Raw genomic sequence first — 57,671 nt, 5'->3', positions numbered from 1 at the left:
TAAAGGGATCTTTAGTACAAATCAATTAATAATAAATAATAAAAGAATAAACCATTTATGTCATTAGCAGCGAGAATAACAGATATGCACGTTTGTCCATTGGTGACTGGGGTCGTACCACACGTTGGCGGTCCGATTTTACCGGCAGGAGAACCTACCGTACTGATTGGTGGTCTACCTGCTGCAAGAGTGGGTGATATGGCAACTTGTACAGGTCCACCAGATACTATTGTAATGGGGTCAGGAACAGTGTTTATAGGAGGTATGCCTGCTGCCCGAATGGGAGACAGCACTGCTCACGGAGGCACTATAGTTTTGGGATGTGCGACAGTTCTAATAGGAGGTTAATTATGGATACAAAAGATTCTTTTTTAGGGACAGGTTGGAGTTTTCCGCCAGAGTTTACCAAGACGGGTAACAAACTAGTGATGACTTCGGACGAAGAAGATATTGTAAAAAGTTTAGAAATACTGTTAACCACCAAGTTAGGTGAACGTATAATGGTTCCCGGTTATGGGTGTAATTTAGACGAGCTCCTGTTTAAACCTCTGGATTTAACCTTAAAAACCTTTGTTTCAGAATTAATACGTACTGCTATTTTATATCACGAAGCAAGGATAGAGGTTACAAAAATAGATATCTCAGAGAGTGATGAGTTGGAGGGTAAACTTTTAATCAAGATAGAATATATCATTAGAACCACAAATTCAAGAAGAAATGTAGTGTTTCCTTTTTATAAGGAAGAGGGTACAAATATTCAATGATCTAATAATGATTTATGTGTAACGACGCTAAACATACAGACAATATAATTTTTAAAAGAAACGGTACCGATCAAAAGGAACGTTACAATGATAAATTAAATCCAGACAAGCTAGAGCTTCAAGACTTGGATGTAGCAGACTGGGTTCTTTTTACCTATAACTTTGCTAAAAAAGTAAACTTTTTTGAAGTAACAGATCATAGTAATTCTGCAGGGAATTGGCAGCATTTTTTTAATCAATTTGAGATTAGCGAATCCGCAATCCCTAAGCGAAAAAAACGCGCTTATAAATTAATCAAACAAAACATTGAAAACACATTAGCGGTTCTAACGATAGATCAAAGCGTTACTCCACATATGACACTTTTGATTTGTTTTTTAAAGTTATTGGAGTTTAGTAAAGAACGATTTAATAAAATAACCAAACGACACCTCGACTTTTACTACAAAGAAATTTTACAAATACATAAACTACCTGCAGAGCCAGATAAAGCACACGTTATTTTTGAATTAGCAAAACGAACTTTTGAAGAAAAAATTGAAAAGGGCACACAATTAGAAGGAGGTAAGGATGCTAATGGTAATAAAAGAATCTACGAAACTTTAGAAGAGCTGATTGCTAATAAAACCCAGGTGTCTCAATTGAAAAGCCTTTATAACGATATTTATACAGGTGAAATTAAGTATAGTGATATTGCCAATTCATTAGACGGGCAGGGAGAAGCACTTCCGGATGACGCTAGTTATTGGTTACCATTTGGCTATAATTCTACTGAAGAAAAGTATACAGAATTACAGGATGCTAAACTCGGTTTTGCAATAGCTTCGCCTTTATTTAATCTTAACGAAGGAGAGCGAAACGTCCAAGTGATTATTCACTTTGCGGAGAATTTGGGCTTGCCCAACAAAAGCATTTCTAGTAATCAGTTAATAGATAATTTTAGGATCCAATATAGTACAGGTGATGGATGGTTTAGTGATCTAAAATTACGGCAAAATTTGCCATTTAAGAATAACGGATCTATTAGCAATATTTCTTCGAGGATTTCATCCAATCAATTACACTTGGTGTTTCAAATTCCCAAGGATGCACCTGCGGTGGTAAATTACGATCAAGAAATTCATCAGGAAAGATTTGATACCACCTTACCTGTGATTCGTTTTTTGATAAAGACGGAAAACCAAATTGGGCACGATTTATTTCGAAAGTTGGTGAAAAAACAAGTAAGCACGGTGCAGATCAACCTAGATGTCAAAGAGGTAACTTCATTACAACTAGATAGTGATACTGGGGTGCTTAATACAAAGAAACCATTTTATCCATTTACGACACAGCCTGTTAAAGGATCTTCTTTTATTATCAATTATCCTGAAGCTTTTCAAAAAAAATGGCAATCCATAGAGGTGTCTATTTCTTGGAAAAATACACCAGATTCTTTCAAAGAACATTATAAAGCTTATAAACAAGAGTATCTAGGTACCACGAGCAGAACAATTTTTAATGAAGGAATGTTTGAGATCATTGATATTCAAGAGCTCACGGCAAATCAACCGGAAGCACCAAAGAATCTTCAAACCAATGATGGAGCCTTAAATAATAAACAAATAGTTTTAAATAATAATGATGATGAATTGATCGTCACTTCAGACGCTTATTTTGAAGCTGATTTAGCCGTACTGTACAAGGAAGATTGGCAAAATCAAGTAGACCCAGTGACATTATTCGTTGATAACAATAATGTATACGAAACAAATTTTAGCGTATTTGATCAAACCTTTGAAATTGAAAAGAGTGGCCCCTTAAAACTTATGTTGCGACAATCTTTTTTGCACGCTTTATTTCCAAGAATTTATGCTTTAGCCTTGTCCAGTGAATTAGAGGAGACTTTAATTCCTAATGATCCTTATACACCATTTGCCGATGCCATAACTTTAGATTACACAGCTAGCGAAACGGTTAATCTAATAGCGAGCGATAAACAAAATTACGAGGACAGTAGAATAAAACTATTTCACGAAGGTCCCTTTGGACAATATGAGGAACACACCTACTTAAAAGTTGTAGCTAAAGAAAAACAAGTGTTTCATCCCCAGGCATCCACATCAGCCTATGCAGTACCCGATTATTGTCACGGAGGAGAACTTTTTATAGGGCTAAAGGATGCTGAAGTGTCTCAACAGGTAGCTTTACTTTTCCAAATTCTCGAGGGAAGTGAAAACCCAGCCGCAGATTCCTTTAAGGGGAATCAAAAAATTGAATGGTACATCTTATGTAATAACCATTGGAAAAATCTTGAAACTTACGTGTTAAAAAATAATATCGACAACTTTTTGACTTCTGGAATTGTAAAATTCAGTATTCCAAAACAAGCTACTAAAACTAATACCAGATTGCCAGAAGGCTTGATATGGTTAAAAGCAAAAATGCATAAATCGTATGATGCAGTTTGTAAGGTAATAGACATTAAAGCGCAAGCGGTATTATCACAATTTGTAAATAAGAACAATGAATTAGGACATCTTAATAATGGTTTGCCGGTAGGTACTATTGCTAAATTAGTGGAACGGTTACCTCAAATAAAAAAGGTAGAACAACCCTTTAATTCTTTTGATGGAAAACCCGAAGAGTCAGACGACAATTATTATCGAAGAATTAGTGAACGATTACGACATAAAAATAGGGCGGTAACTTTATGGGATTACGAACATTTGATCATGCAACAATTCAATCAGGTATTTCGAGTCAAGTGTTTAAATCACACATCAAACACTTCATTTATCTCACCGGGAGATGTAACTGTAGTGGTTATACCAGATATCATTGATAAAAATGTTTTTGACATCTATGAACCTAGACTTAGCACAGCCACATTAAATAAAATTCAAAATTATATTAACCAATTGAATTCCATGCAAGTGGAAGCTAGAGTGATTAATCCATTATACGAACAGGTAATTATTAAAGTCAGTGTCAAATTTTACCAAGAATTGGATGAAAATTTTTACAAGAAACAATTGGATGAGGACTTGATTAAATTTTTATCTCCCTGGGCTTTTGATACCACGCAAGAAATTGTTTTTGGAGTGGAGTTGAACAGAAGTATGCTAATTGATTATGTCGAAAAATTAGCATATGTAGACTATTTAGTAGAACTCGAAATGGCCAAACACCCTGAAGAGCTTGAGACACCTGAAGATCCTAATAATTCCAATTACATCAAAAAACTTGATTTTAAACAGATCATTGCCCCAGCTAGCCCTAAGCATATTTTGGTGTCAGCAAAAAAACATATTGTAAGCACCACTGTTAAAACTTGTGTTAATCAAACTATTGAAGAAGCAGAAACATGCCAGTACTAAAAAAACATATAAGCATACCTAAAAAAGTAGCCTCAGAGGATGATTTGGATTTCTTTTATCTCAAAGAAAAAGGAATTGAATACATCGAGGAGTTAGGTAGTAGATTATGGACTGATTATAATACACACGATCCAGGAATAACAATATTGGAAATGTTATCCTATGCGATAACAGATCTTGGAATGCGAATCAATCTCCCTATTGAAAACTTATTAGCCTCGGATAAGTCAGAAAAAGCAATTGATAAACAATTTTATAAAGCATCTGATGTTTTACCAACAAGTCCGATAACCGCGCTAGATTATCGTAAGCTTTTTATTGATATAGATGGAGTTAAGAATTGCTGGTTGGCTAAACATAAAAAGAAAGTTTATGCAAATTGCAAAGATGATTTACTGTCCTACAATCCAAATGATTTTAACGATTTATCGACAAGCATAAGGAAAGAGTTTGAGTTAAAAGGATTATATGATCTTTATGTAGACTATGATGATAATAGTGCTGTCCCAACAAACGAGGTAAACAAAAACATCAGAAAACGCTATAATGCCAATAGAAATCTTTGTGAAGATTTAGTAACGATTAAACCAATAGGCAAAGTTCCTATTAAGGTATGTGCAGACATTGAAGTCGATAATACTGCAGATGAAGAACTAGTGCACGCATTATTGCTCAGAGCTATTGAGGCCTATTTCTCCACAACTGTCAACTTCTATTCACTAAAACAAATGATGGATAAAGGGTATAATACCCTTCAGATTTTTGATGGTCCTGTCTTAGAACACGGCTTTATTGACCAAGAAGAACTGATAGAAGCAGACTTAAGAAGCGAAGTTCGTCTTTCGGATATTATGAGTAAGATTATGGATATTCCAGGAGTTAAGAATATCAAAGATATTTCATTGGGATATTGCGGAGATGAGATCGAAAATGGTAACGAATGGATTATATGTTTAGACGCCTTTGAAAAACCAGAACTATGCGATAAAAGTGTTTTCAACTATAATAAAGGGTTATTGCCGCTGAATGTAAATATGGCAAGAGTTCAAGAATATTTAGATGAACTTGAAGAAGAAGATCAAGAAGAAAAAGAGTTGGCAGCAATTGATAAGGAACTTGAAATTCCAAAAGGTAAATATCTAAAGACAAACTCCTATACCACTATTCAAAATGATTTTCCGGATACCTATGGGATAAGTCAAATAGGACTTCCTGCAAGAGCTACAACAGCCAGAAAAGCAAAGGCTAAACAACTTAAAGCTTATTTGTTATTCTTTGATCAAATCTTAGCGAGTTACTTTAAACATTTAGGAGAAGTAAAAGAATTATTATCGGTTAGTGGTACCCATACTAATACATTCTTTACTCAGGCAGTTAAAGATCTAAAAGGTATTGAAGACTTGATTAACGATTACCCAATGGATGATGATGAGTTCTTAACCCATCAACTATTTCAGGAATTAGACAATAATATTGAACGTAGAAATAAAATATTAGATCACCTGTTAGCACGGTTTGCAGAGCGTTTTTCTGAATACACATTTATTATGAAAGCTATATATGCAGATACTACTGATGAGGTGGTTCTTCGAAATAAAGAGGCGTTTTTAAAAGATTATAGAATTGTAAGTAAAAATAGGGGAAAGGCATTTAATTATTATAAACAACCCTTTGCTGGTTTATGGAATACTGACAACGTATCTGGAGTTCAAAAAAGAATAGCACGCTTACTGGGTATAAAAAATTATGACAGAAGAAGCCTTTCGGATTCCTTTGTTCAAATTTACAGCCTAATAAATAGTGATAATGAAAAAGTATATAGGTGGCGCATACGGGATGTAAATAATAACATCATTTTATCAGCAACTGAAGCTTATTATGATCTGGCTGCCGCCAATAGAGAATTGTATTTCTCTGTATTACAAATCATTCAAACAAGCGAGTTCAACGTCAACAAAACTTTTGAAGAACCGATAACGGATCATGCAGTGATTGATAATATTCAAGTACATATTTCTGATAGTGGCAAGTATTCTTTTGATATTATTAATCCAATGGTAACGAGTACCAGTGATCCTGATCGAATTATTGCCAAACAATTTCTCTATTATGATACACAACAGGAGGTAAAGCAAGCAATACTAGACATTATCAAGTTTTTCAAAGAAGACTTTACCGAAGAGGGCATTTTTATAGTAGAGCATATTTTACTAAGACCTGATATCAATCAAACGGATGTTAATGCAGATACATTTATGCCCATCTGTACGGATGGGTGTACCAATTGCGAACCCATTGATCCATACTCTTATCGCATTAGTATTGTAATCCCTGGATACACGCTTCGGTTTTCTAATACCGATTTTAGAAATTATATGGAACGAATTATTAAGGAGGAACTACCAGCACATGTACTTGCGAAGATTTGCTGGGTAGGCTACAGGGAAAACGACTTAGAAAACAAGGATGACAATGAACTATTTCAATTTGAAAAAGCCTACAAAAATTATCTATTAGAAAAAACAAATCTAGACCAGGAACAACCCGAACCAGAGTTACTAAACCTCATCAAAGCAATTTCAGATCTTAATAATGTATATCCAACAGGAAGATTATTTGATTGTGACGATGAGAATGAAGAACTCTATGGAAGAATCATTTTAGGAAAAACAAATTTAGGATCACTTTAAAATCAATCAATAATGTCAACTAAACTTTCAGCAATAACAACTCAATACAGAAGGTTTACCAAAAACCAGGTATTAACAGAAGGACATCTTAACGAAATAGTCGATTTTTTTGATGATCAGGATAGACTCAGTAGGATTTGCCTTTCTGGCGTAGGAATCGTTTGTGGATTTAAGCCATCCTGCGATGAAATTAATAATACAATAACCATAACGCAAGGGGCTGGGGTAACAACGGATGGTGATTTATTTCATCTCTTTGAAACCGATCCAGTTTTACAAAATAAAACCATAGGAATAACTCAAAAAGAGTATACCCATTATAAAATTTATGACAATGAAAAAGCGGATTACAAGCCTTTTTTCTATGATGGGGATACACAGCTGACCATTTATGAGTTGTTAACAGCAACGGATCAAGAAAATGATAATGATGATACTTTTCCATTAGCTGATTTACAATCGAATACAGGGCAGGTTTTAAAGGATGCCGTGGTTCTTTTATATCTAGAATGCTACGAAAAAGAAAAAGACCTATGTGTAAGCCTTTCCTGCGATAATCAAGGTATAGAGATTATTGGCAATTATAAAGTACTATTGGTAAGTAGAGCTATAGCAGAACAAATTAGCGAACACGATGCCACCATTAGTACGGTAAATTACGCCAATTTATTTCATCAATTACCAGATGTAAAAGCCAATCGTGTAGTACTGCAACCTGAGGATTTTGAAAATTACCTGGTAATGAAGCAACGCTTCACCGAACGCATGTTACGCAATAATGTAGTAAGCAGAATAAAATTTGGTTTTCAGACCTTACTCACTGCCTTACAAATGCCGATTCTTTTACAATCGATAGAGGATAATATCGATGATCTCTTCTCCTTTACTGATGATGAAGTTCCACCTGATTTTCAGTATCGTTATGACCTGTTAAAAGATGTTATTGATACCTATAATGAACTAAAAGATCTATTATTTGGTATCCAAGATTCGCTGTGTTGTCCGGATATCAATTCCTTTCCCAAGCACTTGATGCTTGGAGAATTAGATAAGGATGGTCCTTGTTATCAATATAGACATGGTTTTTACAAATCTCCTTTGTTGAGTGGGCAAAATGTAAGTACCTGTAGCGATTGCCTAACTGAAGACCCTGTGGATGTTATAGCGGATGATTTTACATTAGATGAAACTGTAGTTGATCCGCAAGGAAATGAGATTGAAATTTGTTTTACTATTAATGATACCAAACAACAATGTTTTAGTTTGATTAAGAGAGCAGCACAATTGCTAGCCAACTATAATATAAACTATAATTACATTAAGGTTACCCCTTCCAACGAACTAGGGAGTTTAAGTAAAAAAGCGATTCCCTTTTATACGAATCTGGGTGATCACTTAATTCAACTTTGGGATTACGAAAAAACTGCACTGGGTAGGTATAGGGATAATGTAAGCTATCACGATGATTTGCTTAATAGTAAGAAACCTTTAGAAATCTGTAGAGATCACGATTTTTATCGAATTGAAGGACATCAAGGAAGAAATTATAAGGAAGCATTAAGTATTATTCAGCAAACCAGAAGAAAACACGGTTTAAGTTTTAATGTTGTGGTCTTAAAAATTAAAGCTTCGGAAGTTGGTGATTTTATAACGAATTATACCGACTTTTATCTTAATAAAAATCACGGATATGAACACAAAGCCGGTGTTCCTCCTGGTGGAACTTTTATAATGATCTATGTTGAAGGAGAGTATAAATCCTATCCTTATCCTTATGGTTATGGATATCCATATCCATATCCAAACTTTCCATCTTTAGCTGGCGATTTTGAAGATGAAGTAGCTGATGATTTTGCTGTTCTAAACCCTGTTGTGGCAGACTTTACTTTACCTTACCTGTGTTGTGATGACAACTTTATCACCTTATCGCTACCGCTAGATGAAATATGTTTTGATGAAAGTACAGAGCCCGTTCCTTTTCATGTAACACCAATGGGTGGATTTGTAGAAGCACAAGTGTCTATGGGCCTAAATGGAGGAGTAACAAAAAATATCTATGGTGAATATGTTTTTGATCCAAGATTAGTGAGCGACGAACTTATTGGAGAAACAATTAGGTTTACCGTTAATAATTTTGATACGGACTGTGCGATAAGAGTCTTGCAAAAAACAGATATTTCCATTGAAGTGGATACAATTTCTGAACCCACTAATAATCAGGTTACGGTTACATTTAATGTAGTAAGTACTAATGCAGTAGATGGAACTATATTTTCGTGGAATTTTGGAGATAATTCTGGCGTAATAGATACACCGCAAACATCAGTTCAGCACACCTATAATTTAAGCGGACCTGGCACCTATAATTTTGATGTCGTTTTACAAACCGGCACAGCAACTTGTAGTAATGAAACCAGAGAACGCATTACATTAGTAATACCCGAGGATCCTCAAGTGAGTATCGATCGGACAACCATCTGTAGAGGCGATACTACACCACATCCATTTATAATAGAGCCACGTGATGCTATCGTAACCATCACCGGAGATGGAGTCGTGACTATGGATAACGGTTTTGCATTTTTGGCAACTCAAGTACCAGATAGTGTTAGTATTGTTCCGATACTTGTAAACGGTGAGGCTTCTGGTATTTCCATTACGATACAAGAAGAACCTATTGCTTCTTTTACACACGCTTTAGAAGAAGGTAACCTAGTGTTGTCCAATACCTCCAGTAATGCAAATAGTTATATATGGAACCTTAATGGAGAGGTTATCGAGAGAGATACCAGATCACAGGTAAGAAGACCACTTGATCAATTCGATGGCTCATCGGTAACTGTTTCTTTACAGGCAGTAAGCCGATTATGTGGTCAAAATCAGACCGAACCCGTTACCATACCAATTCCAAATACTAGTAATGCCTGTATCGATATCGTTACAGATTTTATTGCAAATACTAGGGCAGAAATTATGGGTTTAAGAGCCTTGGATGTTGATTATAATGATTTTACCCAAAATGCAATTAATAGGCTTGATTTAATAATAACGGAGATCAATAATAATATAGAGGGTTTTACAAATGGCGATAGTAATGATCTATTAGTGGAAATCTTTACAAGAGAATCTCTTTTCAATTTGACTGATGCATTAAATAGTTCAAGAACAGAACAAGAACAAAATGTGGTGAGAACGCTAACAGAAAGATTTAGCAATGCATTCTACAATATATTGAGATGTCAGGATGTAAGTGTGATACAAGAGTTTATTGACCCAATTATACAAATCGGGAATGACTTTAACCAAGTCTATACTCAATTCTTAGAGCTACAATTTAATATAGACACTGATGGTTCTTTAAAAGGTTTTTATGTAGAAATAACAGATGTGTTTACTGACTCTACTTCTATTATCGATTTAATCAATTTACATCTAGAAATATTACGCCAGGGTGAACAGTTCTAGCACACATATCATTAATAAAGTTTTTGTAGAGGTCAATACCTCTTCAAAGGATAAGGCATATTACCTAAAAGATAACCTAAGTAATTTTATCAAGTTTACTTTGCTTCCTGAACTGCAGCAGTATTTTGATGAACTTACCGAGGGAGAAGCTGGTCGGATCATTCAAATAGACAACTTGACTATTGATATTCCTTTGGGGAATAAAGAAGACCTGAAAGAATTAAAGCCCTTGATTCTAAATAAGGTTGTAGCAAAAGTTGATGAATTAAAAGAAAGTGCTTTATCGGGTGTTCAAGATAATTCGATTAAGATTAACAAGTTACAAGATCGAATTTTAGATAAATGGATCTATTTTTTGCAAAATGGTACTACGGCATGGTGGGATATATCAAATAAAGATGCTATTCTTTTTGAAAAGGATGTCATAGATCACCTATCTGTTGGCGAAGGATTAGATAAACTAAGTAGTGTTTTACAAGAAGAGCAGGCCGTAATTCGTTTGATTAAACAATTTGACGATGCCTTCATCAGTAGTGTTTTTGAAATCTTACACCATAAAAATATTATAGAATGCGCTTCTAAAGAAGATAAATTAATTTTAGTTAAGAAACTAACAAAGGCAATTGCAAGTTTTAAAAACCCTAATAGAACTAATTTTTGGCGATTACCATTTAAAATATTTTTTCCAACATCAAGCCCAAAAGCCTTTAGCAGTTTATTGTTAGATTTTATATATGAGTTACCAAAGATAACTGGTAGTAACCCATCTAAAGAGCTCTTGGAACAATTTATAGTAGCAAAACTTCAACAGCAGACCGAATTAGAGCTACTATTTTCTTTAGAATCTGTAGTGAACGATTTTGAAAATTTGGCTAGGACAAATAATCCGCTTTCCCAATCATTTCCAAATGATACAAATGAAGAAAACCTTAAAGATACAGACCAAACGGAGGTTAATCAGAAAATGAACATCAATAAGTCCGATCAGCTCAAATCAAAAAGTAGCCAGGATGATCAAAGCTCAAAACCTACTGAAGATAAGAATACTGTGATCAATAGGGATTTGAAAGTTAACAGCGCTCCACAGAATAAAGTTGTGGATACGTTCAGGACTTCATCTGAAGACTTTAAATTTTCTTTGATTGATCAGGAACACTATATAGACAATGCCGGGCTGATACTCACTCATCCCTTTCTTGCTCAATTATTACTCAACTGTAATCTAATCAATGATCAAAATGAGATAATTGATAAAGAAAAAGCAGTGCATCTATTACATTATGTGGCAACGGGAAAGCAGCAGCAACCTGAAAACTTAATGGTTTTTGAAAAATTTCTTTGTAACCTTCCTATTAACCAACCCATAAATCGGTTTGTTGTCCTTGAAGATAAGGTTAAATACCAGGTAGAGGATATGCTCAAATCATTACTATCGCATTGGTCCGTACTTAAAAATTCTTCTATAGAATTACTTCAAAATGAGTTTCTACAACGTCCTGGTAAATTAAAAGTAGATCAAGATCGCCCACAGATAATTATAGAACGAAAGACCCAAGATATTTTACTAGACAAAATATCTTGGAACATATCGATTATTAAACTGAAATGGAAGGATAAATTGCTATTTGTTGACTGGTAAACAAAAACATTATGATTAAAGAACCTATAGATAAAATTCTAGAATTAGATCACCAATATATTTATCAAGAGCAAAAGGAGACTATAAACTTTGTGCTTAATACACTTGATATATCTAAAATTGCTTTTGTTGGAGGAGTAGCGGATTACCTTAATTTGAGACAATATTATCAAATGCCAGTTAACGATTTGGATATCATTTTTGAAAACGAAGAAGATTTAGAACCAATCAAAGACCAGAGCGACTTACAAAAATTTAGATGTAGTTTTTATCAAAATGATAAAGTAAAAGAGGTCTTTGTATCTGAATATTTTGTCAATGAACGAAGGGTTCATATAGACTATTTCAAAAGGAATTTTGGTCCTATTCGGTTAACAAAATCTCCTTTATTAGGTACAATAGTATATCACGCCTCATTTGAGGAAATGAAGAAATTTCACAACAATCAAATTCCTTTACTAACCTCTAAAAATATGGGAGAAAAGTATGAGTGGAAGCGATTATACAAGCACAGTAGAAAAGCTTCTTTGTATAACAATATCGAATTTCTAAAGGAGAAAAACTCATTATAAAACTCAAGCATGCACAACGAACCAAAAATCATATTCAGTTTAGATGCATATCCTTTGGTCAACAACCGTTGGTATATGGGAAATAAGCTTAAGGAAACAATATATATGACCGCTCTGAGTGTGTTGTATGCACATCTATGGTATAAGGATATTGAGCTTTTTGTAGATAAAACAGCCTATAAGTTTTTATATATGCTCCCTTGTAGAGTGACGAAAATGAATATTGAGCCTGATAAAGAAGTATGGGTAAGAGCTAAAATTCACGCAATAGAAAGACAAAATGTACCTTTTGTGCATCTGGATAATGATGTGTTTATCAAGAAAAAGATTGATTTTAATTTTAATAAAGTGCTGCTAGAGCGAAGAGAAGGAGGGTATACTATACATTATAAGCCTCAATTAGATTTTTTTAATCCACTTTGTAGTCATATGCCATATTGGAATCCCGACTTGGGGCACTCATATAGTTGTGGAGTTCTTGGGTTCAATGAGCTTTCATTACGAAACAAATTTGTAAATGCCTATTATCAAGTTGAACGTCAGTATCTTGAAAACAGGACTGATTTTACTCCTTTCAAAATTAAAGGATATGAACCTTGTATTGTCATAGAGCAATATAATTTGGCTTGTCTCTTAGACCATTATCGAGTAAAACCCAATGTGGTTTTAAGGGGGTATAACGTAAACCAACATGCTACTAACGCAAAAGATATAGGCTATAGCCATCTATTTGGCTTAAAGAAATATCACCACAAGATTGAACAGGAAATAGAGCATCGTTTATATAGAATTTTTCCCTATTGGTATGCTCAGGTCAAAATTGCTTTAGAAAAACATAAAGTAATTCCAAAGCAACAGGTAAATGGCAATGTTGCCTAGAAGTACTAAATATCGGTTAGCATGAGACATTTTAGAAGAAAACGACAAGGAAAAGAATCCAGACAGGAAAGACCTTTCATACAACCAAAATTGAAGGTAGGTCAGCCTGGTGATAAATATGAAGTGGAAGCAGATAAAATGGCTGATGCTGTAGTCAATCAAACCTCCAAAACATCAGATGGAGCGTTACAAAAAAAAGATGCTAATGAAGAAGAAGTGCAAGCCAAACCATTAGCAGCTTCCGTAACTCCTTTGGTGCAGACTAGTATGTTCAAAGAGCAAGAAGGCAACGTTCAAAAGCAAGAGGAAGAAGAGTTAGCGCAAACCAAGGAAGAAGAGGAACCAATTCAAAAACAAGAGGAAGAGGAGGTTGCCCAAACTAAGAAAGACGAGGAACCTGTTCAGAAAGCAGAAGAAGAGGAAATGGCTCAAACCAAAGTGGAAGAAGAACCCGTCCAGAAGCAGGAAGAAGAAGAGGTGGCGCAAACCAAAGAAGAGGAAGAATCCATACAGCAAAAAGCAGAAGAAGAGGAAACAGTTCAGGCAAAAGCCAATTCACCAACGAATCCATCACAGCGTGTAGAATCACAATTAGGAAATAGTAAAGGAAAAGGAAGTAGGTTACCAGATAGTACAAAAAAAGAAATGGAAACCGGATTTGGTGCGGATTTTAGTGATGTTCATATACATACCGGGTCTGAAGCTCAAGATATGACGAAGCAGATGGGGGCCCAAGCATTTACAAATGGCACAGATATTTACTTTAATAAAAATAAATTTGATGCTAATTCCAGTGAAGGAAAACATCTTTTGGCGCATGAGCTTACACACACTATTCAACAAGAGGGTATGGTGCCAAGTCAATTACAGTTTACCATTGGCGACGGTAATGACTTAACGGCGGCACGATTTTCTGGTAATCTTGATTTAGAGGCATGTCTGGATAATGAAAAAACATTAAAAAAAGGGGATAATGGTGCGGCAGTTTCCCTGATGCAACAAGCATTAGTTGATGCAGGCTTTCCACTTCCTAGATTTGGTGTAGATGGAAAGTTTGGAAGTGAAACCCGTAATGCACTACGTGATTTTCAACGGGCTTCATCATTAGGAGTTGATGGTGTATTAGGACCAAGCACAATGTCCGCCTTGGACAGTTTGTTCTCAGGCGGCGCACCTTCTTTACCACCCGCGGTTCCGGTAAATCCCCCGCCAACAACTCCGCCAACGGTAACAACGCAAACAATTAAGTCTGCTCCTGATGGTACAAGCGATACAAGGAAAACAGTAGGTGTAGGAGAACGAGTGAGATTAACTGCTAGTACAGCCGGCACTTGGTCAGTTTCTGATGGACATATAATAGGAGGGAATAATGGAGCTAATGTGGTATGGGAAGCACCTCCTATTGCATCAAGCCCAACAGTAACAATTACAACTCCGGGAGGTACAAAAGTAATTCCTTTTACTGTAGTCCCCCCTAATGGTTTAAATATGGTGGTTGGCAATAGGCACGCAATACCAGCGGGATCTGCAGGAGCATGTATGATTCTTAATGTTTCTGTACAACCTATGAATGTAAATTTGGGGAGAACGATGTGGTTTGAAGAACCTGGCCCAGCAACTAACATTTCAGGTTATTACAGTCAGTTTGGTGCTGCTACCTTGTTTCATAACCCTAATCCTAATTATTTAGGTTTTAATGATAATAACGCTGGGCTTTTTGATCACGCAGAGCAAACAGGTGCTAACCCACCCTTTAGTTTCGGAACATTTGAGTGGGTAATACCAAATAAATATAAAATAGACGGTGAGCCAGATGCTCGAGGTAGAGTGTTTACAAATACGGTACAAGCATTTACCATGTTACCCAATGGCACGACCATCATAACAAAAAACGGAGCCTTCGTACTAAGAACCGTAAGTAATTTCGTGTTTTGATATGGATAATGGGATAAAAATAGAATTGATAAATAACCGCGATAAAATTTCTAAATCAGAATTAAATACGTTCAGAATAGGGATAATAATGACTAATAATACAAACGAAACGTTAACTTTTGATATTTCAAAACTTCAACTATATGTAAATAATAAGAGAAGTTTTGCCTGGGATCTTACAGTTCAGAATGGTACGTATTTAAGTATCAAAATAAAATCTGGAAAATCAGAAAAAGTTGTATGGCCATTAGGAGAAGCTATATTTTCATCTACCGGCAATTATCAACTTGCTTTGAAAATCAATAACCAAATAATAGATACAAATAAAATAACCGTAGTTAATTAATAAAGGTAGATAATGTTTAAGGCTTCTAATTCAAATAAATCTTCTGGTTCTCAAAGTAGAACATCTGCATTTATGACTTCTAATTCAGAAGAAGCCTTTGTACAGCCTAAGCTTTCCATTGGAAAATCAAATGACAAATACGAACAAGAAGCGGACCGAGTTGCGGATCAGGTAGTCGCAAAAACAAATGAACCAACAAGTACATCCTTCATTTCACCTAATCCTACAATTCAAAGAAAAAACACTGATGAAGTAGAAGAAGGGGCAGGTAAACAAGTCGACATTCAACAAAAACCTTTAGTTGAATCGATATCTCCTTTGGTTCAAAAAAGCTCTGAAGAAGAGCAGATACAGGAAAAATGTGCAGAATGTGAAAAAGAAGAGCACGTTCAAAAAAAGGAAGTTCAAACTATACAAAGAAAAGGAAAAATAGAACTTCCACAAGTTCCTGAGGAAACATCAGATAAGAAGGAGGAAGAAGCACTTCCTGAACAATCCTTGGAAAATGAAACAACAGAAGGAGGAAAAGAAGAGACTTCCAAGGAAGGAGAACCACTAACTAATACTATTCAGCTACCAACGGTTAAAAAAGAAAAAAAAGAGGAGAAGGAGTCTCCTGCTGTGCAAACCAAAAAAGAAGATAATTCATCAGCTAGTAATACCGGCAGTATAGAGAATACATTAAGTTCTTCAAAAGGTGGAGGTCAATCTCTATCAAGTACTACTAAAAATGAAATGAACGCTGGCTTTGGCACTGATTTTAGTAAGGTAAAGGTTCATACCGATGCTACTGCTGTTCAAATGAATAAAGACTTAGGGTCACACGCATTTACCCACGGTAATGATATCTATTTTAATGAAGGTAAGTATAATCCAGATAGTAGTACCGGGAAACATTTACTAGCTCATGAATTGACACATACGGTTCAACAAGGAGCATCTGGCACTTCTATACAACGCTTTACACCTACAGAAAAAAAAGCAAGCCCTGAGGGTAAACCAGAAAAACCTAATGACGGACAGGAAGTAGAAGGAAAGTCGAACAGTAAAATAAATAATGACGATAACGTAAAAAATCAAGATGATTTAAGCGACGAAGAAAAAAACGAAAAGAAAGACCCACCAAGAGGAGAGGTACACCAGGAAAAAGGAGAGGTTCAGTCTGAGGGTGTAACTACTCCTCCTGTAGACAGAGGCGGAGAAGCACAAGCCAAAATAGCTGAACAAAAAGAACAAATGGATCAGCAACTTTCTGAAGAAGCCCAGCCTGGTGAAGGAGATACAGCTGAAGTAGAACCTGCACCTGAATCTAATATGTCACAAGCAGAATCCTCTGCACAACGGGCACAACAAGCAGAACAGGCTGCATTAGCTGTAGAAATACCTGCAGAGCCACAACCTTTTCAGCAGCCTAACATGGAAGCTCCTGTAGATAGTGCAGGGGAGGCGTTACCACGACAAGGAACTATAGATACTCAAGTAAGAGGTCTTGGTTATATCGGGGAGATGCTTCGAGAAAAAGGCTACGAAATGAAAAGGCATGCTGCTGAAAAAGAAATTCATTCTCACGGATTAGATGCAGTTTTAGAAAAGCAGAGAGAGGATCTGGCACTTGCAAAAGAAGGAACCAAAAAAACCGAAGAGCAGAATACAGAACGTAAAGAAATCTCAGAAAAATCAAAACAAGCCTTAGACGAAAGTAAACAAAGACAACAGTTTGTAGCTGCTGAAGCGCCTGGTTTAGCTCAAGAGGCGGATAGTGGAAAAGAAGACTCATCTGCCTTGGCTAGTGATGCGGATTCCAAGGCTAGCCAAAGCAAAAGTGAAATACCAGATGATCCTGATGCCAGAGCAGATGCCGAACAGCAAAGTGGAGAGATGGACCAAACAGCGCAAGGAGCGCAATCTATGGACCAGGCGATTACACAAACTGGTGAACGCGCAAGACAGTATGGACAAGATGCGGAAGTAGCTGCTCAAGACAATCAACAATCTGAAGGTTCTATCCAGGAAACAGACAATACCATTACTCAGATTGACGGCAGGGTAACTGAGATGAACGCTGCTAATGAAGCAAGTAATATCAGTATTGAGAATGCTGGTCCAGGACCTGAATTAATTAGGCAGCATTCTCGTCGGACCGCTCAATCAGGGGAAGAATTAATCGCTGCGTCAATAGTAATGGAGCAAGAGCTCAATGCACTACAAGACGAGTATTTATCCAGTATGGCTTCTATTGAGAGTAAAGAAGATGCAGAGAAAAGAATACAAGAAGAGCAAGCTCAGCAGGAACCCGATGTAACACCAGAGGAACAACAGCTTTATGATTTAGCAGGTATGTCCGATGAAGAACAAGAGCAACAGATCTCTCAGATGTCGGAGGAAGAAAAGACTGGTTTAATGGCTACCTTAGATCGCATGATTACTTCTGCACCGGATAATGGAACTGACGCGACAGAAGGTGCTAGAACTCGGGTAGATCTCGGAGCAGTTAATCAAGCTATTTCCGGAGCTCAAAGCGCAGTTGTTCGTGGAGGTATGGAAGCGGTTGCAGGCGATTATGGAACTATGGCAGCTGATGCTTTAGGCGTTGGACCAGACCCATCAGATCCGAGAGCACCACAAATACAGCAAGTAGACCAACAGCGAAATGCAAGGGTTAGTGGTGTATTGGATATTGCTGATCAAAATATGAATTTCCTATCACAGGAACAACAACAACAATTGGCAGAGCGCTTGGTTGGAGAATCCATAACGGATGACATTAAGAATATTAACGTATTACAAATGGGTAGGGATATGTTAATAGGAATGGTCAATCCGGCAATGGCACTAGAAGGAGTAGTTGGAGGTTTTGAAAAGACATTCACCGGAGTTGCTAATATATTCAACGCAGAAGCTTGGCAACAGGATCCTTTAGGTAATTTATTACAGGTAGCAGCGGATATCTCCACCGGACTGGCTATGATATTTTCTTCAATTTTGGGTATTGCAGGTATGATCACCGCGCTAATGGTAGCGTTAACCATTATATCTTGGGGTACGCTTTCTCCGATAACGGCTCCTGTAATAGGTTGGATGGGTACGGTGATGACTTATGCCGGTTGGGGAGCTATCATATCAGGGTCCCTTTCTGTATATTTTAATAGTCTGGCTTATATTAAAAATCTTCACGACGCAGGCACAGCTACAACAGCAAGAGAATTGTTTGGTAACACCGAGCAGATGAAGCAAAATGCCACTGACGGATTCCAAGGAGCTATGGCCGTAGTTGAAGGAGTAGGAGCGGTGAAAATGGGGCCTAGTTTAAGTAGTGGTGATTTTATGGCTAATGTACCCAGGTCACCTGGTGCCTTTGCAAGACAAACTATTAATGGTGCCAGAGAAGGCTTGTCCGCAGCAGCAAGTTTACCAGGAAGAGCGGCACGTGGAGCACGCAGATTATTTGGAGCAGGGCGTCAGGGCTTGGTTTCATTTAAGCAAAAAATTCAACGCTTTTTTAGAGGTGGAGGTCCTGACTTAGATGTGGACATGCCTAATTCGCGTAGACAAGATATCTTGGCGGACAATAGGACAAGAAATCTGGATGAGATGACGCCAGAGCAAAGAAGAATCGATTTAGAAGAAACAGCCAACAATCAGCCGAGAGGCATTGATCCTGATTCTCCTTATCATGCAACTCATGATATTGAAATTGAGTCTAATGGACATACCTACAGACGTCGACGAGATGGTAACGGTTGGTGTCGCTTCTCCGCTCAAGAATGCGGTATCGCAGATTCGGAGCTACCAGATGATGTAAGGGCCATGATTGATGATAACGATCGAATTCTTAGAGAACAAGGAGCATTAGATGATACTCCAGAAAATATTGAGGCTGCTCGTAGAGATGCCGAACGAGATATTGCAGAATCTGAAGGTAGAACACAAAATACAGATGAGGTTCTAGAAACGGAAACTCCACAAACGCAGACACCACAAACCAATCCTAATCATACACCAAGACAGAGAGACTTTGAAGCAGAGATACAAAGGAGATTGGATAATGGCGATATAAACGCCACGCAAGCACAACAGTTAAGAGCCTATAATGATGCTAACCCAAGTGGAAGCAGAAATATCGATTCGGTTTTAGAAGATGTTAATAATCCTAACCTAGAATTAAATCCTGAATCTGGAAGATTCCGTGATCCAAATGCTTCTACTAGTAGAAGAAGTGAGTATATGGGAAGTACTCCTCAAAAATCTTCTTCCATAGGAACCGAAGTGAAGGATAGGATGAGAGCACAAGGTAGGCTTCGAGATAATCCTTTGACGGGGAAAGAGGAGGTTTATGGACCTATTAGAAGGGCGGATGGTACAATTGAAGATGGTTGGTTTGACATTGATGATGCAGATATGGGACATCACCCAATTGATGCAGTTGATTTCTGGAATGATGGTGACCCATTAAATGGAATTCCACCAGGTAGAGAATTAGGACCGAGACATCCCAGAATTTTAGAGTGGATGAGAGATTCTAACAATTATGAATTACAACATTATGGCTACAATAGGCATATGGGTGGTAGCACAACAAGTAGATATTTGCCACCAATAGAATAAAAAAGAATTATATTTAAATTAAAAACTAAAAATGGCACAATTAGAAAGTGAATTGAAGGATAAAGTGGATGGACTTATTGATAAAGCAATGAGTGGATTCGATCCAAATAATATTCAAAATGCAATATCAACCTTAAAAGAAGCGTGGGAATTACTTCCAGAACCTAAATATAAATGGAGTGATAGTTTTTTAATATCAAAATATTTAACACACGTGTACTTTAACCAAAATCAATTTGATAATGCTTTAGATTGGGCTAAAATTTTTAACCAATGTGATCCGGGTAGAGATTATGGCGAAAGTGAGTTTATGCTAGCAAAAGTTCTATATCAAAAAAATAATAAAGAAGAGGCAAAAGAAAAATTTAAAGTAGCGGATCAAAAATCTGATGGTAGAGTTTGGAAAGGCGAAAAAAATCTTGACTATTTTAAATTTTTTAAAGGAAAATAATGGAAGTATTAGAAGACGAATTATATGCCAGTATAATAGAACTAACAGGTAAAGCTGAATCCTATTTTGAGGATCAATATTATCTTAAGGCCATAGAACTTTATTCAGAAGCATTAAACTTAGTTCCAATTCCTAAAACTAGATGGGAAACAAGCACTTGGATATACACAGCCATTGGAGACTCTTTTTTTATGTTACAGGATTATCAAAATGCTTTAACTAATTTATTAGATGCATACAATTGCCCTGGTGGAGTTGAAAATCCATTTATAAATTTAAGATTGGGCCAGTGTTATTATGAAACAGATAACTCAGTTAAAACAGAAGATTATTTGTTAAGAGCTTATATGATTGAAGGTGAAGACATTTTTAAAAGCGAAGACAACAAGTATTTTAAATATTTGAAATCAAAATTTAATTTATCCTGAATGATTCAACTACAGCTAGGGCATCCTAAAATAATTGACCATGGACAAATAGAAATTGAAAAGGTAAACGATGCCTTTTTAAAACTGTTTCATACCAATGAAGAAAGCTGTTTTCTGTTTTGGGATGGCATTCCTATCCGTTTTCGGTACAGGGAGGACTTTTATCATTGTTTCAATGAAATTTTAGCGATGTGTTGGATGTTAGAAAAGGAAAAGGAAGGAAAAACCAAAGCTACTTTGACAAATCAAGTAATGAAGATTACGTTGAAATTATTTTGGAAGGATGATCGATTAGAGATAGATGCGTTGTTTGAAGCCCATGAAGAACTATATTCGAAGTATGTAGAAGTACTAAACACTAAAAATTCTATTACTATTTCTAAGCAATCCTTTTTGTTTGAATGGAATACACTATTAAAACAATTTATAGAAGTACTGCAGCAAGGAGAAGTTACGATAAAACAAGATACCGAAAACAGAAAATTAGAACTACTCAAACAAGTAGAAAATTCAATTAAAGGATACGGAAAGCTATATGTCAACGCATAATACAAAAGAAATATATGATTATACTATTGTTGGTAAGGATCTAACCACCTTTATACTACAACCTGGATATGTAGAAGGGGTTGAAAAATTAGAAAAGACATTTCCTGATATCAAGACAATGTACAGCTCCATTTTTAAAAATACTAAAGAGTATTGTGTGGTGCTTTGGAATGGAATCCCCTTTAGGTGGTCATATACTGAAGATCTACCTGACTTGGTCGCTAATATTATTGAAATTTTGAACCAAATAATAGTAAATAATACAGAGCAATGGCATAGTGAGCTTAAATCCAAAACTTTTGAAGCTCTCTGGTCTTTTTCAACTAAGGATAGTATGTTATCTATAAAATCCAGTTTCATCAGAGTTGATGGAGGCCATCAAAATGCGTTGAACAGTTTATCAGTGATTAAAATCAATAGAGAACATTTTATTGCCGAATGGAAGTTGTTAATAGAACAACTTCTTCAATCTTTCTTGGCCTCTGAACAAATAGTAAGTGGAAGTGAAGCCGAAGAATGTTTACACAATATTAAACAAATAAATAACCATATTGCTAACAGAGCGTTGAGGTACCAATATGATAAAAGATAGCAATAGAAAGAATTAACTCAAAAATGGGGTTTTTAACTCTTTTTTTAGCTGCGGAGATGATGTATTTTAAATTTTAAATAAATAAAATGAAAAAAGACTGGTATAAAAAAGAGCTCCTGTTAAAAAATACGCAACAAAGAAACGGTGCAGATAATAATAGAAAGGATGTAATGAAGATTCAGTCCTGGCTATGTTTGTTCAATATCTGGAATCCAAACAGTGCTACGGCTACGGGTATTGATGGAGATTTTGGCCCAGCAACGGAACGAGCAGTACAAAATTTCCAAAAAATACAAGGGCTGCAGCAAAACGGTATAGTTGATCAAGTTGTATTTGATACTCTTTCGGTTAATCTCAAAAATGCTTTTGAAACTCCATTACAAAGTAACGACTTACGATCTTTAGTAGTTGAAGCTGCTGAGAACCATGTTAACAATCATCCGTTTGAACTGGATATTAAAGGACAATCTAATTCCGGTCCCTGGGTGCGCAGTTATATGGATGGTAATGATGGTAACCCCTGGTTTTGGTGTATGGGCTTTGTACAAGCCGTAGTTGATCAGGCAGCTAGCTCAATCGGTAAAAATTTCAAAGATCTAATGCCTTTAACTTACAGTTGTGATACAGTAGGAACAACAGGGTTACAAAAAGGAATCCTATCCCGTCATCAGCAGATAAGGCAAGACTTATCCTTGGTGCAGCCAGGAGATATTTTCTTAACCCAAAAGTCAAAGTTTGATTGGACCCACACTGGGATCATAACCCAAGTATTCGGAGAAGTAATCGAAACCATCGAAGGGAACACTAATTTTCAAGGTTCCAGAAACGGTATTGCAGTAATGAAAAGAACCAGGAATCTGATGCGATCAAAAATTGATGTATTTTCAATAGCACCTTTAATATAAATAATGATGGAAAAAGCGACAGAGGCAACTCAAATTCATTTCGATAGTAAAATATCTTACTTACGAGAGGTTATTGAATATAGACTCAAAAAAGAATATACCAATGAAGAAGTGGAACAACCGCTTTTTGATTCCATTATAGACGATAATTCTTCTTTTGCAAAGTTTGCAAAGAAGCATAATTTGAGCAAAGATGAGGTTATTATTCTGCTAATCGCTCTAGTTCCTCATATTGCTCCTTATTTCTTTATTGATATCATCACCTCATTTTTTCCTTCAGGTGGAGAGTTACCAGAGTTTGGTGGCGTAAAAGGAAAAAATCATAGAGGGATAATTCCTACGGGGGAGACCGTACAATTTATTTTAGCGGGTAAAAACTTAAAGGAAAGAATCAAAACAGCGACACTTTTTGAACCAGAGAGTACTTTGGGTAAATTAGCTGTGGTGAGTTTGGATACCGTACCTTTTGGCGAACCAATAATGAGTGGTAAATTGGTATTAGAACAAGAGTTTGTAGAGCTGTTTCTGTCTGGTAAGATTCTACGTCCGGTTTTGAGTAAGCAATTTCCTGCCGAACGGATCGAAACGCAATTGACTTGGGATGATTTAGTGTTGCAGCAAAAAACCTTAACACATATCAAAGAAATTGAAGCTTGGTTGAAATACAATGACAAAGTACTTAACGACTGGAAAATGAAATCTCGCATAAAACCAGGATATCGAATTCTTTTCTCAGGACCTCCGGGTACCGGAAAAACACTTACTGCTACACTTTTAGGCAAGTATACTGGTGAAGATGTGTATCGAATTGACCTTTCCATGATTGTATCAAAATATATCGGAGAAACGGAGAAGAATTTATCCAGACTTTTTGATAAAGCCAAAAACAAATCCTGGATTTTGTTTTTTGATGAAGCTGACGCTATTTTTGGTAAAAGAACCAATGTCAGAGATGCACACGACAAATATGCCAACCAAGAGGTTTCCTATCTGCTCCAACGTATCGAGTCGCATCCAGGTTTAGTAATTTTAGCTTCGAATTTTAAAAACAATATTGATACTGCGTTTACTCGTAGATTTCAAACCATTGTTGAGTTTGAAAATCCATCGTACGCAGAACGGGTATTGTTGTGGCAAAAGAATTTACCGGCTGGTGTCGAACTGCAAGAAGAGGTCAATCTCGAAGACTTAGCAAAGAAATATGCACTAACCGGTGCAAACATCATCAATGTAATTCAGTTTGCTTGCCTAAGAACAATGGCGGAAGAACACGAACAAATCCATCTAAATAGTATTTTAACAGGTATCAAAAAAGAGTACTTAAAAGAAGGTAAAATGATAACCATTTAAACGGGTTATAAACTTTTTGTACTTGTTATTAACATTATTCCTGTAAACCTATTTCGTTTACATAATTTTAAGGTAAACTAATCTATTTACCTCAATGTAAATGAAAAAATGGTTGTCTAATTTTGGACCAGGAATATTGGTTACCGCTGCTTTTATTGGACCAGGCACTGTAACTGTTTGTATTTTGGCAGGAGTTAAATTTGGATATTCCTTACTATGGGCTATGCTCTTATCTGTAGCCTTTTGTTTGGTGCTCCAAGAAATGTCAGCACGGTTAGGACTGGTTACCCAAAAAGGATTAGGTGAAGTTATTGGCACACTTTTTACGAATAAAGTGCTACGCTGGTCTATAATATCCCTCGTTTTTATGGCAATTTTTATAGGTAATGCAGCTTATGAAGCGGGCAATATCAGTGGTGGAGTACTAGGGTTAGAAATAGTGATACCTGATACTACGATTACTTTTTGGAATTTGGAGTTAAACTATTTAAGTCCGCTTATTGGTCTTTTTGCTTTTGGAATTTTGATTAGTGGCAATTATAAAATCATTGAAAAAGGACTTATTACTTTGGTAATCGGTATGAGTCTTTGTTTTTTAGGCACTGTTATATTACTCAAGCCTGATTTAGCGGCAATTTTTAGCGGCTTCGTGCCTCACTTCAATGAATCACAAATTTTAGCCATCGTTGCTTTAATTGGTACCACTGTGGTGCCCTATAATTTGTTTTTACATGCCGCAGTGATTAAGGAAAAATGGAAAAACACTACAGATATACACTTTGTACGAAGAGATACCATAATAGCAATAGTATTGGGGGGATTGGTTTCTTTAGCGATAATTATTTGTGGCGCAGCTTTAGAAGGTCAAGAAGTCAGTAATGCTACTGATCTGGCTAGGAGTTTAGAACCCTTATTTGGTACCAATGCCAAATACATTATTGCTTTAGGATTATTTGCTGCAGGAATTACCTCTGCAATTACAGCACCCTTGGCTACGGCCTATGTCGTTAGCGGATGTTTAGGTTGGAGCCCAAATCTTAAAGCATGGCGGTTTAGATGGATTTGGATATTAGTATTACTCTCGGGAGTGTTGTTTTCGTCACTTGGAATAAAACCCATATTGATCATTCAGTTTGCACAAGTAGCTAACGGAATTGTATTGCCGTTTGTAGCCATCTTACTAGTTTGGTTAATGAATCAGAAAGAAATTTTGGGTAACTATACCAACACACTTGCTCAAAATGTATTGGCAATTTTGGTGGTGTGTATAACACTTTTTTTAGGCGCAAGAAGTATAGGGCTAGTATTTTTTTAGCGTGTAGGAATTTTATGATAAAAATGCAGGAATGAAAATGATAATTATTAATGCAGACGTGGGAGAAGGATCTGTAAATGATAAGGATATTATGCCATTGATTTCTTGGTGCAATATTGCTTGTGGAGCACATGCAGGAAGCGAAGAGGAAGTTGAAAAAACCATTGCCTTAGCAAAACGAAATAAGGTACAGGTTGGTGCCCATCCTGGATATGCAGATAAAGAAAATTTTGGAAGAATTAAGTTGAACTTATCTTATAAAGAGCTTGTACAATCTTTAACAGATCAGATACAATTGATTGCTAAAAAAGCGGAAGAGCAAGGTGTAAAAATGATACATGTAAAACCTCACGGCGCATTATACAATCAGGCAGTAAAAGAAACTTCAATTGCGAATGCAATTCTTGAAGCTGTTCAAAATGTCGATAAAAGTTTATATATAGTAACGCAAAAAAATGGAATATTAGATACCCTTGCAAAGGGTGTTTTGAAGGTGAAGTATGAGGCTTTTTTAGATAGGGCATATGAGGAGGATTTGACATTGGTGTCCAGGTCAAAACCAGGTGCAATTCTAACTGATCCTAATGAAGTTTTAATTCACGTCAATAACATGATAAATAGGGGTGTGGTCAGGACAATTACGGGTTCTGAAAAATCAATTTCATTTGACACTTTATGTGTTCATGGGGACCACCAAAATAGTGTTGAGATTCTAAAATATCTTCAACAGAATTTGAATAAGTAACACTGGATAGTTTGCAAAAAAAATGACTTACGAATTAAAATATAAACAGTATTCAGAAAGAGCAATTTTAGTAGCATGGCCTTCTCGAATTGATAAAAATATCCTCGAGGATGTACTTTTGTTTAAAAATAGCATAAAAATAAAAAAGGATAAAGTAATTGTTCAAATAACTTCAACATATAACTCGTTGTTAATTTTTTATACTTCAACGATAAAGGATGTCTATAGTGAGATTTCAGCTTTAAGATCGATATATGAGACTTGTGGTGTAGCTGAAAATCTTCAAAATCACCTTTGGGAGATTCCAGTTTGTTATGAGGATGAGCTTTCACCAGATTTGTTGTCGTTTTGTAATCAAAAAAAGTTGTCTGTAGATGAATTTGTTGCTTTGCATACAGCTCCTACCTATCAGGTTTACTTCATTGGTTTTTTACCCGGTTTTTTATATCTCGGAGGTTTGGACCCCAAGTTGCATTTTCCACGAAAGCAAACTCCTAATTTGAAAGTAGAAAAAGGCTCTGTAGCTATTGGTGGACAGCAGACAGGAATATACCCAAGTAATAGCCCAGGTGGCTGGCATGTTGTTGGTAAAACTCCTGTTGAATTGTTTGATAAAGACAGACGACCACCATGTTTTATTCAACCTGGTGATCAAATTAAATATGTCGCGATTAGTTTAGAACAGTATGGCGATATTTTCACTAAGATTAAAAAAGGAACATACGATTTAAAGTCGGTTAAGTTATGAGGAGCACGATAACAATTCTTAAACCGGGATTATTTACATCCATACAAGATCTAGGTAGATTTGGTTATTCAGAATATGGAGTTCCGGTTAGTGGTGCCATGGATCAATATGCTATGCAATTATCCAATACGCTTTTAGATAATCTAAAGAACGATGCAGTTTTAGAATGGACGTTATTGCCACCAGTTTTACAATTCAACGATACGGCTAAAATAAGTTTAACAGGCGCTTCCTTATTTCCAATGCTAAATAACAAAGTGATTAAGTATAGTGCGGTAATGGAAGTTCAAAAAGGGGATGTGTTGTCGTTTAAACCGTGTAGGAATTTAGTGTATGGATATGTAGGAATACTAAATGGATTTCAATCTCCTGACGTACTAAATAGCAAATCGTTTTATAACGGTATAACCGAAATACCTTCTTGTCAAAAAAATACGATACTGCCTTTTAAAACTCTAAAGGATTTGACTTCCACAGCCACAAGAGTGATTCCCCAATTGGATGAGGAACAAGATGGGGTTATTCATGTGTTTCCAGGACCAGAATTTGATCAATTATCCAAAAGCCAACAACAAAAGTTAATGACTTCTAAATTCACAATAGGACAAACCCGAAGTAGAATGGGGATTCAACTACAAGAAAAATTAGATAATGATCTTTCCGGTATAATTACCTCACCCGTGTTACCAGGAACGGTCCAATTAACACCAGATGGTACTTTAGTGGTACTGATGAGGGATGCCCAAACCACTGGTGGATATCCGAGAGTTTTACAACTTTCAGAAAAAGCAATTAATACGATTGCTCAAACGCCTTCTGGTACACAATTAGAGTTTGAATTACAACAATTTTAAATCAATACAATTTAAAGTAATAAGATGAAAGGGGAAAATCCCAGATAGGCTGAGGGGGGAATTCCCCCTTTTTTTAATAGTAGGGTCAATAACCCTATTCCGCGGTAATCCATTTATATTAAAATAATTAACGATCTTTTTGGGCTTGATTTAGCTAGACAAGCAGAAGGGCACCATTTGTAAATGTTAAAGTTTTTTAGATATCTTAGCTCAATTAACTTATAAAACTATAAACTATGCCTAACGAAATACCCAAACCCAAAAAATGCATCTCCAAAGATGAAGCAAAAGAACTTCAGAAAAATTGGTGTGATACCAGATCCCAGGGATTAAAAAAGAAGATGGGTTTTGAAGATGCCCGCGACTTTTGGTGGAGTGTAGAGGAGCTAGAAGAATACCTAGCATATGTAAAGCAAGAGTCCAAAAAACAAGGAATCGAAAATCCAGGTATCCGTTTTCATTTAGGAGCCTATTGCCCTTCAAAATGTGATAATAAGAAAGGATTGAGTACTTTATTTTTGGCGCCCACAGGATCACGCCCTGGAGCAGCCGGGAAAGATGGCGGGACAGACGAACCTGTGAATTATAGCATCGAACCATTTAATCGTGGAGGAACAGGTCATCCGCCGAATGATTATTAATAATGTTTTTATTAATTATTAACTTATTGGAGATAGTAGCGGCAGTTGTTGGAACTATGTATATACAAAAATATCGAGAAGATCGCTTTTCTCGATATTTTGTTTACTTTTTATGGTTTATTGCTATTTTTGACACTACTTTCGGATGGTTGCCGACTTTAATAGGTAACTATAAAACATTAGCATTTCTAAGAGAATCTTTTTTAGCAGAAAATCAATGGGCTTATAATTTATTTGATCTGATAAGTTTCTCGTTTTATCTTTCTTTTTTTACGCATTATATTGAATCTTTGACCATAAAAAGAATCAGTAAAAGCCTAACGATAGGATTTGTCTTATCTGCGATCATTTATTTAGTCTTTTCAGGTAGTTTTTTTGATTCACCATCCTTATTTGGACTTATTATTGGTACATTCTTGCTGGTAAGCCTAATCATCTTATTTTACTTACAAATTTTACAAAGTGAAACCATTTTAAACTTCTATAAATTTTTGCCGTTTTATATTTCCATTGGTGCATTGGTCTTCCATGTGGTAGTGAATCCTATTTTTATATACGGTCAATATTATGAGAAAAGAAGTCCTGAGTTTATTCAGGTTTATAGATTTATATTGACAGCAGCCAATATTTTTATGTATACTTGCTATATAATTGGATTCATCATATGCTCGAAAAAGAAGAAATCTTACTCATCATTTACTTCGTAGTAATCATATTCTTTTTTGTGATTTTTGGTATTGTGTTTTTTATCGCTTTCCAACGTCGTAAAAACAAATTACTGGTAGACAAAATTAAAGCAGAACAACAATTTGAAGAGGAACTGCAAAATTCTAAATTGGAGATCAAGGAGCAAACGCTAAAAAATGTAAGTTGGGAGTTACACGACAATATCGGACAGCTCCTATCTACAGCAGTGATGCAAATCAATATCTTAGGCAATTCGCTTGGCGAAGAAGGAACAGAAGCTTTAAAGGATGTGCGTACGCTGGTTGGTGATAGCCTTCAGGAGATTCGAAGTCTCTCTAAAACCTTAAATCACGAAGTTATTCAAAATATAGGTATCGAAAAATCCATACAAACAGAATTGGCTCGTTTTGAAAAGTTGAATTTTCTCAATACACATTTCACAGTTACTGGAGATACTAAAACCGTTAATGCCAAGGATGAAATAATTTTATATCGTATTGTACAGGAGTTCTTTTCCAATACGATAAAACACGCTGAGGCTGAAAATCTTTTTGTACATTTAGAGTATACTATAGATTCCTTTACCATAACCATAAAGGATGATGGTGTTGGTTTTGAAATGGATAATGTACAGGCTAATTCGGGTCTGCTCAATATGAGAAGTAGAGCAGCTCTTATAAATGCAACATTAACATATAAGACAGCTCCTGATCAGGGAGTAGAACTTTCACTAAAGTATCCTTTTAATAACGAAGTTTAAATTTTATGAAAAATAAAACGGTAGTTATAGTTGACGATCACCTGCTATTTGCACAATCATTAGAGAGTTTAATATCAAAATTAGATGGGTATGAAGTATTAGAAATACTCAAAAATGGTAAAGAACTTACTCGATACTATCTCCATAAGAGAAAAAAACCTGACGTAGTGTTGCTTGATGTAAAAATGCCGGTAATGGATGGAATACAAACGATGCAATGGTTAAAGGAACATCAGCCAGAGCAAAAAGTATTGGCGCTGACCATGGAAGATGATGAAGAAACAATCATTAAAATGTTGCGTGCAGGAGCCCGAGGATATCTATTAAAGGATATTCATCCTGATAATTTTGAGTTTGCTATGAAAATGGTGATCGAACAAGGCTTTTATTATTCCAGTAAAATCGAAAGCGCTCTCAAACATTCGGATCAAAAAATAGAAGATAATACCATAAAGCTCGAAGAAAAATTAACGGATCGTGAGTGGGAGTTTTTGAAACATGCCTGTTCTGAACTTACGTATAAAAGTATAGCAGATGAAATGCATTTGAGTCCTAAAACCGTAGAAAACTATAGAGAAACCGTTTTTAAAAAATTACAGGTTAAAACCAGAGTGGGAATGGTTATCTATTGTATGAAGCATAACTTATTTAAAGTCGAGTAATACAAAATAGTGCTCAAAATATTGGTTCTTTTATTTTTTATTCCGTAATTCGTTACTATAAATGAGAAGAAAACAATTAAATAGTAATAATGTCATTCGAATTATTGTGATTCATTCACAGTGGTAAAGGGCATTAGTACTCATTAATATTACAATTCAATCCCTTTACTAATTCAGTAAAGGGATTTTTTATTTCGTATGAAGCAAAACAGAAAGCAGCTAAGTAGCATTGTCATTAGTATTATTATCGTGGTGATAAATTCACCGTGAGGGTTGCTTATTGACTACTAGTATACAAAGCTCCCTCTTTTTCTAAAGTGGGAGCTTTGTTATTAGAGCCTTTTCTGATTATTAAATGTTGTAAAATTAATAAGTGTAAAGATTTGGTTTTCAGGTGTTAATGACAGAGTGTGGTGAGCTGGATATTGTAAGTCAACTTAATAATTAAGCATAAACTATATAGAAGAGAATAATTTTAAACTATGATTTAAAGTATAGTAAGTCAATTGAGGCTTATGTAACATAAATCAATGATAAAACACATAGTGTACAAAAAATGGAATTAAATAAGTTTAGTAAACAAATAACGCAAGACGAAACACAACCGGCTGCACAAGCCATGTTACACGCCATAGGGCTTACCGACGAAGATTTTAAAAAGCCATTTGTAGGTATTGCAAGTACAGGCTACGAAGGTAACCCTTGCAATATGCATCTTAATGATCTGGCAAAATTGGTTAAAAAAGGAACTGAAAATGAAGATGTGGTAGGACTCATTTTTAATACTATCGGGGTGAGTGATGGTATATCCATGGGGACACCGGGTATGCGATACTCGCTTCCGTCTAGAGATGTAATTGCAGACTCCATGGAAACCGTAGTGCAAGCCATGTCTTATGACGGAATGGTAACCGTGGTAGGTTGCGATAAAAATATGCCAGGTGCGCTGATGGCTATGCTACGATTGAACAGACCTTCTATTTTAGTTTACGGAGGTACTATTGCTTCAGGATGCCACGAAGGAAAAAAATTAGATGTGGTTTCAGCATTTGAAGCCTGGGGAGAAAAAGTAGCCGGAACGATTACCCAAAATGAATATAAAAATGTAATAGAAAAGGCGTGTCCAGGTGCTGGCGCCTGCGGAGGAATGTATACCGCCAATACCATGGCTTCTGCTATTGAAGCTTTAGGTATGTCGCTACCTTACAATTCATCAAATCCCGCGATAAGCAATGAAAAAGAAGCAGAGAGTATTGCTGCTGGTAGTGCTATGCGGTTGTTGTTAGAAAAAGATATTAAACCCAAAGATATTGTAACCAAGAAGTCCTTAGAAAATGCAATTCGATTGATAACCATTCTTGGGGGCTCCACAAATGCAGTACTTCATTTTTTAGCCATTGCCAGAGCCGCAGATGTAGAATTTACATTGGCGGATTTTCAGCGAATCAGTGATGAAACACCATTTTTGGCAGACTTAAAACCAAGTGGTAAATATTTGATGGAGGATGTGCATAATATAGGTGGAATACCCGCAGTGCTCAAATACTTGCTTAAAAAAGGGTTGCTTCACGGAGACTGTTTAACCGTTACCGGTAAAACTTTAGCAGAGAATCTGCTCGACGTACCTGATTTAACCGAAGGACAAGAAGTAATCAAACCCTTAGAAAATCCAATAAAACCTTCGGGTCATTTACGAATCTTATTTGGCAATCTGGCAGCAGAAGGTTGTGTTGCTAAGATTACTGGTAAAGAAGGATTGCGTTTTACGGGTACTGCCAAAGTATTTGAAGGGGAGTATAAAGCCAATGAAGGGATCAGCAAAGGATTAGTAGCTAAAGGTGATGTGGTAGTAATTCGCTACGAAGGGCCTAAAGGAGGACCTGGAATGCCAGAGATGTTAAAACCGACAGCCGCTATTATGGGTGCAGGTTTAGGTAAAGATGTTGCTTTAATTACCGATGGTAGATTCTCCGGAGGTACACACGGATTTGTAGTAGGACATATCACACCCGAGGCGCAAGAAGGAGGAACCATAGCATTGATACAAGATGGTGATCAGATCACCATTGATGCGGAAACAAATACCATAACAGTTGATGTAAGTGATCAGGAACTGCAAAAAAGAAAAGAAAAGTGGAAACAACCTCCTTTAAAATTTAATAGAGGTGTATTGTACAAATATGCTCATACAGTATCATCAGCATCAAGAGGTTGTGTAACTGATGAATTTTAACAATAGAAAAGGTAATAAAAAGAACCAAATATGAAGCGTAGGCAAAACCTATGATTCTTTAATCTTGAAGTGATTATTTTATGGAAACACACACGCAAACCATACGACAAAAGGAAAAAGTAACAACAGAACGTATTACAGGTGCAGAGGCAGTAATTCGTTGTTTGCTAGCAGAAGGGGTCGATTTGATTTATGGATATCCTGGTGGTGCGATTATGCCGGTGTATGATGAGTTGTATAAGTTTCAGGATAAAATTCATCACGTATTAACTCGTCACGAACAAGGAGCGACTCACGCTGCACAGGGATATGCCAGAGCTAGTGGTAAAGTCGGGGTGGCTATAGCTACATCCGGACCGGGAGCAACTAATTTTGTTACGGGTATTGCCGATGCGCAGATCGATTCTACACCCATGGTGTGTATAACGGGTCAGGTAGGTTCACACTTACTAGGTTCGGATGCATTTCAAGAAACTGATATTATCGGTATTTCTACTCCGGTAACCAAGTGGAATTGTCAGGTTACTAAAGCTGAAAAAATTCCAGAGGTTATCGCAAAGGCCTTTTACATTGCCAGATCAGGTCGTCCAGGACCGGTATTGGTGGATATTACCAAAGATGCGCAATTTGGCGAATTTGATTTTGTGTATGAAAAGTGCAAAGGGATACGAAGTTATATTCCTATTCCTGAAACGACTCCAGATAGTTTACAAAATGCAGCTGCAATCATCAATGAAGCTAAAAAACCAATGATCGTATTTGGTCAAGGCGTTATTCTAGGGGAAGCCGAAGAGGAACTTAAAGATTTTGTAGAAAAAACGGGTATTCCTGCGGCCTGGACTATTTTAGGATTATCGGCATTGCCAACATCGCATCCACTTAATGTTGGTATGGTGGGGATGCACGGAAACTATGGACCCAATAAATTGACAAATGAATGTGATGTGCTGTTAGCCATCGGAATGCGATTTGATGATCGGGTTACCGGAAAGCTGGATACCTATGCCAAACAAGCAAAAATTATTCATTTTGAAATTGATCCTTCTGAAGTAAATAAAAATGTTCCTGTGGATATTGCGGTGATGGGTAATGTTAAGCATACGCTGAAAGAGATTTTACCATTAGTCAAACCCAATGAACACCAGTCTTGGACTGAAGAATTTAGAGCCCACGATAAAATCGAATTTGATAAGGTAATCAAAGAAGAACTATATCCTGAAAAAGATGGGTTAACGATGGGCGAAGTACTAAAGGGAATCAATCAAGAAACTGCTGGTGATGCCATCATCGTGTCGGATGTGGGACAACATCAAATGATAGCGTGTCGTTATGCTGAGTTTAAAAAATCCAGGAGCAACGTAACCTCCGGTGGATTAGGTACAATGGGCTTTGCTTTACCAGCCGCTATCGGAGCAAAAATGGGCGCACCAGATAGAGAGGTCGTGGCTATTATAGGTGACGGCGGTTACCAAATGACTATACAAGAGTTGGGTACGATTTTTCAAACTCAAGTACCTGTAAAAATAGTGGTACTAAACAATGATTTTCTAGGAATGGTTCGCCAATGGCAACAATTATTTTTTGATAAGCGCTATGCTTCTACAGAAATGATCAATCCTGATTTTGTAAAAATTGCAGAAGGATATCATATCAAAGCACAAAAGGTAACTGCGCGAAACAATTTGCAAGAGGCAATACAAGAAATGATACAACATCAAGGACCTTATTTCCTGGAAGTTTGTGTAGAGAAAGAAAATAATGTTTTTCCGATGATACCGACAGGCAGCTCCGTATCCGATATCCGACTAGAATAATATTAAAGAATGATATACCAATTATAATGGACAAAGAAAATTTCACCATATCAGTATATACAGAAAACAATATTGGATTACTGAATCGAATATCCGCTATTTTTTTAAAACGGCATATTAATTTAGACAGTATGACCGCTTCTCAATCTGAAATTAAAGATGTTTTTCGGTTTACCATAGCCATTAAAGTAACCGAGGAACAGGTCAAAAAGATTGTCGGTCAAATTGAAAAACAGATTGAAGTAATTAAGGCTTTTTATCATAAAGAAGAGGAGATTATCTATCAGGAAACAGCCTTATTCAAAGTAGCTTCTAAATTACTTTTTGAAGAACGACAGATACAAAATGTCATAAAAAACAGCAATGCCAATATTGTTACAGTTACTCCAGAGTTTTTTGTCATTGAAAAAACCGGAAGACGAAGAGAGGTCGATGCCCTATATTCTAAATTAGAACCTTACGGGCTAATGCAGTTTACCCGATCAGGAAGAATTGCAGTAACAAAAGATAAGATGCATATATCTTCCATCTTAGAAAAATTCGCTTCGCAAACAGTATAAAGAAGTATAAAGAAGTGTAAAAAATAAAAGTGTACAATATTTAAAAAAAATAAATGCAATGATAACTACAGCACCAACGGCAAAAAAAACTGAAAACCAAAAACGAACGAACTATTTTAACACCTTATCCTTGCGTGAAAAGTTGACCCAATTGGGTAAATGTCGATTTATGGAGGCTTCAGAGTTCTCGGAAGGCGTAAGCGCTCTCAAAGGGAAAAAAATTGTAATAGTAGGATGTGGAGCCCAGGGATTAAACCAAGGATTAAATATGAGAGACTCTGGCTTACAAATAGGTTATGCTTTACGAGCGGCTGCTATAAAAGAACAACGACAATCCTTTAAAAACGCAACTGATAATAATTTTACAGTAGGTACCTATGAAGAGTTGATTCCTACAGCAGATGTGGTGATTAATTTAACACCAGATAAACAGCATACTCAGGTTGTGGAAACGGTTATGCCGTTAATGAAAAAAGGAGCGACACTGTCCTATTCGCATGGTTTTAATATTGTGGAAGAAGGCATGCAAATTCGCAAAGATTTAACCGTGATTATGGTGGCGCCAAAATGTCCTGGTTCAGAGGTGCGAGAGGAGTATAAGCGCGGGTTCGGAGTCCCTACGTTGATCGCTGTCCATCCAGAGAATGATCCGCAAGGCATTGGTTTTGAACAAGCCAAAGCATATGCGGTAGCAACAGGTGGTGATCGTGCCGGGGTACTGGAGTCTTCTTTTGTAGCTGAAGTAAAGTCAGACCTTATGGGAGAACAAACCATACTTTGTGGTTTGCTGCAAACAGGTTCGATTTTGTGTTTTGATAAAATGGTCAAAAAGGGTATTGATCCAGCTTATGCCTCCAAACTTATTCAATTTGGGTGGGAAACCATTACTGAAGGTATGAAATATGGAGGGATCACCAATATGATGGATCGCCTTCCTAACGTTTCAAAGATAAAGGCATATTATCTTTCTGAAGAATTAAAAGACATCATGCGACCACTATTTAGAAAACATATGGACGATATCATGACAGGTCATTTTTCTAAAACCATGATGGAAGATTGGGCGGCAGACGATGAAAATCTTCTTAAATGGAGAGCTGCAACTGCAGAAACGGCATTTGAAAAAACACCTCCAAGTAAAGAAAATATTACAGAACAAGAATTTTATGATAAGGGAGTGCTAATGATTGCTATGGTGAGAGCGGGTGTAGAGCTTGCTTTTGAGTCTATGACGGAATCCGGAATTATTGAAGAGTCGGCGTACTACGAGTCTTTACACGAAACTCCATTAATTGCGAATACCATTGCACGCAAAAAGTTATATGAAATGAATAGAGTTATATCAGATACCGCAGAGTATGGATGCTACTTATTTGATCACGCCTGTAAGCCTTTATTGAGTGATTTTATGAAAAAAGTAGATGTTGATGTAATTGGAAAAGCTTTTCATTCTGTAACCAACCAATCGGTATCAAACGAAGAATTAATCACGGTGAATTCACAGTTACGAAATCATCCGGTTGAAAAGGTTGGTGCCAAATTAAGAGCTTCTATGAAAGCGATGAAACCAATAGTAGCACAGGCAGTTTCTTAAAGTTAATGAATGTATAGCAGGTCATCGAAATTTTTTGAATGTGTATTGTGTGGATTTTGATGAGTTAACCTGTTTTAGGAACGCTTTTGTGGGGAGCCAACAGACAAGCAACCCACAAAAGCAGCGTTCCTACAAATGCAATACACAGAATTAGAATGAATTTATGAGTACGACGGTCACCACATATTTCCCTTCCTTAGAAGCCATACAAAACGCAGCTACTACGATAAAAAAAGTAGCGATGGTAACGCCATTGATGGAAAGTATTCGGTATTCTAAAAAATATGAGGCAAATGTTTTACTGAAGCGAGAGGATCTACAACGTGTCCGCTCATACAAAATAAGAGGAGCTTATAACAAAATAGCGTCCTTATCTCCGGAACAACTTAAGAATGGGGTGGTTTGCGCCAGTGCCGGTAATCACGCTCAGGGAGTAGCATTTGCGTGTAGCCAATTAAAGATCAAAGGAACCATTTATATGCCTTCGGTGACTCCTAGGCAAAAAGTTGATCAGACCAAGATGTTTGGTGGCGACTTTGTTGACATTATCTTACAAGGGGATACCTTTGATGACTCCTACAAGGCTGCAATGAAAGTATGTGCTGCCGAGCATAAAACATTTGTACACCCCTTTGACGATCCCAAAACCATAGAAGGCCAGGGGACCATTGGCCTCGAAATTTTTAAACAAGTCGATGTGCCTATAGATTATGTGTTTGTAGCCATTGGTGGTGGAGGATTAGCCTCTGGGTTGTGCGGAGCACTCAAAGCACTTTCACCTAACACTAAAATTATTGGAGTGGAGCCAGAAGGTGCACCTTCGATGTTAACTTCTATTCAAAATAATAAAAACACAGAAATCTTTAACATCGATAAGTTTATCGACGGCGCGGCAGTTCAAAAAGTTGGCGATCTTAATTTTGAAATATGTAAAAATCATTTGACAGATGTATTTACAATTCCCGAGGGTTGGGTTTGTCAAACGATTTTGGACCTTTACAATAGAGATGCTATTGTTGTTGAACCCGCAGGTGCATTAACATTAGCAGCCCTAGAATTCTATAAAGAACAAATCAAAGGCAAAAATGTAGTATGCATTGTAAGTGGGAGTAATAATGATATTACCCGAACTGCAGAAATCAAAGAAAGAGCTCTCCTTTACGCTGATCTCAAACATTACTTTATTGTGCGATTTCCACAACGTGCCGGTGCTCTAAAACAATTCGTGGGTCAAGTATTGGGTCCTGATGATGATATCACCCATTTTGAGTACTCCAAAAAATCCAGTAGAGAAAATGGACCGGCCGTGGTCGGCATCGAGCTTAAGGATCAAAAGGACCTTAAACCGCTTATTGAAAGAATGAAGGCCTACAATTTTTTTGGAGACTACCTAAATGACAAACCGGATTTATTTCAATTTTTGATCTAATTAGCAAACAATTCCATACCAATTGCTTTTCAGTTACAGCTTAGCCAGGCTAAGATAAATTATTTTGTTAACTTAATGTTAATGTATTGTTTTTAATCGTATATTGTTGTCCTTAAACGATAAACCTTAAATCTATTATGAAAAAAACAGTACTTGTATTTGCAATTGCCCTGTTAGGCATTACAACAGCTAACGCTCAATTTAAAATAGGATTTGGAGCAGGATATGCAGTGCCTGCCGGAGATATTGCGGATTTTACCGATGGTGGTATATCTGCTTACTTGGAGCTAGGCTATGGAGTAAATGAACAGATTGATGTAACTTTTCTATATTCCGCCGATGTGTTAGTGGGAGCTGATATTTCTGAGGACGGTATGACTGGTTCTATTGGTAATGTTGTGATTGCATCTTATTTGGCAAATGGTAGGTATTTCTTTAAAGAACAAGGATTTCGACCTTATGCGGGATTAGGATTAGGTCTTGCCTCCATCGGTGCTATAGAGGTAGAAGGTGCTTCTGGTAATGTTACGGCAAGTACTTCTAATTTTGCATTTCGTCCTGCTCTAGGATTTAAATATGGTGTATTGAATATGAATGCAGCTTATTTAAATGCTGGTAAAACTGGCGAAGCATCTGTAAGTGATATCTCCTTTAACATTGGATTATTATTTACAATTGGTGGTAATTAATAATAATTTAGTTTTACATTCTTTAAAGGCGATTTTGATAAATTGCCTTTTTTTATGTTTTTTTATTCTTCTTTCCTATAGTATATTCAATAAATAGAGGCTCATCTGATAATTATATAAAAATCAATAAGTTTTGATGATCTATGCGTTGTAGTTATTAATTTTTCCGTAATATTGCAGTGTTAGTTAACGAAAGGGGCTACGGCCGACGATTTAGAGTTACACTATTATGGAAACAGCAAATTTATCTTATGTAAGTAATAACATTCAGTTCTTGAATGTTTTTTGTATTGAAAATACTCCTGCTCGTTGTTTTCGTCGCCCCTTGGGGGTCTAACTTTTTATTGAAGTAGGTGCGTCCTGCTTCCCCGAGTGAAAAACCTAAGTTTATTTAAGAGTTACAAGATGTGATACCTAAAGAGAGGTAGCATATCACTATTTATTTTGTTCTGTTAGGGTTCAGGACTAACATCCATTTTATTTTTTAATAAGGCATCATATAGATATGAGTAAAGTTGAAATTTTCATAGCAGACGATAGCCACTTTGAATTTGCAGAGGAAATTTGCGAGGTCATTGATGAATCAGCGAGAGTCCGCGGAACGGGTATAGCCAAAAGAACTCCCGAATATATTAAAACCAAAATGCAAAACCGAAATGCCGTAATCGCCGTTCAAGGCAATAGATTTGCCGGATTTTGTTACATCGAGGTATGGGGTCACGATAAGTTTGTTGCACACTCCGGTTTGATAGTTCATCCCGATTTTAGAAATATGGGGTTAGCAAAACAAATCAAAGAGTTTACCTTCAATTATTCTTTAAAGAAGTATCCGACTTCCAAAATATTTGGTATTACCACAGGATTGGCCGTGATGAAGATCAATTCAGAATTAGGATATAAACCGGTAACATTTTCTGAGCTAACGGATGACCCTAATTTTTGGGGTGGTTGTAAAACCTGTCCTAATTATGCAATCTTAACCGCAAAAGAGCATAAAATGTGCTTGTGTACAGGTATGCTGTATGATCCGGCCAAACAGGTAAAGAAAAAACAGAAATGGTTTGACGAAAAAGTTTTAAAACGATTAAAAAAAATAAAGCAGTCAATGCTTTTAGCAAACAAACAATTAGCATTATGGATAAAGTTGTCCTAGCATATAGCGGTGGTTTAGATACCTCATTTTGTGTAAAATATTTGAAACACGAAAGGCAATTAGAAGTATATACAATATTGGTGAATACCGGTGGTTTTTCTGAGGCAGAACTTGAAGACACTGAGAAAAGAGCGCTGGAATTAGGGAGTAGTGCTCATGTCAACAAGACCATTTTAGAAACCTTTTACCAAAAAGCAATCAAGTATCTCGTTTTTGGAAATGTGCTTAAAAATAATACTTACCCGTTATCGGTAAGTGCCGAAAGAATTTTTCAGGCGATTGAAGTAATCAATTATGCGAAAGAAATTGGAGCCAAATATATTGCGCACGGAAGCACTGGAGCGGGTAACGATCAAATACGATTTGATGTAATTTTTCAAACCTTAGCTCCGGAAATTGAAATTCTTACACCCATTAGAGATTTAAGATTATCCAGAGAACAAGAAGTCGATTATCTAAAACAATACGGTGTGAATTACAGTTGGGAAAAAGCACAATATTCAATCAATAAGGGGATTTGGGGTACCAGTGTTGGTGGCAAGGAGACCCTTACTTCTCAAAACCCATTACCAGAGGAAGCATTTCCAAGTCAACTTCAAAAATCGGAAGATGAAGAGGTTGTTCTTCATTTTGAAAAAGGCGAATTAATTGGAATAAATGCTCTAAAAAATGACCCTGTTACGAATATTCAATATCTGGAAAAACTAGCAAGTGCATTTGCTATCGGAAGAGATATCCATGTGGGAGATACAATTATTGGTATCAAAGGTAGAGTAGGATTTGAAGCTGCAGCACCACTAATTATTATTAAAGCACATCATTTATTGGAAAAACATGTCCTAACCAAATGGCAACAATATTGGAAAGAACAATTAGCCAATTGGTATGGTATGCTATTGCATGAAGGCAATTATTTGGATCCCGTAATGCGAAATATAGAAGCATTTTTAACGGACACCCAAAAAAATGTAACAGGAGAAGTAACGGTAAAACTAAAACCGTATCACTTCATTTTACAAGGAGTTGAATCAGCATATGATTTGATGAAATCTGATTTTGGTCAATACGGCGAAATGAACAATAACTGGACAGCAGAAGATGCCAAAGGATTTATCAAAATCTATGGTAATGCCAATAAAATTTATCATAATATAAACTCCGAAAAAGTATGATTAAAGTAGGTATAGTAGGAGGTTCTGGATATACGGCCGGTGAATTAATCAGAATTTTAGTACATCACCCTCAGGTGAGCATAGATTTCATCTACAGTACTACCAATTCTGGCAAAGCGGTTACTCATCAACATCAAGATCTTTTGGGAGAAACTACATTGCTGTTCACAGATCGTATAAATCCAGCTGTGGATGTAGTATTCCTTTGCCTTGGTCATGGCAAGTCTAAAACATTTTTAAATACCCACGACTTTAGTTCGGGGACAAAGGTTATAGATCTTAGTAATGATTTTAGACTACAAAAGGAATCTTGGTTTAAAGAGCGAAGTTTTATTTATGGACTACCAGAACTACATAAAAATAGCATTAGCAAAGCTAAAAATATTGCTAATCCTGGGTGTTTTGCTACGGCAATTCAGCTAGCGCTTTTACCGTTAGCCAAAGAAAATATGTTGCAAAATAGTATTCATATCAATGCCACTACAGGGAGTACCGGTGCAGGAGTTTTACCAAGTGATACCACGCATTTTAGTTGGCGTGATAATAATTTTTCGAGTTATAAAGTATTTGAACATCAGCACTTAGATGAAATAGGTCAAAGCTTAGAGGAGTTACAAGAAAAAGACATTCCTTCCATATACTTTGTTCCGAATAGAGGTAATTTTAGTAAGGGTATTTATGCTTCAGTATATACCAAGTTTGACGGTTCTGATGAACAAGCAATAGCTTTATATAAGCAATTTTATAAGGACTCATCTTTTACCTTAATTTCAAATCAAGAAATCCATTTAAAACAGGTGATTAATACGAACAAATGTATTCTTCATATCACTAAAAAGAAAGATATGTTAGTGGTTACATCGATTATTGATAACCTGATCAAAGGGGCGTCCGGACAGGCAGTGCAAAATATGAATTTGATGTGTGGTATCGAAGAGTATACAGGTTTACAATTAAAAGGAAACGCATTTTAATATGGAGAAGATAACCCTCATAGGATGTGGTAACCTAGGAAAATCAATCTTGGCTGGTTTGTTAGCAAGTGAGTTGTTTTCAAAGGATCAAATTACTGTGGTAGATAAATCCAAAACCAATTTATCCTTTGTAAAAGATCACTATAAAATACCTGTAGAAGATGAGATCGAGCCTGCCGTAAAAAACGTGAAATGGATTATTGTTTGTGTGCAGCCCAAGCAAATCGATGCGGTATTGCAAAAGCTCAAAGGGATAATCACCGAGGATCAAGTAGTGATCTCTACCGTTACTGGCGTGGCTATTGCTGAGATTGAAGCGGTGTTACCGAATCAAAAAGTAGTACGGGTGATGCCAAATACAGGGGCAGCTAAGCAATTGTCCATGACCTGTATGGCCGCTAATGCAGCAGCAACACCAGCATTACCTATGATATCCAAAATCTTTGATACCATTGGAAAAACCTTGGTAATTGAAGAGCGATTAATCCAAGCAGCTACTGTGCTAGGGGCAAGCGGAATCGCTTTTTTTCTAAGGTTTCTTCGGGCTATGATTCAAGGTGGAATACAAATGGGGTTCCATCCTGAAGAGGCACAACTGATCGCAGTTCAAACCGCAATTGGAGCGGCTACTTTAGTTTCAGAAAATGGTACACATCCCGAAATGGAAATCGATAAAGTAACGACTCCGCAGGGATGTACCATTGCAGGACTCAATGAGATGGAACATCAAGGCTTAAGTTCCTCAGTAATTAAAGGGGTGATGGCCTCTTATGAAAAAATTAATACTATAAAATCATGAAACTATTTGACGTTTATCCGCTATATACTGTAGAACCGGTAAGTGCAAAGGGATGTAAAGTCGTGGATGCAAATGGAGAGGAATATCTTGATTTATATGGTGGTCACGCTGTGATTTCTATAGGGCACTCACATCCACATTATGTAGCTAAAATCAAGAAACAATTAGACGCTATTGGGTTTTATTCTAATGCAGTTATTAACAAGCTACAGAAAGAACTAGCTATAAAATTGGGAGTTCAATCGGGTTATGATAATTATCAGCTGTTTTTATGTAATTCAGGCGCTGAGGCGAATGAAAATGCACTTAAGCTCGCCTCTTTTAAAACCGATAAATCCAGGGTGATTTCTTTTAAAAATTCTTTTCACGGTAGAACTTCAGCAGCAGTGGCTACAACCGATAATAGAAATATCAATGCTCCGATAAATCAGCAGCAAAAGGTTACCTTTTTACCTTTAAACAATTTAGACCTTGTGGAGGTAGAACTCCAAAAAGGAGATGTCTGTGCCATAATTGTTGAACCCATACAGGGAGTTGGTGGTTTAGATCAAGGTAGTACTGCTTTTTTTCAAGGTTTAGAAACGCTTTGCAAAACATACGGAGCATTGTTCATTATGGATGAAGTACAATCGGGTTATGGAAGAACAGGCAAGTTTTTTGCACATCAACATCACCAAATAACTCCAGATATTATTTCCATAGCTAAAGGAATGGGTAATGGGTTTCCTATAGGTGGTATTTTGATATCCCCGGATTTGGAGGCCTCATATGGTTTACTGGGTACAACTTTTGGTGGAAACCACCTGGCATGTGCTGCAGGAATAGCTGTTTTAGATGTTATTGAACAAGAGCAATTGGTACATAATGCTTTAAAAATGGGAGCATATTGTATGGAAAAAGCTGCAAATATACCAGGAGTAAAAAAAGTAAAAGGACGCGGCTTGATGCTAGGTCTGGAGTTTGATTTTGAGGTTCAGGAACTTAGAAAAACCCTAATTTATGAACATCATATATTTACAGGAGGGTCAGCTAATAAAAACTTAATCCGAATTCTCCCCCCATTGTCCATCACAAAAAAAGAGTTGAACATCTTTTTTGAAGCCTTAGAAACGATTTTAGTTAAGGAAACTCTTTAGAGCTAAACCTAAGCGTTTTTAATTCAACAATTAATTGTAAATCATTTGTAATGAAGCATTTTTTTTCCGTAGAAGATATTGACAACTCCGAGCAATGGATAGCTGAAGCTATGCAACTCAAAAAATCGCCATTGGCGCATAAAACCCTGGGAACGCATAAAACCTTGGGAATGCTTTTTTTTAATCCTTCATTACGTACGCGTTTAAGTACACAAAAGGCAGCGCTTAATTTAGGGATGGAGATTATGATCATGAATTTTAGTGGAGAGGGTTGGACTTTAGAGTTCGAAGATGGAATCATTATGGATCAAGGTTCCTCAGAACATATCAAAGAAGCGGCTCAGGTAGTTTCGCAATACTGTGATGTCCTTGCCATTCGATCATTTGCGGAGTTAAAAGATAGAGAAGAAGACTATAAAGAAAAAGTCCTTCAAGGATTTATGAAATATGCAACTATCCCTGTTATCAATATGGAAAGTGCTACTGGTCATCCCTTACAGGCATTAACCGATGCCCTAACTATAGTTGAACATAAGACTGAAACCCGACCAAGAGTTGTATTAACCTGGGCGCCTCATCCCAAAGCGTTACCGCAAGCAGTAGCGAATTCGTTTGTAGCAATGATGCAAAAGCTGGACGTTGATTTTGCGGTAACACACCCAAAAGGTTTTGAGTTAGCCAATCAGATCATAAAGGATACTCCGGTGTTCTATGACCAAGATAAAGCCTTGGATCAGGCGGATTTTGTGTATGTTAAAAATTGGAGTGCGTATCAGGATTATGGAAAAACGAGTTTAGACTTTGACTGGACCCTAACAAAAGAAAAAATGAAAATAACTAATGAAGCATTTTTGATGCATTGTTTACCCGTGCGAAGAAATGTTGTTATTGCTGATGCAGTTTTGGATAGTCAACAATCCTTAGTCATTAAGCAAGCTCTTAACAGAGTTTATGCTGCACAGTTGGTGCTTAAAAAATTATTAGACAAGAAGTGATTATGAAACAAGGTATTCATACCAAAAAAAGAAATATGGGCTGCGAAAATTGGAGAGGCAGAGCGTCAAGAAAATGTCTAGTGGACATTGTTAGTGAATGAGACAAGTGGCGTGTCGGCAAAATACATTTAATGATGAGAAAAAAACAAAAATTATTAGTTGCGAAGATTGGAGGGAATATTATCGAAGACCAAGTACAATTACAACAGTTCTTAGCAGATTTTGCGCAGCTGAAGCAACCCAAAATTCTAATCCATGGGGGTGGTAAAGAAGCAACCAAACTGGCAGCCAAATTAGGAATTGAAACTACTATGATTGCGGGTAGAAGAGTAACCACAGCTGAAGAACTAGATATCGTAGTACAAATTTATGCAGGATTAGTAAATAAATCCATTGTTGCAACCTTGCAAAAGTATGGATGCGATGCGATAGGTATGAGCGGAGCTGACGCTAATGCTATTAGTGCAGATAAAAGACCAGCAAAACCTATTGATTATGGATATGCTGGGGATATAAAATCAGTGAATGGTACTAGCATCAATAAATTAATAGAGATTGGTCTGGTACCCGTATTTTGTGCGGTAACTCACGATAACAAAGGGCAGTTATTAAACACCAATGCGGATACCATTGCTGCAGAATTAGCGGTAGCTATGAGCCCTTATTTCGAAACGTCCCTTTTTTACTGTTTTGAATTGCCTGGCGTGTTAACGGATATACATGACAACGATTCGGTTATTGAGCATATCAATCTCGAAACCTATAACGCTTTAAAAAAGGCAGAAACCATACGAGACGGAATGCTACCAAAACTTCAAAACTGTTTTGAAGCTTTACACCGTAATTTAAAAGAAGTACATATAGCTAATGCGGAATTCATTAGCAACCCTAACTGTAAGCATACCAAACTTACTTTACAGTAAACCTATTTAAATATCAATGGAACAAGAATTATCAATACAATCCCTACAGCATCAAGCTATTGAATTACTCAAGCAGCTAATTGCCACTCCTTCTTTTTCTTCGGAAGAGGATCAGACGGCCCTACTGATAGAGAACTGGTTTGAAAGTCATGATATACCATTTTATAGAGATGATAATAACGTCTGGGCTACCAATAAATTTTATGATAAATCCAAACCTACCATTTTACTAAACTCACACCACGATACGGTGCGCCCGAATCGAAACTATACTAATGATCCATTTAAAGCTTTTATAGAAGACGGTAAATTGTTTGGTTTAGGAAGCAATGACGCCGGTGGCTGCCTGGTATCCTTACTGGCTACTTTTACTTATTATTTCGCGATGGAAGATTTAGCGTACAATATGGTTATCGTAGCCTCTGCTGAAGAAGAGAGTAGTGGACCCCTGGGTTTAAAAAGTGTTTTAGCTAAAATTGGTCCAATAGATTTTGCTATAGTGGGTGAACCAACTTTAATGCAACTGGCTATTGCCGAAAAAGGCTTGTTAGTGCTAGATGTCGCTGTTAAGGGAACTGCAAGTCACGCAGCACACCCCAATGATGACAACGCCATTTACAATGCTATTGAAATTGTAGACTGGTTTAAAAACTTGAAGTTTAGTAAAATTTCAGAGACACTTGGAGCGGTTAAAGTAACAGTTACGCAAATAGAAGCGGGTAATCAGCACAATGTTGTGCCTGGTGTTTGCAATTTGGTCATAGACATTAGAGTAAATGACAAATATAGCAATGAAGAAATACTGCAACATATACAAAGTACACTTCCAGTAACAGCTACCGTGGCACCAAGATCCTTAGATTTAGGATCATCATCTATACCAATAGATCATCCTATTGTAATATCTGGAATCCAGTTAGGCAGAAGTACCTATGGATCCCCTACATTATCTGATCAGGCGGTTTTAAGTTGTCCTTCCCTAAAATTAGGTCCTGGAGACTCTACCAGATCGCATTCTGCGGATGAATTTATTTATGTACACGAAATTGAAGAAGGTATCGAATTATATATCGAAATTTTAAAAGGAATAGTATTATGAAGCTTTGGGATAAAGGATTAGCTACAGATAAAAAGATAGACCAATTCACTGTTGGCGATGATCGTAATTTAGATCTGGTAATCGCTAAGTATGATGTTAAGGCAAGTTTAGCTCACGCTAAAATGTTACATAAGATAGGTTTATTACAGGAAGAAGAAATAGTTAGCATCGAAAAAGAACTTTACCAAATTAGTAAGACCATAGAGGAGGGTAATTTTATAATTGAAGACGATTTTGAAGATATTCATTCTAAAATTGAATTCGTACTGACTCAAAAATTAGGAGATACGGGTAAAAAAATTCATACAGCAAGATCCCGAAATGACCAAGTACTGGTAGCAATGCATTTGTATTTAAAGGATGAACTACTGGGGATTAAATCCTTATTGAAGGCGTTATGTGACCAATTGTTATCGCTAGCTATGAAACACAAGGAGATAGCATTGCCGGGATATACTCATTTGCAGATTGCCATGCCCTCTTCTTTTGGATTATGGTTTTCAGCCTTTGCTGAAAGTTTTATTGATGATATATATTTTATCAATGCTGCTTTGAAAGTGGTAGATCAAAACCCCTTGGGTAGTGCTGCTGGTTATGGTAGCTCTTTTCCGATTGATCGAGAATTTACCACAAAAGAATTGGGTTTTCAAACCTTAAAGTATAACGTGGTTGCCGCACAAATGAGTAGAGGGAAAAGTGAAAAAGCGACGGCTTTTGCCCTAAGTAGTATAGCAGGTACGTTGTCTAAACTTGCCATGGATGTTTGTTTGTATATGAGCCAAAACTTCAATTTTATAAGCATTCCAGATGCTTATACCACAGGATCTAGTATTATGCCTCATAAAAAGAATCCTGATGTGTTTGAGCTTATTCGAGGAAAATGTAATAAAATTCAGGCCTTACCTTATGAACTTACATTATTGACCAATAATCTACCCAGTGGCTATCACCGAGATTTTCAACTACTAAAAGAAGGAATCATACCAGCGATTCAAAATATAAAGGCTTCGCTCGAGATGGCACAATATGCGTTACAAAACATTACAGTAAATGATCAGATTTTGGAGGATCCTAAATATGATTATTTGTTTAGCGTAGATGCCTTAAACCAATTGGTGCAAGATGGTATGTCCTTTAGAGAAGCCTACGTAGTAATCGGTGAAGAAATTCAACAAGGTAGGTACAAACCGGTCAAAAATACGCAACATACGCATATCGGTAGTATCAATAACCCTGGTTTTGACGAAATCCGTGCAAAACTCATTAAGGCCATGGATTTATAAATTTACCTATGAGTTCAGCTTCGACAGCACTACGTTAGAAGTCCCTTTAAAAGCTATTTAGTAATTATAGCAACTGTGGCCTTTTTTTATCAATTTAGGACCGTTAAGCAATTAGGTTTTTTATATCCTGAATAACATTGATGTTATGACGATACTTAGCGTAGAGAATAAATAGAATGACCAAAGCTGTAAGCAAGGCTAATAGTACTGTTTTTTTATTTCCAGATACTTTTCGAGAGGTGTTGATATACACTTTGGATAGTTTTTTGGCATATTTCGTTACCAAAGCAAAAATGGGTGCAAATATTAATACAACAATTAACATGTCAATTAATACAAGCATATAACCATTTTCATCAATATGTTGTTGAACATATGTAATAACAAATCCATTAATAAGTGCAGCGGACAAAGCGGCTACGATGTAAATTGCATACTTGGTAAGTTGTCTTCTATTCATGAGATAGGTGTGTTATAATTTGAGGTAAAATCCTTTCGTCAATCTATATAACGAGAACAAAGTAAAATCTTATATTTGATATAGCAAGAATTTTTTATTGCTTAAACCAACTTAAATTCACTGTTTAATTTCTAAACTTCACACATGAGTACGTATCATATCAAACATCTTGAAGAATATTTTCAGGTGTACAGAAAATCAATTCGAAATCCAGAACTTTTTTGGAGTGAAATTGCAGAGGAGCATTTTGTATGGAGAAAAAAGTGGGACACCGTTTTGGAATGGGATTTCACTAAACCAGAAGTGAAATGGTTTGAGGGGGCTCAACTGAATATTACCGAAAATTGTATAGACCGTCATTTAAGGGTAAGAGGAGATAAAACCGCTATTTTGTTTGAACCCAATGATCCCAGTGAAGAAGCACAGCATATTACCTATAAGCAATTGCACGAGCGTGTTTGTAAATTCGCTAATGTACTCAAAGAACAAGGCATTGAAAAAGGAGATAGGGTTTGTATCTATCTGCCAATGATACCTGAGTTGGCTATTGCTGTTTTAGCCTGTGCACGTATTGGAGCCATTCATTCTGTGGTATTTGCTGGTTTTTCTGCTACTGCTTTGGCAACCAGAATCAATGATTGTGATGCCAAAATGGTGATTACTTCAGATGGGTCGTATCGAGGAACTAAGACTATTGATTTAAAAGGGATTGTTGATGAAGCTTTAGAACAATGTCCAAGGGTACAAACAGTATTAGTGGCGAAAAGAGTGAATTCAAAAATCAATATGCATCCTGATAGAGATCAATGGTTGCAACCATTATTGGATAATGCCTATTTAGATTGCGACCCGGAAATTATGGATGCAGAGGATCCACTGTTTATACTATATACTTCTGGTTCTACCGGTAAACCGAAAGGTATGATGCATACCACAGGGGGATATATGGTGTATACGGCGTATTCTTTTAAAAATGTTTTTCAATATCAAGAAGAAGATGTGTATTGGTGTACTGCTGACATTGGTTGGATAACAGGACACTCGTATATTGTTTATGGGCCCCTAGCGAATGGTGCTACTACAGTGATGTTTGAGGGTATCCCTTCGTATCCTGATTTTGGAAGATTTTGGGATATCGTTCAAAAGCATAAGGTTACTCAATTTTATACAGCACCTACAGCGATTAGAGCTTTAGCAAAAGAGAATTTGGATTATGTAACCAATCACGATTTATCTTCTTTAAAAGTGCTGGGTACGGTAGGTGAACCCATAAATGAGGAAGCCTGGCATTGGTATAATGACCATGTTGGTCAAAAAAAATGTCCGATTGTGGATACTTGGTGGCAGACAGAAACTGGGGGAATTTTGATTTCTCCAATTCCTTTTGCTACCCCTACAAAACCAACCTATGCTACGCTACCTATGCCAGGTATTCAACCTGCTTTAATGGATGAAGAAGGGCAAGAGATAATGGGAAATCAAGTGGATGGGCGATTGTGTATAAAATTTCCCTGGCCCTCAATGGCAAGAACCATTTGGGGTAATCACGAAAGATATAGAGACACCTATTTTTCAGCGTTTAAAAATCAGTATTTCACCGGAGATGGCGCATTAAGAGATGAGGTGGGGTATTATAGAATCACAGGAAGAGTAGATGATGTAATTATTGTATCTGGCCATAATTTAGGTACAGCACCTATTGAAGATGCCATAAACGAACATCCAGCAGTAGCGGAATCTGCCATCGTTGGTTTTCCGCATGATGTTAAAGGAAATGCACTATATGGTTATGTGATTTTAAAAGAAACTGGGGAGTATCGAGATCGAAACAATTTAAGCAAAGAGATCAATCAACAAATTACAGAACGTATTGGTCCAATTGCAAAATTAGATAAAATTCAGTTCGTTCCAGGATTACCAAAGACCCGTAGTGGTAAGATTATGAGAAGAATTTTACGTAAAATAGCTTCTAAAGAAACGGAAAACCTTGGGGATACCAGTACGCTTTTAAATCCTGAGGTTGTTCAGCAAATTATAGATGAGGCGTTGTAAGTATTAATAATGACATTTAATTAAATCTAAATGGTTGCATACCGCATCTTTGAATAAATGAAAAATAAAATATGAGTTTAAAATCTCATCTCTCAACCGCAGCTTTCAATATTATTAGTTGTGCGATAGGTATTTTTATTGGTTGTGCCTTGAGTTCGTTTTGGGACCTTGCGAGTATGCTCAATGTTAGTCATCCCCACGATAGAGGTATAACTAATTTATTATTACTATGTGCTTTAGTACAACTAATTATTGTTTTGGCTTTGCTTGCCAGGAGAAATGCTCACGTGGTGAATAAAGCCATTCTAGGCCTTTGGTTAATTTTAGTTTGTACCGTGTTAGCTTTTATACTAATATAAAAAACCACCTCATTCATCCTGAGGTGGCTTTTTCAATTTTAAGCAGGGTACTAAAAATTTATTGCATGTTATTTGTATTCAACGCTTGAATCGCTTCGTACATATGACTTAGGTCAGCTGGTTTTAAGCCTGTACCATTACCCGGATTGCTATGACAGGTAAAGCAATTAAAGCCATTACTATTTTGTGGATCATTCTGAAAATAAGTTTCCATTGTACTATTCGCTAATTGACTGGTACCTATTGACATTCCAGGTTTAGGATTACCAGCGTTGTAAGCCGTTCCGGTAGGAGCCAAACCATTATTCGTCCAGGTTGAACCAATAAAAATATAGTTTTTTCGCATATCCCCATCTGCTAATTGGCCTAAAACACTATTGTTAATGGAAATCACTTGCGCATTAGAGGCTGCAGCGGTTGCGTTTTCAGGATTAGGTTGTCCAGAAGGCAAAACACCCCAAGGTAAATTCCTTTTGGTATTACTTGGGCTAATGGTTTGTCCCGTTTTGGCTATAATATTATCATCCTTGAAGGTCATATGAGATACATTATAGGTTCCATTTGAGCTATCACTGTTCAAGAGCCAGTCATTACCGGTATCAGCTGCTACAGTTTTAACAGAATCCTGAACATTAATATATTCATAAGAGAGATTAGGTGTATTGTCTTTATGTTCAAAAGTAGACCAAATCATTTCTGGGTGCCCATTGGCACTTCCAACAATATGTATTCCGATCAACGCTAACTTCGCAGTAGCTGTAGTATCTGGCTTTTTGCGCCATAAGGTATCTGATACTTTATCATAAACCGGTATAATAGCGTCTATAGTAATATAGTCTTGTGCATTAGGAATGGTACTGGCATCTACCCAGGAGGTTTTTAGCTCCATGGCTAAAGTTTCTGGATTAGAGAGTTGTACACCCTGACTAGATGCATAATTTACAATACTATCCATAGCACTTTTAGAGGTTGGGAATTCATTACCATTCAATTGCCCATCCTTGGCACCAGTTAAAAATTGTGCATACACATCGTTTACCATTGAAATATAGTAAATCAGCGAACCATTTTTTGCCATCAGCACATCGTCAGTGGCCTGACCTTCTTCAGTGTCAATTATGGTATCTGTTTTTTGAACGTTAGCCAATGCGCTCAAAGGTTTTCCTGCCTCGTGAGGTATTAAAGTACGTTTACCATCAACTAGGGTGGAAACTGTATAAAACATTGGTGTTTCCATTATAGTACCTTGCTTATAATTTCCGTCTTCTTTTGGTGATGTGATCCATAAAAACATCTGTTCAGACCAAGTATAGAAATCACAATTATTTTGATGTCCAAAAGTGACGCTATTGGCCGGAGCTACAACTCCGTTTTTGGTAACTTTTCCGGCAGTAAACCATTTACCAAAAGAGGTGGAATCAATAGTACAACTCGGTTTTACGTCCGTGGGAAGTATATCGTGTACTGGTGCAAAGGCTAGTAAAGTTTCCACTTCATCTGTTGCACCATAACCATCTTTTTTATCCTGTTTACAGCTTAAGACTAGTAAGAATGCGAAAAATAGAGGTAGTAAAGGTTTTAAGAAAATGTTTTTCATTGTGTAAGTGTTTGGTTAGTAATTATAAAGATAACTGATATTCTTTTAACATTACACCGTATATCTACCTGTTTTTTGATAATTCTTCTCATATTATAAGTTTTCAATTCTATTATTACTAATCTTGAAGGGTTCTTAATAATGGATAGACTTAGCAGCTATACAAAAAACTATTCCTATTTTAGTTTTCAAAATTTTGGAAAAGTATAAATTAGGCAGATGACTATAAATGAATCTTTTGCTTATGAAGCCGTTACGGGATTTAAATTTGGTAGTCAATGGATAGGCAAACCAAAAATGATTTCGTTTGTGTACTATGTCGATGGTTTGTTAATAGACACGGGGCATCGCAAAATGCAAAAGCAAATTTTGCAGACATTATCACCGCTAACGGTAGATCAACTATTTATTACGCATCATCACGAAGATCATAGTGGCAACATCGCAGAAGTACAAGCCATGCACAAATGTCCAGTATATGCTTCTACGGAATGTAGCCAACTTATGAAAAGCCCTCCATCGATATCGTTGGCACAAAAGCTGACTTGGGGTTCACGACCTCCTTATGAGGATTTGATTGCAAAAGAAGATGTTTTGCAAACACCGAATTATGCTTTTCAAATTATACCAATTCCAGGCCACGCTTCTGATATGGTTGCGCTATACGAGCCTGATCGAAAATGGTTGTTTTCTGCAGACTTATTTATAAATACCCATATCGGCTACTTTTTGTATACAGAAAGCATACTGCAACAAATTGAATCCATTAATCGCATTCTAAAGTTGGATTTTAAAGTGATGCTTTGTAGTCATAATCCACAGTTTGAAAACCCAAAACAACAATTAATCAAAAAACGTGACTTTTTAAATGAATTTTATGATAAGGTGGCAAAGTTGCATAAGGAAGGTTACCAGGTCAACGAAATTATGAACATATTGAAGTTACAGGAATATAAATTAGTCAAACTACTTTCTGGTGGACATCTATCCAAAAAAAATATGGTAACATCAGTGATACGAGATTTTAATACATAAACTATAATGACACCATTAGTACTATTACACGGAGCACTAGGCAGTAAAAAGCAATTTGAAGTCTTAAAAGCAGAACTAGATGCCGACTTTGAGGTATATACCTTAAATTTTGAAGGTCATGGCGGTACCCCATCATTACATGAATTTTCTATTGACTTATTTACGGAAAATCTTATTGCATTTTTGAAAGAGAATAATTTGAAATCTGTAAACATTTTTGGGTATAGTATGGGGGGATATGTTGCTTTAAACCTTGCCTTGAAAAAACCAGAATTAGTAGACCAGATTATAACGTTAGGAACCAAATTTGACTGGAGTGCTGAGGCCGTCGCCAAAGAATTGAAAATGTTAAATCCAGATAAAATTGAGGAAAAAGTACCCAAATTTGCTGCAAAATTAAAACAGGATCATAGTCCTATGGACTGGAAAGAAATGATGCGCAAAACTGCAGCGATGATGCAAAGAATGGGTGAGGGGCAACGATTAGAGCTCCATCAGTTAGCCCAGATACAACATAATGTTATGACTGGCCTTGGAACTGAAGATACCATGGTGACCGAAGCTGAATCAAAACAAGTAAGCGATCTACTGCAAAATGCTAGTTTTATAGCGTTGCCAGAGGTACCACATCCCATTGATAAAATTGAGGCTAAAACCTTGTTGACTTTTATCAAATCAAGCTTGAGCTAGTGTCGGGATGAATGAAAAATACAGCTCATACCATCAATGTGAGCTCTTGGTTCCTTCTATAGATCTTGGTAACCAATAGGGATCATCTTCAGGAGTTCCATTAACATTAAAATCGTGAAGCCATTGCCCAGTAAAATGATTATCAGTTAGTTCTATATAAAAATCAATAAACATAGGGCTGACAGCTATGAGATGTATTTTATTGTCTGTACTTTCAGCCAGAAGTATAGGGAATTTCTTTTTTCTCCTACTTCTGGTAAACTCAATAAAACCTTCGATACTACCGTTCTGGTTTTTGTATAGTTCCATAACACCTTTACTTTTTTTGTTTCGAAGTGAAGTTGTTCTTATGTCCCATTTGCCAACAAGAGTAATAGCGTTAAGCATTGCGTAATCCGTTTTAGTATTACGTTTACTATTTACAAAAAGCTCAGCAATACTTTGGGCTTCTCTATCATTAAAAAAGACTTCATCTCCTGTATTAGCTAAATAAGCCAAAACTATCTTTTCATTTGGGTAAAGCATAAGATGACTGCGTGCGGTTGACATACTGCCACTATGATAAACTATAGCTGTTTGCAGTCTGCTTTGACCAACCTCCCAACCTAATCCATAGGGAATTTCTTTGCCGTTATTTAGTTTCGTTTTGCTAAAAAGTAGTTCTTTTGTTTTGTTTTTCAGGTAGTTGTTTGATAATAATGAATTTCCAAAATGAGCTAGATCTTCGGCTGTAGAAAGGTATCCTCCCCCTGGATATATAAAGCTGCGATTCATAAAAGGAGCTTCAATTCTATGATTTTTATTTTTAATATAAAATTTAGAAAGCGTTGTATCAGCATTGTTGGGTATATCAAAACTTGTATTGTTCATTTCCAAGTCATTCCATATATTTTGCATAATTTCTTTAAAATCGTGTTGACTTGCTTTTTCCATTGCAGCACCAAGTACTACCCATCCATAGCTCGAATATTCAAAACTACTACCAGGTTTAAAAAGTAAATCATCATTTTTAAAAGGAGCTAGGGCCTCGATTAAACTTGCATAGTTTGTCGTAGTCATTGTTTCCTTTTGAGAGGTATAATGCCTAATTCCTGATGTTGAGGAAGCCAGTTGCCTTGGTGTAACGATAAATTCTTTTTGAGGAAATTCGGGTACAAGTTTATGAATACTATCATCCAGCTTTAGTGTGCCGGTTTCTAGCATTTTACCTAAAGCAACTGAAGTTAATGGTTTGGAGACACTAGCGATCCGAAATTTAGTGTTTTTTGATACTGCTATTTTATGCTCTAGATCTTTATATCCAAAACTCTCTGACCAAACCAATACTCCATCAATCATAACTGCAATTTGAACACCTGGAATATTAGTTTGTTTTTTATGCTGCTCAATTAAAAATCGAGCTTTAGTGATGGCAGGATTATAATCCTGCGCCCAGGTATTTAATGTAAGTAAAACGATTAGTAAACAAAAAATTTTCATACAGTATACTTAAAGTTTAATTGTTAAGTGTTGACCATTCATTGTCTTTAACCTTAGCGTATCATTCGTATACAAAGAATTTATATTTTTTATGTAATCGCAAAAGGAATTAAACATTTCATTAGGTTTTTTGCCGTTAACCTCTCTTAATGTATCGCCAAGTTTTATGGGGATTTTATCTGTAGTTCTATTTACGATCCATAATGAATCGTTTATGAATCCTGGAATAAAGGTTTTTATAGGTTTTATTTCTACTTTTTCTGTTTGCTGTAAGGTTATTTCTTCCTCATCATAATCCAGATACACTAAAAAGTGCTCTAAAAAGTCGTTGCCTAACAGAATTTTGTTTAAAGTGGAAAATTCCACATTAATTTCAGTTTCTAAAGTTCCAATTTTAACAGGAAGTCTTTTGATCTTTATAGTATCTCTATTAGTGCCAAAGATTCCTGAAATTGACTGATCAAATACTACTAGATCTTCGTTTCCATCTAATTTATCTAAATAACTCATGGGTAATATGAGACCGCCATTGTATCCCACATCAAAAATTACATCCTCAACTTTTATATTTCCTAATTGAATATTTATTTCGGGTATACCAGAAAGTGTGGAAGTGGAGAAAGGAATAGTAGTACTTTTTAATGTGTTGTCTACGGGTAGCTTTGCTGAGGAAAAGGTCAATAATCTTTTTTTATAGTCGACTTTCCAGTTTGCCAGCTTGATAAGGTTTGATCCTATAATTCCCTGAGGACCGACACATCGGCTAGCTGAACTTTTATCATAGCTAAGTTTACCGGCAGCTATATCATAAAATTTATGATTGACAAATGTGAGGGAATCAATTTTTGTCATCGTAATCATTCTGGTAACCCCCTGAGCCGTGCCGTTTGATTTTTCAAAAATATCGGGGAGCTCCAGCGTGTTACTCAATGAATTTTCAATTTTACTATAAAAAGCACCCGTGTCAAAGATATACTGACCTTGCAATTTGCTGTTATTAGCTAATGCTGTAACAATGATTAGATCTTTTTCATAGGTAAAAGGAATTTCCTTAATGGCTTTCGGATTGTCCATTCGCGCAGGAGACTGTAATCTTGAATGTTCGACAAGGCTACAAGATATGGTACTTGTGGTAAGTGCTAAACAGAATATAATTTTGAGGGGCTTCATACTAGTTTTGTTTAAAGTTAATTTGGATTCTATTT

49 protein-coding genes (2 of these 49 cut by a window edge) are annotated in these 57,671 nt (G+C 36.5%); 44 read left to right on the top strand and 5 right to left on the bottom strand.

The window, feature by feature from the left end; genetic code table 11:
• The 41 genes from vgrG to argH form a co-directional block, all read left to right on the top strand.
• Positions 1 to 29 carry the 3' end of a type VI secretion system tip protein VgrG gene (gene vgrG, locus EV197_RS12825; protein ID WP_130287191.1) on the top strand. Its footprint begins 1,717 nt before the window's first position, so 29 of the gene's 1,746 nt are visible here — the last part of the coding sequence; its start codon lies beyond the left edge, outside the window; its stop codon occupies positions 27 to 29.
• A gap of 28 nt (positions 30 to 57) precedes the next feature.
• A complete protein-coding gene (locus EV197_RS12820; protein ID WP_130287190.1) occupies positions 58 to 348 on the top strand; it encodes a PAAR domain-containing protein in 291 nt (96 codons plus the stop codon).
• Between the two features lie 2 nt (positions 349 to 350).
• Complete coding sequence (locus EV197_RS12815; RefSeq protein ID WP_130287189.1) at positions 351 to 764, top strand: GPW/gp25 family protein; 414 nt, start codon at positions 351 to 353, stop codon at positions 762 to 764.
• 14 nt (positions 765 to 778) lie between these two features.
• Positions 779 to 4,123: a baseplate J/gp47 family protein gene (locus EV197_RS12810; RefSeq protein WP_130287188.1), complete on the top strand. Its 3,345-nt coding sequence runs from the start codon at positions 779 to 781 to the stop codon at positions 4,121 to 4,123.
• On the top strand, positions 4,111 to 6,813 hold the full coding sequence (locus EV197_RS12805) for a hypothetical protein (protein ID WP_130287187.1): 2,703 nt from the start codon (positions 4,111 to 4,113) through the stop codon (positions 6,811 to 6,813). Before EV197_RS12810 ends, EV197_RS12805 begins: the two co-directional genes overlap by 13 nt.
• Positions 6,814 to 6,825: 12 nt before the next feature.
• Positions 6,826 to 10,278: a PKD domain-containing protein gene (locus EV197_RS12800; RefSeq protein WP_130287186.1), complete on the top strand. Its 3,453-nt coding sequence runs from the start codon at positions 6,826 to 6,828 to the stop codon at positions 10,276 to 10,278.
• Positions 10,265 to 11,917 (top strand): contractile injection system tape measure protein, encoded by a 1,653-nt coding sequence (locus EV197_RS12795; protein WP_130287185.1) that lies wholly within the window; start codon positions 10,265 to 10,267, stop codon positions 11,915 to 11,917. Before EV197_RS12800 ends, EV197_RS12795 begins: the two co-directional genes overlap by 14 nt.
• An 11-nt stretch (positions 11,918 to 11,928) precedes the next feature.
• Positions 11,929 to 12,489: a hypothetical protein gene (locus EV197_RS12790; protein WP_130287184.1), complete on the top strand. Its 561-nt coding sequence runs from the start codon at positions 11,929 to 11,931 to the stop codon at positions 12,487 to 12,489.
• A gap of 9 nt (positions 12,490 to 12,498) precedes the next feature.
• Entirely contained in the window at positions 12,499 to 13,368 is an 870-nt protein-coding gene (locus EV197_RS12785) for a DUF6734 family protein (protein WP_130287183.1), read from the top strand.
• Positions 13,369 to 13,389: 21 nt separating this feature from the next.
• Positions 13,390 to 15,303 (top strand): eCIS core domain-containing protein, encoded by a 1,914-nt coding sequence (locus EV197_RS12780; RefSeq protein WP_130287182.1) that lies wholly within the window; start codon positions 13,390 to 13,392, stop codon positions 15,301 to 15,303.
• A gap of 1 nt (position 15,304) precedes the next feature.
• A complete protein-coding gene (locus EV197_RS12775; protein ID WP_130287181.1) occupies positions 15,305 to 15,649 on the top strand; it encodes a hypothetical protein in 345 nt (114 codons plus the stop codon).
• A 12-nt stretch (positions 15,650 to 15,661) separates the two neighbouring features.
• The gene (locus EV197_RS12770) at positions 15,662 to 20,254 is read left to right on the top strand and encodes an eCIS core domain-containing protein (RefSeq protein ID WP_130287180.1); all 4,593 of its coding nucleotides are present in this window, start codon (positions 15,662 to 15,664) and stop codon (positions 20,252 to 20,254) included.
• A gap of 31 nt (positions 20,255 to 20,285) precedes the next feature.
• The gene (locus EV197_RS12765) at positions 20,286 to 20,705 is read left to right on the top strand and encodes a tetratricopeptide repeat protein (protein ID WP_130287179.1); all 420 of its coding nucleotides are present in this window, start codon (positions 20,286 to 20,288) and stop codon (positions 20,703 to 20,705) included.
• Positions 20,705 to 21,133, top strand: a complete 429-nt coding sequence (locus tag EV197_RS12760) for a tetratricopeptide repeat protein (protein WP_130287178.1) — start codon at positions 20,705 to 20,707, stop codon at positions 21,131 to 21,133. The genes EV197_RS12765 and EV197_RS12760 overlap by 1 nt, the downstream gene beginning before the upstream one ends.
• Positions 21,134 to 21,682 carry a hypothetical protein gene (locus EV197_RS12755; RefSeq protein ID WP_130287177.1) on the top strand — a complete coding sequence of 183 codons (549 nt, stop codon included), beginning with the start codon at positions 21,134 to 21,136 and terminating at the stop codon, positions 21,680 to 21,682.
• A complete protein-coding gene (locus tag EV197_RS12750) occupies positions 21,669 to 22,274 on the top strand; it encodes a hypothetical protein (RefSeq protein WP_130287176.1) in 606 nt (201 codons plus the stop codon). Before EV197_RS12755 ends, EV197_RS12750 begins: the two co-directional genes overlap by 14 nt.
• A gap of 86 nt (positions 22,275 to 22,360) precedes the next feature.
• Positions 22,361 to 23,179, top strand: a complete 819-nt coding sequence (locus EV197_RS12745) for a peptidoglycan-binding domain-containing protein (RefSeq protein WP_130287175.1) — start codon at positions 22,361 to 22,363, stop codon at positions 23,177 to 23,179.
• A 3-nt stretch (positions 23,180 to 23,182) separates the two neighbouring features.
• Positions 23,183 to 24,529 (top strand): ATP-binding protein, encoded by a 1,347-nt coding sequence (locus tag EV197_RS12740; RefSeq protein ID WP_242610733.1) that lies wholly within the window; start codon positions 23,183 to 23,185, stop codon positions 24,527 to 24,529.
• Positions 24,530 to 24,629: 100 nt separating this feature from the next.
• On the top strand, positions 24,630 to 25,844 hold the full coding sequence (locus EV197_RS12735; protein ID WP_130287173.1) for an Nramp family divalent metal transporter: 1,215 nt from the start codon (positions 24,630 to 24,632) through the stop codon (positions 25,842 to 25,844).
• Positions 25,845 to 25,875: 31 nt separating this feature from the next.
• Complete coding sequence (gene pxpA, locus EV197_RS12730; protein ID WP_130287172.1) at positions 25,876 to 26,589, top strand: 5-oxoprolinase subunit PxpA; 714 nt, start codon at positions 25,876 to 25,878, stop codon at positions 26,587 to 26,589.
• 22 nt (positions 26,590 to 26,611) lie between these two features.
• A complete protein-coding gene (pxpB, locus tag EV197_RS12725; protein WP_130287171.1) occupies positions 26,612 to 27,337 on the top strand; it encodes a 5-oxoprolinase subunit PxpB in 726 nt (241 codons plus the stop codon).
• Positions 27,334 to 28,191, top strand: coding sequence for a 5-oxoprolinase subunit C family protein (locus tag EV197_RS12720; RefSeq protein ID WP_130287170.1), 858 nt, complete (start codon positions 27,334 to 27,336; stop codon positions 28,189 to 28,191). Before pxpB ends, EV197_RS12720 begins: the two co-directional genes overlap by 4 nt.
• Before the next feature lie 236 nt (positions 28,192 to 28,427).
• Positions 28,428 to 28,832 carry a hypothetical protein gene (locus EV197_RS12715; protein ID WP_130287169.1) on the top strand — a complete coding sequence of 135 codons (405 nt, stop codon included), beginning with the start codon at positions 28,428 to 28,430 and terminating at the stop codon, positions 28,830 to 28,832.
• Positions 28,833 to 28,834: 2 nt separating this feature from the next.
• A complete protein-coding gene (locus tag EV197_RS12710; protein ID WP_130287168.1) occupies positions 28,835 to 29,539 on the top strand; it encodes a hypothetical protein in 705 nt (234 codons plus the stop codon).
• Positions 29,497 to 30,279 carry a sensor histidine kinase gene (locus EV197_RS12705; RefSeq protein ID WP_130287167.1) on the top strand — a complete coding sequence of 261 codons (783 nt, stop codon included), beginning with the start codon at positions 29,497 to 29,499 and terminating at the stop codon, positions 30,277 to 30,279. The genes EV197_RS12710 and EV197_RS12705 overlap by 43 nt, the downstream gene beginning before the upstream one ends.
• A gap of 5 nt (positions 30,280 to 30,284) precedes the next feature.
• Positions 30,285 to 30,941: a response regulator transcription factor gene (locus EV197_RS12700; protein WP_130287166.1), complete on the top strand. Its 657-nt coding sequence runs from the start codon at positions 30,285 to 30,287 to the stop codon at positions 30,939 to 30,941.
• 556 nt (positions 30,942 to 31,497) lie between these two features.
• Positions 31,498 to 33,174, top strand: coding sequence for a dihydroxy-acid dehydratase (ilvD, locus tag EV197_RS12695; RefSeq protein ID WP_130287165.1), 1,677 nt, complete (start codon positions 31,498 to 31,500; stop codon positions 33,172 to 33,174).
• An 80-nt stretch (positions 33,175 to 33,254) separates the two neighbouring features.
• Positions 33,255 to 34,988 (top strand): biosynthetic-type acetolactate synthase large subunit, encoded by a 1,734-nt coding sequence (gene ilvB / locus EV197_RS12690; RefSeq protein ID WP_130287164.1) that lies wholly within the window; start codon positions 33,255 to 33,257, stop codon positions 34,986 to 34,988.
• A 26-nt stretch (positions 34,989 to 35,014) separates the two neighbouring features.
• The gene (gene ilvN / locus EV197_RS12685; RefSeq protein ID WP_130287163.1) at positions 35,015 to 35,548 is read left to right on the top strand and encodes an acetolactate synthase small subunit; all 534 of its coding nucleotides are present in this window, start codon (positions 35,015 to 35,017) and stop codon (positions 35,546 to 35,548) included.
• A gap of 58 nt (positions 35,549 to 35,606) precedes the next feature.
• Positions 35,607 to 37,142: a ketol-acid reductoisomerase gene (ilvC, locus tag EV197_RS12680; protein WP_130287162.1), complete on the top strand. Its 1,536-nt coding sequence runs from the start codon at positions 35,607 to 35,609 to the stop codon at positions 37,140 to 37,142.
• A gap of 163 nt (positions 37,143 to 37,305) precedes the next feature.
• On the top strand, positions 37,306 to 38,571 hold the full coding sequence (gene ilvA, locus EV197_RS12675; RefSeq protein ID WP_130287161.1) for a threonine ammonia-lyase IlvA: 1,266 nt from the start codon (positions 37,306 to 37,308) through the stop codon (positions 38,569 to 38,571).
• Between the two features lie 137 nt (positions 38,572 to 38,708).
• Positions 38,709 to 39,260 carry a hypothetical protein gene (locus EV197_RS12670; protein ID WP_130287160.1) on the top strand — a complete coding sequence of 184 codons (552 nt, stop codon included), beginning with the start codon at positions 38,709 to 38,711 and terminating at the stop codon, positions 39,258 to 39,260.
• A gap of 505 nt (positions 39,261 to 39,765) precedes the next feature.
• Positions 39,766 to 40,413 (top strand): GNAT family N-acetyltransferase, encoded by a 648-nt coding sequence (locus EV197_RS12665; RefSeq protein WP_130287159.1) that lies wholly within the window; start codon positions 39,766 to 39,768, stop codon positions 40,411 to 40,413.
• Positions 40,395 to 41,585, top strand: a complete 1,191-nt coding sequence (locus EV197_RS12660) for an argininosuccinate synthase (RefSeq protein ID WP_130287158.1) — start codon at positions 40,395 to 40,397, stop codon at positions 41,583 to 41,585. The genes EV197_RS12665 and EV197_RS12660 overlap by 19 nt, the downstream gene beginning before the upstream one ends.
• A complete protein-coding gene (gene argC / locus EV197_RS12655; protein WP_130287157.1) occupies positions 41,582 to 42,559 on the top strand; it encodes an N-acetyl-gamma-glutamyl-phosphate reductase in 978 nt (325 codons plus the stop codon). The genes EV197_RS12660 and argC overlap by 4 nt, the downstream gene beginning before the upstream one ends.
• Position 42,560: 1 nt before the next feature.
• Positions 42,561 to 43,358 carry a pyrroline-5-carboxylate reductase gene (gene proC / locus EV197_RS12650; RefSeq protein ID WP_130287156.1) on the top strand — a complete coding sequence of 266 codons (798 nt, stop codon included), beginning with the start codon at positions 42,561 to 42,563 and terminating at the stop codon, positions 43,356 to 43,358.
• Entirely contained in the window at positions 43,355 to 44,494 is a 1,140-nt protein-coding gene (locus EV197_RS12645) for an aspartate aminotransferase family protein (protein ID WP_130287155.1), read from the top strand. The genes proC and EV197_RS12645 overlap by 4 nt, the downstream gene beginning before the upstream one ends.
• Positions 44,495 to 44,544: 50 nt before the next feature.
• Positions 44,545 to 45,489 (top strand): N-acetylornithine carbamoyltransferase, encoded by a 945-nt coding sequence (locus EV197_RS12640; protein WP_130287154.1) that lies wholly within the window; start codon positions 44,545 to 44,547, stop codon positions 45,487 to 45,489.
• A 131-nt stretch (positions 45,490 to 45,620) separates the two neighbouring features.
• Positions 45,621 to 46,412: an acetylglutamate kinase gene (gene argB / locus EV197_RS12635; protein WP_242610732.1), complete on the top strand. Its 792-nt coding sequence runs from the start codon at positions 45,621 to 45,623 to the stop codon at positions 46,410 to 46,412.
• Positions 46,413 to 46,428: 16 nt separating this feature from the next.
• Positions 46,429 to 47,511, top strand: a complete 1,083-nt coding sequence (locus EV197_RS12630; RefSeq protein WP_130287153.1) for a M20 family metallo-hydrolase — start codon at positions 46,429 to 46,431, stop codon at positions 47,509 to 47,511.
• Complete coding sequence (gene argH, locus EV197_RS12625) at positions 47,508 to 48,794, top strand: argininosuccinate lyase (protein WP_130287152.1); 1,287 nt, start codon at positions 47,508 to 47,510, stop codon at positions 48,792 to 48,794. The genes EV197_RS12630 and argH overlap by 4 nt, the downstream gene beginning before the upstream one ends.
• A gap of 103 nt (positions 48,795 to 48,897) precedes the next feature.
• Here argH and EV197_RS12620 read toward each other — a convergent pair whose 3' ends face one another.
• Positions 48,898 to 49,254, bottom strand: a complete 357-nt coding sequence (locus EV197_RS12620) for a hypothetical protein (protein ID WP_130287151.1) — start codon at positions 49,252 to 49,254, stop codon at positions 48,898 to 48,900.
• Positions 49,255 to 49,398: 144 nt separating this feature from the next.
• Here EV197_RS12620 and acs point away from each other — a divergent pair, with 144 nt between their 5' ends.
• Positions 49,399 to 51,306 carry an acetate--CoA ligase gene (gene acs, locus EV197_RS12615; protein WP_130287150.1) on the top strand — a complete coding sequence of 636 codons (1,908 nt, stop codon included), beginning with the start codon at positions 49,399 to 49,401 and terminating at the stop codon, positions 51,304 to 51,306.
• 417 nt (positions 51,307 to 51,723) lie between these two features.
• Here acs and EV197_RS12610 read toward each other — a convergent pair whose 3' ends face one another.
• Positions 51,724 to 53,262, bottom strand: coding sequence for a hypothetical protein (locus EV197_RS12610; protein WP_130287149.1), 1,539 nt, complete (start codon positions 53,260 to 53,262; stop codon positions 51,724 to 51,726).
• 219 nt (positions 53,263 to 53,481) lie between these two features.
• Here EV197_RS12610 and EV197_RS12605 point away from each other — a divergent pair, with 219 nt between their 5' ends.
• Together EV197_RS12605 and EV197_RS12600 are read left to right on the top strand one after the other, a co-directional pair.
• Positions 53,482 to 54,297: an MBL fold metallo-hydrolase gene (locus EV197_RS12605; RefSeq protein ID WP_130287148.1), complete on the top strand. Its 816-nt coding sequence runs from the start codon at positions 53,482 to 53,484 to the stop codon at positions 54,295 to 54,297.
• A 6-nt stretch (positions 54,298 to 54,303) separates the two neighbouring features.
• Complete coding sequence (locus EV197_RS12600) at positions 54,304 to 54,987, top strand: alpha/beta fold hydrolase (protein ID WP_130287147.1); 684 nt, start codon at positions 54,304 to 54,306, stop codon at positions 54,985 to 54,987.
• A 33-nt stretch (positions 54,988 to 55,020) separates the two neighbouring features.
• Here EV197_RS12600 and EV197_RS12595 read toward each other — a convergent pair whose 3' ends face one another.
• The 3 genes in view from EV197_RS12595 to EV197_RS12585 are tightly spaced (at most 9 nt apart) and all read right to left on the bottom strand, a layout consistent with a single transcriptional unit that may run on beyond the window.
• Positions 55,021 to 56,466 (bottom strand): serine hydrolase domain-containing protein, encoded by a 1,446-nt coding sequence (locus tag EV197_RS12595; protein ID WP_130287146.1) that lies wholly within the window; start codon positions 56,464 to 56,466, stop codon positions 55,021 to 55,023.
• Positions 56,467 to 56,475: 9 nt separating this feature from the next.
• On the bottom strand, positions 56,476 to 57,636 hold the full coding sequence (locus tag EV197_RS12590; RefSeq protein WP_130287145.1) for an aspartyl protease family protein: 1,161 nt from the start codon (positions 57,634 to 57,636) through the stop codon (positions 56,476 to 56,478).
• A 1-nt stretch (position 57,637) separates the two neighbouring features.
• Positions 57,638 to 57,671, bottom strand: partial view of a DUF2306 domain-containing protein gene (locus EV197_RS12585; RefSeq protein ID WP_130287144.1) — the final stretch only. Its footprint extends 638 nt past the window's final position; 34 of the gene's 672 nt are visible here — the last part of the coding sequence; its start codon lies off the right edge, out of view; its stop codon occupies positions 57,638 to 57,640.

The sequence above is a fragment of the Aquimarina brevivitae genome (genome assembly GCF_004216895.1).
In the GTDB taxonomy this organism is placed as follows: domain Bacteria; phylum Bacteroidota; class Bacteroidia; order Flavobacteriales; family Flavobacteriaceae; genus Aquimarina; species Aquimarina brevivitae.
This window is presented reverse-complemented; position numbering and strand designations above follow the sequence as displayed.

What these genes read in the sequence shown, in the direction of transcription:
- EV197_RS12720 (WP_130287170.1), top strand. Translation starts at nt 27,334, where the DNA reads ATGAGGAGCACGATAACAATTCTTAAACCGGGATTATTTACATCCATA.
- argH (WP_130287152.1), top strand. Translation starts at nt 47,508, where the DNA reads ATGAAGCTTTGGGATAAAGGATTAGCTACAGATAAAAAGATAGACCAA.
- argB (WP_242610732.1), top strand. Translation starts at nt 45,621, where the DNA reads ATGATGAGAAAAAAACAAAAATTATTAGTTGCGAAGATTGGAGGGAAT.
- ilvD (WP_130287165.1), top strand. Translation starts at nt 31,498, where the DNA reads ATGGAATTAAATAAGTTTAGTAAACAAATAACGCAAGACGAAACACAA.
- EV197_RS12640 (WP_130287154.1), top strand. Translation starts at nt 44,545, where the DNA reads ATGAAGCATTTTTTTTCCGTAGAAGATATTGACAACTCCGAGCAATGG.
- ilvB (WP_130287164.1), top strand. Translation starts at nt 33,255, where the DNA reads ATGGAAACACACACGCAAACCATACGACAAAAGGAAAAAGTAACAACA.
- EV197_RS12735 (WP_130287173.1), top strand. Translation starts at nt 24,630, where the DNA reads ATGAAAAAATGGTTGTCTAATTTTGGACCAGGAATATTGGTTACCGCT.
- EV197_RS12760 (WP_130287178.1), top strand. Translation starts at nt 20,705, where the DNA reads ATGGAAGTATTAGAAGACGAATTATATGCCAGTATAATAGAACTAACA.
- ilvN (WP_130287163.1), top strand. Translation starts at nt 35,015, where the DNA reads ATGGACAAAGAAAATTTCACCATATCAGTATATACAGAAAACAATATT.
- EV197_RS12645 (WP_130287155.1), top strand. Translation starts at nt 43,355, where the DNA reads ATGAAACTATTTGACGTTTATCCGCTATATACTGTAGAACCGGTAAGT.
- EV197_RS12715 (WP_130287169.1), top strand. Translation starts at nt 28,428, where the DNA reads ATGCCTAACGAAATACCCAAACCCAAAAAATGCATCTCCAAAGATGAA.
- EV197_RS12745 (WP_130287175.1), top strand. Translation starts at nt 22,361, where the DNA reads ATGAAAAAAGACTGGTATAAAAAAGAGCTCCTGTTAAAAAATACGCAA.
- EV197_RS12755 (WP_130287177.1), top strand. Translation starts at nt 21,134, where the DNA reads ATGATTCAACTACAGCTAGGGCATCCTAAAATAATTGACCATGGACAA.
- EV197_RS12610 (WP_130287149.1), bottom strand. Translation starts at nt 53,262, where the DNA reads ATGAAAAACATTTTCTTAAAACCTTTACTACCTCTATTTTTCGCATTC.
- EV197_RS12785 (WP_130287183.1), top strand. Translation starts at nt 12,499, where the DNA reads ATGCACAACGAACCAAAAATCATATTCAGTTTAGATGCATATCCTTTG.
- EV197_RS12800 (WP_130287186.1), top strand. Translation starts at nt 6,826, where the DNA reads ATGTCAACTAAACTTTCAGCAATAACAACTCAATACAGAAGGTTTACC.
- acs (WP_130287150.1), top strand. Translation starts at nt 49,399, where the DNA reads ATGAGTACGTATCATATCAAACATCTTGAAGAATATTTTCAGGTGTAC.
- EV197_RS12665 (WP_130287159.1), top strand. Translation starts at nt 39,766, where the DNA reads ATGAGTAAAGTTGAAATTTTCATAGCAGACGATAGCCACTTTGAATTT.
- EV197_RS12700 (WP_130287166.1), top strand. Translation starts at nt 30,285, where the DNA reads ATGAAAAATAAAACGGTAGTTATAGTTGACGATCACCTGCTATTTGCA.
- EV197_RS12820 (WP_130287190.1), top strand. Translation starts at nt 58, where the DNA reads ATGTCATTAGCAGCGAGAATAACAGATATGCACGTTTGTCCATTGGTG.
- ilvC (WP_130287162.1), top strand. Translation starts at nt 35,607, where the DNA reads ATGATAACTACAGCACCAACGGCAAAAAAAACTGAAAACCAAAAACGA.
- ilvA (WP_130287161.1), top strand. Translation starts at nt 37,306, where the DNA reads ATGAGTACGACGGTCACCACATATTTCCCTTCCTTAGAAGCCATACAA.
- EV197_RS12815 (WP_130287189.1), top strand. Translation starts at nt 351, where the DNA reads ATGGATACAAAAGATTCTTTTTTAGGGACAGGTTGGAGTTTTCCGCCA.
- EV197_RS12810 (WP_130287188.1), top strand. Translation starts at nt 779, where the DNA reads ATGTGTAACGACGCTAAACATACAGACAATATAATTTTTAAAAGAAAC.
- argC (WP_130287157.1), top strand. Translation starts at nt 41,582, where the DNA reads ATGATTAAAGTAGGTATAGTAGGAGGTTCTGGATATACGGCCGGTGAA.
- EV197_RS12765 (WP_130287179.1), top strand. Translation starts at nt 20,286, where the DNA reads ATGGCACAATTAGAAAGTGAATTGAAGGATAAAGTGGATGGACTTATT.
- EV197_RS12790 (WP_130287184.1), top strand. Translation starts at nt 11,929, where the DNA reads ATGATTAAAGAACCTATAGATAAAATTCTAGAATTAGATCACCAATAT.
- EV197_RS12780 (WP_130287182.1), top strand. Translation starts at nt 13,390, where the DNA reads ATGAGACATTTTAGAAGAAAACGACAAGGAAAAGAATCCAGACAGGAA.
- EV197_RS12630 (WP_130287153.1), top strand. Translation starts at nt 46,429, where the DNA reads ATGGAACAAGAATTATCAATACAATCCCTACAGCATCAAGCTATTGAA.
- EV197_RS12595 (WP_130287146.1), bottom strand. Translation starts at nt 56,466, where the DNA reads ATGAAAATTTTTTGTTTACTAATCGTTTTACTTACATTAAATACCTGG.
- EV197_RS12590 (WP_130287145.1), bottom strand. Translation starts at nt 57,636, where the DNA reads ATGAAGCCCCTCAAAATTATATTCTGTTTAGCACTTACCACAAGTACC.
- EV197_RS12775 (WP_130287181.1), top strand. Translation starts at nt 15,305, where the DNA reads ATGGATAATGGGATAAAAATAGAATTGATAAATAACCGCGATAAAATT.
- EV197_RS12750 (WP_130287176.1), top strand. Translation starts at nt 21,669, where the DNA reads ATGTCAACGCATAATACAAAAGAAATATATGATTATACTATTGTTGGT.
- EV197_RS12740 (WP_242610733.1), top strand. Translation starts at nt 23,183, where the DNA reads ATGATGGAAAAAGCGACAGAGGCAACTCAAATTCATTTCGATAGTAAA.
- proC (WP_130287156.1), top strand. Translation starts at nt 42,561, where the DNA reads ATGGAGAAGATAACCCTCATAGGATGTGGTAACCTAGGAAAATCAATC.
- EV197_RS12620 (WP_130287151.1), bottom strand. Translation starts at nt 49,254, where the DNA reads ATGAATAGAAGACAACTTACCAAGTATGCAATTTACATCGTAGCCGCT.
- EV197_RS12605 (WP_130287148.1), top strand. Translation starts at nt 53,482, where the DNA reads ATGACTATAAATGAATCTTTTGCTTATGAAGCCGTTACGGGATTTAAA.
- EV197_RS12600 (WP_130287147.1), top strand. Translation starts at nt 54,304, where the DNA reads ATGACACCATTAGTACTATTACACGGAGCACTAGGCAGTAAAAAGCAA.
- EV197_RS12805 (WP_130287187.1), top strand. Translation starts at nt 4,111, where the DNA reads ATGCCAGTACTAAAAAAACATATAAGCATACCTAAAAAAGTAGCCTCA.
- EV197_RS12770 (WP_130287180.1), top strand. Translation starts at nt 15,662, where the DNA reads ATGTTTAAGGCTTCTAATTCAAATAAATCTTCTGGTTCTCAAAGTAGA.
- EV197_RS12670 (WP_130287160.1), top strand. Translation starts at nt 38,709, where the DNA reads ATGAAAAAAACAGTACTTGTATTTGCAATTGCCCTGTTAGGCATTACA.
- pxpA (WP_130287172.1), top strand. Translation starts at nt 25,876, where the DNA reads ATGAAAATGATAATTATTAATGCAGACGTGGGAGAAGGATCTGTAAAT.
- EV197_RS12705 (WP_130287167.1), top strand. Translation starts at nt 29,497, where the DNA reads ATGCTCGAAAAAGAAGAAATCTTACTCATCATTTACTTCGTAGTAATC.
- EV197_RS12710 (WP_130287168.1), top strand. Translation starts at nt 28,835, where the DNA reads ATGTTTTTATTAATTATTAACTTATTGGAGATAGTAGCGGCAGTTGTT.
- EV197_RS12660 (WP_130287158.1), top strand. Translation starts at nt 40,395, where the DNA reads ATGGATAAAGTTGTCCTAGCATATAGCGGTGGTTTAGATACCTCATTT.
- pxpB (WP_130287171.1), top strand. Translation starts at nt 26,612, where the DNA reads ATGACTTACGAATTAAAATATAAACAGTATTCAGAAAGAGCAATTTTA.